Here is a 43,997-nt window from a genome sequence, read left to right on the forward strand (position 1 = left end):
CCTATTACATGGATGTCAAAAGTGCTGAGCTAACTAAATACGCAGCCAATGCGATGCTAGCGACCCGTATCTCCTTTATGAACGAGTTAGCCAATTTGGCTGACTTAGTAGGCGCTGATATTGAAGCGGTGCGCCAAGGCATTGGTTCAGATTCGCGTATTGGCTATGGCTTTTTGTACTCCGGTACTGGGTATGGCGGCTCCTGCTTCCCTAAGGACGTTTCTGCTTTATCAAAAACTGCTAAAGAGCATGGCCGAGATCTCAAGATCCTGGATGCCGTAGAAGCGGTTAATGAATTGCAAAAATACATCTTGGTCGAAAAGATTGAGAAGCGTTTTGGTGCAGACCTTACCGGAATGAAGTTTGCTTTATGGGGATTGGCTTTTAAACCAAACACCGACGATATGCGCGAAGCTCCTAGCCGCGTGATTATTCAAGAGTTGGTTAAACGTGGCGCCCAAGTAGTTGCTCACGATCCAGTAGCGATGCCAGAAGCTGGACATTGCCTAGAATTAGACTTTAAGGGCAACCCGGAAGGGCTCAAGCAAGTATCAATGACTGATGACCCTATGAGCACACTAGATGGCGCTGATGCCCTCATCATCGTGACCGAGTGGAAGGCCTTTAGAAGCCCAGATTTTGATCAAGTGATGCAAAAACTCAAGCGCCCCATCATTTTTGATGGTCGTAACCTCTACGAGCCTGCTTCTATGCAAGAATTGGGTATTGAGTACTACGGTATCGGGCGACATAATTAAGTGGTAATAGATTAATTAGCATTAAAAAAATAAATAAAAATACATAAAGTATTCAAATGGAAAAAGCGAACCGAGAACAGTTTTCTAAAGCCCACCTACTAGTGGTGGGTGATGTCATGCTGGATCGTTATTGGTTTGGCGATACCAATCGCATCTCTCCGGAGGCGCCAGTGCCAGTTGTACAAGTGGGCAAGATTGATGAACGTCTTGGTGGCGCCGCTAACGTAGCTCGTAACGTTGCAGCACTTGATGCACAAGTGACTATTTTGGGTATTGTTGGTAACGATGAGTCCGGTAGGCGTGTAGCCGAGTTATTAAAAGTAGGTGGTGTTGATAGTCAATTAGAAATTGATGCTGATGTCCCTACCATTATGAAGTTACGCGTGATTGCACGTCAGCAACAGCTGATACGTTTGGATTTTGAAGAGGTTCCCAGCGCAAAAGCACTGGCCCATAAATTAGAGCGCTTTGAAAAACTCGTTGGTGATGCTGATGTGGTGATTCTGTCCGATTACGGCAAAGGTGCTTTAGGTCAAGTGGCTCACATGATTGAGCAAGCTAGAGCGCAAAATAAAATGATCTTGGTTGACCCTAAGGGTGAGGATTATGAAAAGTATCGTGGCGCCACTGTCTTAACCCCTAACCGCAGTGAGTTGCGTCAGGTGGTTGGCCAATGGACGAGCGAAGGAGATTTAACCAAGAAAGCTCAAGACCTTAGAAAGTCTCTTGATCTACAGGCCTTGCTTTTAACACGCTCTGAGGATGGGATGAGTCTGTATACCGAATCAGGTGTGAGTCATGTCAAAGCGCAAGCACGCGAAGTTTTTGATGTGTCTGGTGCTGGTGATACCGTGATTGCTACCTTGGCAGTTGCCTTGGCTGCAAAATGGCCTTTAGAAAAAGCAATGGCACTAGCAAATCGTGCTGGTGGCATTGTTGTTGGTAAGTTGGGAACTGCCACCGTTACTTCAGAGGAATTACAGTGACTATTATCGTAACTGGCGCAGCTGGATTTATTGGCGCCAATATTGTTCAAGCACTCAATGCGCGTGGCGAAAAAAATATCATTGCAGTAGATGATCTGCGCCCTGCTGATAAATACCGCAATCTCGCAGATTTAGATATCATTGATTATCTTGATAAGGATGAGTTTCTAGAGGCATTTAGAAGTGGTCGTTTAGGTAAAGTGAGGGCAGTATTCCACGAAGGAGCCTGTTCTGACACCATGGAGACGGATGGCATTTTCATGATGGCGAATAACTATCGCTACACCATGGACTTGTTGGATATCTGCACCGCTCAAAAGGTGCAATTGCTCTACGCTTCATCAGCTGCTACTTATGGTGGTTCAGATGTTTTTGTCGAAAGCCGCGAACATGAGAAGCCGCTCAATATTTATGGATACTCCAAGTTCTTATTTGATCAGGTGATGCGCAAGCGTTTTACTGAAAAAGCCAATACAGCACAGGTAGTGGGTTTTCGCTACTTCAATGTGTATGGACCGCGCGAATCCCATAAAGGTCGTATGGCGTCCGTTGCATTTCATCAATACCACCAATACAAAGCCAATGGCCATGTAAAGCTTTTTGGTGAGTATGGTGGCTATGGTCCTGGCGAGCAAAGCCGTGACTTTGTCTCTGTTGAAGATGTGGTCAAAGTAAATCTATTTTTCTTAGATCATCCAGAAATTAGCGGCATCTTCAATTTGGGTAGCGGTCATGCGCAACCTTTTAATGATGTCGCACATGCTGTTGCTAACTCTATGCGTAGGCTCGATAAAGCAGCCCCTGCAAGCCTACAAGAATTGGTTAAAGAAAAAGCGATTGAGTACATTCCATTCCCTGATGCTCTCAGGGGTAAATATCAATGCTTTACTCAAGCGGATCTCACTAAGCTTAGGGCTGCAGGCTATACCGAGCCTTTCTTAAATGTTGAGCAGGGCGTAGGAAGATATATTGAGTGGTTAGAGGCCAATTCTGGTTTCTTGGCCAACCCTTTGTAAGCCAGTCAACAGAAGCAGTTTCTCCTCGTTGTAAATCATCCACGTGCACTTGGTGTCCGTGGATTTTTTATTCATTACAGGAGAAAACATGAGTAATCATTTAAATCTAGATAGATGTTGGAGTTTGGTTCGGGCTGTAGCAGTAGCGTTCACAGTATGCATTTCGAGTGTCGGGGCAGCAAACGCCTCACCTATTAACGTCAATACTGCGACTCAAACTGAGCTAGAGAGCATCAAAGGCATTGGTCCATCCAAAGCCAAAACCATCATTGCTGAGCGCTTGGATGGCGGGCATTTTCAAGATGCGAATGACTTGCAGAAACGGGTTCGGGGTATTGGTATGAAATCAGTAGAAAAAATGGTTGATAACGGCTTAACAATCGAAGCCCCTAGTTCCTTTCGGGAACCAAATGGCCGTACCAAGAAAGAAAGCAGCGCATCTGGTCGACGTAATGCTCGTAATCAGGCTAGTCCTCGCAATCAGCAGGAACGTACGGGAGAAGGTCGCAGAAATTAAACCCTATCGTGTGTAGGCCTGCTTATGGCTAAAATGGCCTCATGAGCAAACCTTCCTACCTTACTATTTCGCAGACTGTGGGCAATACGCCTTTGGTGCGCTTACAGCGTATCCCTGGTCTTGAGAATGAGAATCGCAATAATGTGATTTTGGGTAAGTTAGAAGGAAATAATCCAGCCGGGTCGGTGAAGGACCGACCTGCGCTGTCGATGATTTCACGCGCACAAGAACGCGGTGAAATTAAACCTGGCGATACTTTAATTGAAGCAACTAGCGGAAATACAGGCATTGCATTGGCAATGACTGCAGCCATGCTCGGCTACAAGATGATTTTGGTGATGCCGGAAAATCAAAGTATTGAACGTCGTCAAAGTATGGCGGCATATGGTGCTGAACTGATTTTGACGGCAGCTTCAGGCGGCATGGAATTTGCAAGAGATTACGCCTTGCAATTGCAGAGAGAAGGTCGCGGCAGATTACTCGATCAATTTGCCAACCCAGACAATCCTAGGGCACATATCGAGACTACAGGTCCAGAGATCTGGCGCGATACAGATGGACAGGTTACCCATTTCATTTCTGCGATGGGCACTACCGGAACGATTACTGGCGTCTCAACCTATCTCAAGTCTATGAATCCTGCGATTCAGATAATTGGGGCACAGCCTGAAGAAGGCTCTCAAATTCCTGGCATTCGGAAGTGGGCGCCAGCATATCTGCCTAAGATTTATCAAGGTGATCGCGTTGATGCGATTGAGTATGTTTCTCAAGCGGATGCTGAAGAGATGGCGCGTCGCCTAGCTGCACAAGAGGGCATCTTCTGTGGCATCTCCGCTGGAGGCGCCTTAGTTGTGGCCTTGCGTATAGCGCGTCAGGTTGAAAATGCGACGATTGTCTTTATTGTCTGCGACCGTGGTGATCGCTACCTATCTACTGGGGTTTTTCCAGCTTAAGAAGATTTCACTTTTTTCTTAGCGCTGGTTTTTTTAGGCTTAGATTTTTCGCTGACTACCTTAGATCCACTAGCTTTAGTTGGGCTTTCTACTGGCACTACGCTTTGGTTCTTAAATCCCAAAGCTTCCGCAAACTCTGCAACACTTTGAGCATAGAAGTAGCTGCGGTTGTACTGAACAATCGTCAGAAAATTATTTAAGCCAACAAAATACTGCACTTGGTCTGCACCATCTTTATCGGGATAAGGTAGATCTACGATGAAGGCCTTGCTTTGAGGTTCTACGCCGCCACTTTGAAGGTCGCCTTGTTGCTTGGTCAAAATACCTTTATCAATAAGCTCTTGAACCGTGTATTTCAGTTGCGGTTCACCATCTGCCAATGCTTTAGCAGCATTAATGCCGCTCACTTGCACTGGAAATGAAATCGGCATCCCTGTCTGCCAGCCATGCTTTTTCATAAAGTTAGCAACGCTGGCAATCGCATCCTTAGGACTTTGTTTGAGATCGATTTGACCATCCCCATCTCCATCTACTGCAAAGCTGCGAATACTGCTGGGCATGAACTGCGGTAGGCCTATAGCGCCTGCATAGGAGCTGTTCTGATTAAGGCAGGCACTAAAGCGTGCGCTATTGACACCTTGACTACTATTTTGAGAGGGCAGCTTACCGCCTGCTTCAGTCCAGCACATAAGAATGAGTTCTTTGAGTTGATCCTTAAAGAGTTGTTCTCTAGCTGATTTATTGGAGGTATCTGGGTAACTAAAGGCTAGGGTGGACAGAACATCTTTAACCCTAAAGTTGCCAGTTTGGCGCCCATAGATGGTTTCGATGCCAATAATGGCCACAATAATCTCGGCTGGCACCCCTGAATCTTGCTCAACTTGACTCAAAAAGGCTTGATTTTGTTCCCAGAAGGCTTTGCCAGCCTTGAGGCGAACCGGTTCAATAAAGCGTTTGCGGTAAGCCAGCCAATTTTTCTTGAAAGTGCCCGATGGGGGTAATACCAATTTGCGTATTGAGGGAATCGTTTTAGCATCTAGGAAGCCCATTTCTAGGGCTGGGAGCGGGATTTCTTGAGTCTGGGATACTTGTCCTAGTAGTTCATTGAGGTTTTGGCTGACACGCGCTTCGGTGACTGCATCATCGGTCTGGTTTACGATGGATTGTTGCGATTGGGTTGGTTGTGTAGGAGTGCTGGAGCACCCTGCTAGCAATAGAGCAATCAGTAGGTAGGAGATGCGAAAGTTCATGCCTAAGGTATTTGTATTGGTTTTGGATTTTTGAGTGTTAAGCACGTTTTATTAGATTATAAAAAATTATAAATTTGCTATTAAGGATTTTGAGTAATGACAACAGGATACATAACTCATCCAGACTTTCTGAAACATGAGATGGGAAGCCATCATCCAGAGTGTCCGGAACGAATTCAGGCGATCAATGATCAATTGATACGCAGTGGTATTGATCAATTTTTGCATCATTTGGATGCACCTTTGGCAACCGAGGATCAGCTTGAGTTGGTGCATAGTCCGGATCATGTTTCTTTTGTGCGAGATCGCGCTCCTGAGAGCGGGTATTTCATGCTGGATGGCGACACCATTATGAATCCCCATACCTACAGAGTGGCACTGAGAGCTGCTGGTGCAGCTATTGCCGGTGTCGATGCTGTTATGAAAGGCGATGTTGAGAATGTCTTTTGCGCAGTAAGACCTCCAGGACATCATGCAGAGCCAACCCGCTCCATGGGATTTTGTTTGTTTGATAACGTAGCCATTGCTGCGCGTTATGCGATGGAGACATACGGTATCGAGCGTGTTGCCATTATTGATTTTGACGTTCATCATGGCAATGGCACTGAAGCAGCTTTCTTTAATGACCCCAATGTCTTGATGTGCAGCTTCTTCCAGCACCCTTTTTATCCCTATAGCGGCCTTGATCATGCTAACAATATGGTTAATGTGCCTTTGCCAGCAGCCACTCGTGGCGACGTAGTGCGCTCTATCGTAGAAGAGCAATGGTTGCCTGCCTTGCGTAATTTTGAGCCTGAGCTCATTATCATTTCTGCTGGATTTGATGCTCATCGTGAAGATGATTTGGGTCAGATGGGTTTGGTAGAGGATGACTATGCTTGGATTACTAAGCGTCTAAAAGATATTGCAAATGACTATGCGCAAGGCCGCATGGTGAGTTGTTTGGAGGGTGGATATAACCTCTCTGCATTGGGTCGTAGCGTAGTGGCTCACATCAAGGCATTAGCAGAAATTTAAATCGAAGGCTGAAGATGGCGAATATTTACGAACAAGGCTTGGATCGAAATTCAGCCAACTACACCCCAATTACTCCACTCTTATTTTTAGAGCGCTCGGCACAAATTTATCCCAATAAGACTGCCGTCATTCATGGGAAGTTGCGCCAGACATGGAAGCAAACGTATGAGCGTTGCCGTCGCCTAGCGAGCGCATTGCAAAAACACGGTATTGGCTTAGGAGATACGGTGGCGGTGATGTTACCAAACACGCCTCCTATGGTGGAGGCGCACTTTGGCATTCCGATGGCGGGAGCAGTTTTAAATGCACTGAATACCCGTTTGGACGCAGAGTCAATTGCATTCATGCTCAATCATGGTGAAGCCAAAGTGGTCATTGTGGATCCCGAGTTTTCAGGGGTGATGAAAAAAGCCCTCGATATCGCGAAAAAAGATTCTGGACGTGAATTTTTAGTCATCGATGTAGAAGAAAATGAGTTTGACGTACCCGGTGAAAAGTTGGGCAAATTCACTTATGAGCAATTACTCTCAGAAGGCGACCCTAGCTTTGCATGGCAGGTACCTGCGGACGAGTGGCAAGCAATTTGCTTGAACTACACTTCAGGCACTACTGGCAACCCCAAAGGCGTGGTATATCACCACCGCGGTGCTGCAATCAATGCTGTCTCGAATGTGTTGGACTGGGATATTAATAAGCATCCCATCTATCTCTGGACTTTGCCGATGTTCCATTGCAATGGTTGGTGCTTTCCATGGACTATTGCCGCACGTGCTGGTGTGAATGTCTGCTTACGTCGAGTGGATGCACAACATATTTTTGCGGCGATTAAAGAACATGGTGTGACTCACTATTGCGCAGCTCCTATTGTGCATAACTTGTTAGTCAATGCGCCAGATGAGATGAAGGTAGGAGTGCCCACTGGTGTCAAAGGTTTGATCGCGGGTGCTGCTCCTCCTGCCTCCATTATTGAAGGTATGGAAAAATTAGGATTTGATTTAACGCATGTCTATGGTTTAACTGAAACCTATGGCCCAGCAGCTGTGTGCGTTAAACAAGATGAATGGAATGAGGTAGATATTGGTGAGCGTGCTCGCTTAAACGCTCGCCAAGGTGTGCGTTATCACCTGCAACAAGCCATTGCTGTTTTAGATCCAGAGACAATGCAGCCAGTTCCTGCTGATGGTGAAACCATGGGCGAAATTATGTTCAAGGGCAACATCGCGATGAAGGGTTACCTGAAGAACGAAAAGGCAACCCAAGAAGCATTTGAGGGTGGCTGGTTCCATTCAGGCGATTTGGCTGTGATGAACCCAGATGGATATGTGAAGATGAAGGATCGTAGTAAAGACATCATTATCTCTGGTGGAGAAAATATTTCATCAGTAGAAGTGGAGGATGTACTCTATCGCCACCCAGCAATCAATGCGGCCGCAGTCGTTGCTAAACCGGATCCAAAGTGGGGTGAGACACCTTGCGCTTTTCTGGAAATTAAGCCAGGAGTTGCTGTCACGGCTGAGGAGATTATTGCGCACTGTAAGCAGCATTTAGCTGGCTTTAAGGTTCCCAGAGCGATTGTGTTCTGTGAGCTACCAAAGACCTCGACGGGCAAGATTCAGAAGTTTGAGCTACGCAAGCTGGCTGGATCCGCCACTGCTATTGATGTCTAGGGATTGATCCGCAGGGCGGATAAAATAGATCATTAACCATTTTTGAGTATTCCAAATGAAAATCTTAGTAGCTGTAAAGCGCGTTGTTGATTACAACGTCAAAATTCGGGTGAAATCAGACAACTCTGGTGTTGATTTGGCCAACGTCAAAATGAGTATGAATCCCTTTGACGAGATTGCGGTAGAAGAAGCAGTCCGCTTAAAAGAAGCGGGTGTGGCATCTGAGATAGTAGTGGTGACTGCTGGTGCAACGCAATGCCAGGAAACTCTTCGTACTGCATTAGCGATTGGCGCTGATCGTGCAATTCTGGTGGAAACCGATACAGAATTGCAGCCCTTGGCGGTCGCAAAGATTCTGAAGGCGCTGTCCGATAAAGAGCAAGCGCAAATCATCATCTTGGGCAAACAAGCCATTGATGATGACAGTAATCAAACAGGTCAAATGTTGGCAAGTCTTTTGGATATTCCACAAGCTACCTTTGCATCTAAGGTTGTGGTTGCAAATGGCAAGGCTACTGTTACGCGCGAAGTGGATGGCGGTTTAGAAACAATTGCACTTTCATTACCAGCAGTGATCACTACTGACTTGCGCTTGAACGAGCCACGCTATGTGACTTTGCCAAATATCATGAAAGCTAAGAAGAAAACAATTGATATCGTTAAGCCTGAAGATTTGGGTGTCGATATTGCCCCGCGTCTTAAAACGCTCAAAGTAGAAGAGCCACCTAAGCGTAGCGCAGGTGTGATGGTTGCGGATGTAGCGGCTCTTGTAGAAAAACTCAAAAATGAAGCGAAGGTGATCTAAATGGCTGCACTTGTTATTGCTGAACACGATAATCAATCATTAAAGGCTGCAACCTTAAATGCCATAGCAGCTGCTTTGCAGTGCTCTCCAGAGGTTGATATTTTAGTTGCTGGTAGCGGTGCCGATGCTGCTGCAGTCGCAGCAGCTCAAATTGCTGGCGTGCGCAAAGTGATTCAAATGGATGCAGCAAATCTAGCGGATCAGTTGGCCGAACCCTTAGCTGCCCAAATTTTCTCCATTGCAAATGGGTATAGCCATATCCTCGCCCCTGCAACCGCTAATGGTAAGAATGTTTTGCCACGGGTTGCTGCTAAGTTAGATGTGGCTCAGTTGTCTGACATTACCAAAGTCATCTCTGCGGATACTTTCGAGCGTCCAATCTATGCAGGTAACGCGATTGCTACTGTGCAAAGCGCTGATCCAATCAAAGTAATTACTGTGCGTACTACTGGTTTTGATCCTGTAGCGGCCACAGGTGGTTCAGCTGCTGTAGAAAAAGTAGCTGCTGCCGACAGTAAGGCGCAATCCTCTTTTGTTGGTCGCGAGCTGACCAAATCGGATCGTCCAGAATTGACTGCTGCCAAGATCATCGTATCTGGTGGCCGTGGTTTGGGTTCTGGTGAAAAGTATCAAGAACTCATTGCCCCATTAGCTGACAAGCTAGGTGCTGCTTTGGGTGCGTCTCGCGCTGCTGTTGATGCGGGTTACGTTCCGAATGACTATCAAGTAGGTCAGACCGGTAAGATTGTAGCCCCACAGCTTTACATTGCTGTAGGTATCTCCGGTGCTATCCAGCATTTAGCTGGCATGAAAGATTCCAAAGTTATTGTGGCAATTAATAAAGATCCAGAGGCGCCAATCTTTGGTGTAGCTGACTATGGTCTAGTGGCAGATTTAAATACTGCCGTACCTGAGTTAACCAAAGCGCTTGGTTGATTCACTTAGCCGTTGAATTGAGAATCAAATCGAATAAAGAGGAGTTGTAATGCCATACGTAGCCCCAGTGAAAGATATGTTGTTTGTCATGAATGAACTAGCTGGGCTATCGGATGTTGTTGCCTATCCTTCTTATGCTGAGGCGGGCGCTGATGTTGATCTTGCTCCGGCTATTTTGGAAGAGTCTGCTAAATTCAATCAAGACGTTGTTGCGCCCCTTAATTGGGCTGGTGATCAAAACCCAAGCTCCTTAAAAGACGGTGTAGTAACCACCACTCCTGGTTTTAAGAATGCTTTTGAGCAATACGCTGCTGCAGGGTGGCAGGGTGTCATTCATCCAGCAGAGTTTGGTGGACAAGGTTTGCCAAAATTGATCTCCACTGCTTGCTTAGAGATGGTAAATGCAGCCAATCTTTCTTTTGCGCTCTGCCCATTACTTACTGATGGCGCTATTGAGGCTCTTTTAACCGCCGCTAGCCCAGAACTTCAAGAGCAATATGTGCCGAAGATGATTTCTGGTGAGTGGACTGGAACAATGAATTTGACAGAGCCACAAGCTGGCTCTGATCTGGCGATGGTGCGATCACGTGCTGTTCCTGAAGGTGATGGTACTTACAGAATATTTGGCACCAAAATCTACATCACCTATGGTGAGCACGATATGGCTAAGAATATTATCCATTTGGTGCTAGCAAGAACACCTGATGCACCAGAAGGCGTGAAGGGCATTTCATTATTCGTGGTACCGAAGTTTATGGTGAACAAAGATGGTTCATTAGGTGAACGTAATGATGTGCATTGCGTTTCGATCGAGCATAAGCTCGGTATTAAAGCGAGTCCAACAGCGGTTCTACAGTTTGGCGATCATGGTGGTGCAGTTGGCTATTTAGTGGGCGAAGAAAACCGCGGTCTTGAATATATGTTTGTGATGATGAATGCGGCTCGCTTTGCAGTAGGTATGCAAGGGATTGCAGTGGCAGAGCGCGCTTATCAAAAGGCAGTGCAATATGCTAAAGATCGTGTACAAAGCAGAGATTTGGCTGGTTCACCTGGTCCGGTAGCAATTATTCATCAACCCGATGTGAAGCGCATGCTCATGACAATGCGCGCTTATACCGAGGCATCACGTGCTTTGGCTTACTACGCTGCTTCTGCTTATGATGCCCAGCATGCTGCTCCTGATGAAGGAGTGCGTAAAGCTAATCAAGCAATTTATGAATTCTTGGTGCCGATTGTTAAGGGCTTCTCTACAGAGATGTCAATTGAAGTGGCAAGCTTAGGTGTGCAAGTGCATGGCGGTATGGGCTTCATTGAAGAGACTGGTGCAGCGCAGTACTACCGTGATGCGCGTATTTTGACGATTTACGAAGGTACTACTTCGATTCAGGCGAATGACTTGGTCGGTAGAAAAACAGTGCGTGATGGTGGCGCGATTGCAAAAGAGTTATCCCAAAGAATCGCGGCTACTGAAAAAGATTTGGCTGCAAGTGGAAGTGATGACGCTAAAGCTGTACTCAAGCAACTTACATTGGCGCGTGCTGCATTTGAGCAAGCGGTTGCTTATGTCGTGGCAAATGCAAAGACTGATATCAAGGCTGTCTATGCAGGCAGCTTTGCCTACCTTCGCTTATCTGGTTTGGTCTTAGGTGGTTGGCAAATGGCGAGGGCACTTTTAGCTGCTGAACGCTTACGTGATAGCGATCCAATGTTCTATGATGCCAAGATTGCTACTGCGCGATTCTTTGCAGAGAATCTCATGCCCCAGGCCCAAGCTCTTGCTACCTCAATTGTGGAAAGTGGCCACTCTACAAACGCTTTAGAAGTAGAGCAGTTCTAAAAGAGTTAGGGAAAATAAAAAACCGCTCTAAAGAGCGGCTCTTGCATAAGAAAAGCTATCTGCAATTATTGGGATAGCTTTTTTGCCTCGTGGATTTGCGAGATAAAGAATTGCTCAAAAGAGATTGCTAAAAAAGTCATCATTACGCCAGCACCAAAGACAAGCGAGAAAATCACTGTCAATATTACTGGCCATCCAGAGCGACTACGACGATGTTCTTCAATCCCAGGATTAAATTGGGCATCCCATTTTTCATCAAGGCGAAGTCCGAATGCGATGGTTGTTAACCAGCTTGCTTCAATGGCGATAAAGCCAAAGGTAATGAGTATCCAGCCTGGCGCAGAATGAAAGTGAGCATCTTTAAGAATGATCCAGCCAGTCGCACCTCCAATGAGGGCAAATAACTGCACCCATGCCCAAAAAGATTTCAGTCCTTGCAAATAGAAGCAGTTGAGGCCGCTGCCTGGAAAGAATAATCCGAGTGCGCAAAAAAGAAGTTTGGATTTTTTCATGAGTCTTTCAGTGATATTGCAAATGAATTGTTAAAAGCTTATTTATTAGTATTGGGTCTTTGGGTAAAGCTGAGCACTTCACGATCGGTACCAATCATGAGTAATTGGTCGCCATTACGAACAATGCTGCGATAGTCATTTAACTCGTAGAGAAAATCATTCTCTAATTCCATGCGCTGTGGGCTGCAAGCCATCTTAGTGCTGGCGATTTGTTTGAGAGAGAAACCGCGAGCGTCTTCATCAAGTGTTGCAGTAAAGCGATTACATCCTGTCGAGCCACTCAGACGCTGCCCATTGGTATCAAAAATGATTTGTATAGGGTTACTGGCATCGCCCTGAGGAATCTGGCGTGTGCGCACCTCTCCATTGCTATTGGGTGGCAAGTTCCAGCGTGTGAGCTCCCATTTAGTGTTTTTGAGTTCACTGCTTGGCGGGCTGATTTTGGCGCTACAAGGGGGGATGACGTTGGCACAGCCAACTAAAAACCCAAGACCTAGGCAAGAAAACGTCAGAAAGAGCCTATTTAAGGACATTCCGATCGAGTCTGAAGGGCTGTATTTAAGGGCCATATTTACCTAAGTTGTTGTTTTTAATGTAATATTTAATAAAGTACGCGTTCTATTCTACTGTCTATGGTGCTTAAATAGGTGGAAGAAGTAGGGGTTTTCGTCTAGAATATGAGGTTTTCCGCTCTACCTTATTTTTATTTGGTGAGCTGGAGCCCAAGATTTTTGTAGAAATTTCATTGGGTTGTAATCAACCTGTTTTCATTTTAGATTTTAAGGAATAAGTATGGTCGTCATTCGACTGGCACGCGGCGGTTCTAAGAAGCGCCCTTTTTACAGCATCGTTGCTGCTGATAAGCGCAACCGTCGTGACTCGAACTTTATCGAGCGTATTGGTTACTTCAATCCACAAGCAGCGGCAACTGAGCAAGCAATGCGTATTGCTCAAGATCGTTTGACTTATTGGACTGGTGTTGGCGCGCAAATCTCTCCAACAGTAACTCGTTTGATCAAAAACAATCCAGCTGTTTAATATTCAATTACTAAAAGCTTCATCGTTATGATGAAGTTTTTAGTGACGGAATTTCTAGTGGTTCTATCTTGGAAAAATAAGGTGTCTTACAAATGAGTACGCCTTCCGTAGATGAATTGATTGAACTTGGTGCCATATCCGAGGCACAAGGATTGCAGGGTCAAGTGAAGGTTAGACCTCACTCATCAGATCCTGTAGCACTTCTCTCTTCTAAATTAGTTTGGTTGTCTCTGATCCCTCGTCGGGATGCAGGTGTTTCTGCGTCTCAAGCACAGGCCTCATTGACGCAGTACAAAGTCAAAAGCGCCAAGATGCATAGCGGCAATGTTGTGATGGCGCTAGATGGTGTGAGTGATCGTGATCAAGCTTTGGCATTAAAAGGTTCGCGCATCTTAGTGGCGCGTGATGCTTTTCCAAAGGCGGAAAGTGATTCGTATTATTGGGTTGATCTCATTGGATGCAATGCAATGAATTTACAAGGCGAAGCACTTGGTGAAGTCATTGATGTTACTGAGAATGGTGCACATGGTGTTGTTGCTATCGGTGATGCTCAAACAAAGACAGTCAAGTATCTAGTGCCATTCGTAAAAGAGGTGGTGCAAAACGTCGACCTACCAAATAAAAAAATTACCCTCGATTGGCAGTCTGACTGGCAATAAGAGCGAATAAGAACACATAGATAAAGTTCAGACTTAATTACTGATATGCGCTTTGATGTTGTGACCTTGTTCCCAGAAATGTTCTCTGCTTTAACAAAGTGGGGTATTACCGGTCGCGCGTGTGAGCAAGCTCTAGCCAGCGTTCACCTCTGGAATCCCCGAGATTTTTGCTTAGATACCCGCAAGACAGTAGATGACCGTGCTTATGGCGGCGGACCCGGCATGGTCATGATGGCCAAGCCCTTAGAAGATACGGTTGCTGGAATTAAGGCGTCCCACCAGGCAGCAGGCATTCAAAGTGGTCCCATTTGCTTATTGGCACCTCAGGGTGAGCGTTTTTCTCAGAAGATAGCGACAGATATCCTCAGTTACGGGAATTTAAGCTTTATTTGTGGTCGATATGAGGCTGTAGACCAGCGTTTTGTTGACCGAAACGTCGATTTACAGCTTTCTATCGGTGATTTTGTGCTTTCTGGGGGTGAAATTCCTGCTATGGCCATGATGGATGCGGTAATTAGAATGATTCCAGGGGCCCTTGGAGATGGAGAATCTGCTACCCAGGACAGCTTTATGAACGGTCTTTTGGACTATCCGCACTACACCCGTCCAGAAATATATGAAAATTTATCCGTCCCAGACGTGCTTTTAGGCGGACATCACGCTAAAATAGCGGATTGGCGTCGGCAGAAGTCTTTAGAGCTGACGTTCAGGTTAAGGCCGGACTTAATTGAATCGGCTAGAGCCAAAGGGTTGCTAACCCGAGAAGATGAACAATTTCTTCGCTCGCTGTAAATGCTTTTAGTAGTGTGCAGTAGTGATTAGGTGTTTAGTTTTTGGTTTAGTGAAATTGTTTTAACTGCATCCTCTATTAGGTCCGTTGATTTATATCTCGGGATTAAACGCTAATACGATGTTTAAGGATTAAAAATGAATTTAATTGAAAAAATTGAGCAAGAAGAAATTGCTCGCTTAAGTGCTAACAAAGTATTGCCAAGCTTTGCTCCTGGCGACACAGTAGTTGTTGGCGTAAACGTTGTTGAAGGTGCGCGTAAGCGTACACAGGCGTTTGAAGGTGTTGTGATTGCAAAGCGCAATCGCGGACTCAATTCTAGCTTTATCGTTCGCAAGATTTCTTCAGGCGAAGGCGTAGAGCGTACTTTCCAAACTTACTCACCATTGATCGCTAGCATTGAAGTTAAGCGTCGCGGTGATGTACGTCGTGCTAAGTTGTACTACTTGCGTGATCGTTCAGGTAAGTCTGCGCGTATTAAAGAGAAGCTTCCTGCGCGTAAGGTAGCAGTAGCAGCTCCAGCCGCAGAGTAAATTCCGGCTTGAAGTAAAAAAGGCGGCCTAGGTCGCCTTTTTTGTTGCCTTAGAATATCAACATGACCAAGATGCCAAGCCCTGAAGACAATGCAATCAATGTTGCTGCGCCGCCAGGATTTGATGCGCAAGCGATTCCGATTCATCAGGTGTGTGCTCACGAAAAAAAAGTTTCAAAAGAATTTTTGGAGCCGGCTGGTTTAAAAGCTCGTCTGCAATCACCACCACAATGGCAGCCAGAAATTACGGATGAAAACCGTCATGTGATTGCATCTGACATTATTGCGAAGCGTCAAGCCGTTGGAAAAGTTACTAAAGCGGCAGTGCTCATTCCACTTCTGTTGAAGGGAGAAGGCTTGTCGGTGTTACTAACGCAAAGAACCAATCATTTGCGCGACCATGCAGGGCAGATTAGTTTTCCAGGGGGGGGCGTATGGATCCTGAAGATCAAAACCCAAACGACACTGCCTTACGTGAAAGTCAGGAAGAAATCGGACTTGATCCTGAGCGGGTTGAGATCATTGGTCACTTACCTCAGTATTTAACAGTTTCTGGCTATAGCGTTACTCCAGTAGTAGGATTGGTCCAAGCTCAGGCAGAATATGTCTTAGATGAGTTTGAGGTGGCTGATGTATTTGAAGTGCCTCTCAGTTTTTTGCTAGATCCTGCTAATCATCAGGTCAGATTGTGGCAAAGTGAGCAGGGCGGGCGTCGTTTTTATTCAATGCCTTATGAGAACCGCTTTATTTGGGGTGCTACTGCGGGAATGTTGCGTAACCTATATCATTTATTAAAAGTATGACTTTCTTTTCTATTCTCTTCGCCCTCATTGCTGAGCAATATCGCCCAGTCACCTCAAGTCATTGGATCGCGCGTGTCTGCGCTCGCTGGTTAGATTGGGTCGCTGCTGAGTTCGGTGGCAAGACTGAGGATGGCGCAAGTCCTGTAGGCGCTCGTATGGCCTGCCTAGTGGCTTTCATACTACCTACCTTTTTGGTCTTTATTGTGTACGTCACTTGTATGGTGACTTATCCAATCTTGGGCTTTATTTGGAATATCGTCATTGCCTATTTGTTCTTTGGTTTTCGTCAGTTCAGTCATTCTTTTACTGCGGTTCATGAAGCGATTGAAGCGCATGACTTACCCGCTGCGCGTGCGGCCTTGGGTGAGTGGTATGGCCCTGAATTTGACACCTCCAATCTTTCCGAGACTGAAGTGATTTCTTTGGCGCTAGAGCGCGCCATCATCGGTTCACATCACCATGTCTTTGGTGTGCTGTTCTGGTTCATGATGCCAATGGGTCCTGCCGGTGTTGTGCTGTATCGCTTAGCAGATATCGCTGCGCAACGCTGGTCTGAGCGTGGTGACTACAACCTTAGTGAGTCTGCTCGTCATTTCTTCTATGTCTTGGATTGGGTACCAGCACGTATTACTGCAATGGGCTTTGCTATTGTCGGTAACTTTGAAGGCGCTGTTTACGGCTGGCGTTATCTCACACAAAAATGGTCTGACTCTTTGTCGGCAGTGATCTTGGCTGCAGGCAGTGGCGCATTGGGCGTTCGCCTTGGTGAGCCAATGAGTGAGCCAGATAGCGATGAAGCTTTGCGTATGGCTGAGGCGGGTGAGCCGGTTGTCTATGAGGTAGGTCTCGAGCCTACTGAGCGTACGATGCGCTCCGCAGTGGGATTGGTATGGCGCTTAGTTATCGTTTGGATGGCTTTGTTGCTAATGCTGACCATCGCTCTTTGGCTTGGCTAATTCCCTGAATTTGTACATCAGCTGTTTTTGAATCTGAGTGCAATTGTCTAAATAGCGTCAGTCTTTCTGGCGCTATTTCATTTCTGTCTACTGCTTCACGAACAGCACAGTCTGGCTCAGATAAATGCGCGCAATTATGAAAGCGACACTTTCCTAAAAGGTCTTTAAATTCTCTAAAGGCGTGTTGCAATTCACTCACAGACATATGGGCTAAACCAAACTCCTGAAAGCCTGGTGAATCAATCAGCGCACCAAGCTTACCTGTCTCATCTCTTCCCCATGCCTCAGGTAGTTCAAAGTAACGACAGGCAGTAGTTGTATGTTTGCCGGTATCTAAACGTACAGAATATTCTTGAGTCAAGGCTGCAGCATTGGGTATCCAGGCATTTAAAAGACTGGACTTGCCCATACCGGATTGACCCACAAATACGGAGACCTTGCCTTGCAAAGCTGTCCGTAAAGAATCAATGGAGGCTGGATCAAACTTAGCTGAGACCTCGCTGACCTGATATCCCATGCGTGCATAGGGTGCAATGATTTTGCGTGCATGCTCTAAGTTATCTTTGAGGTCACACTTGTTTAGCAAAATATGAAGACCAATTTGATTAGCTTCTGCGGCTACTACTGCTCTACCTAAGAGATCCGGGGAGAAAGCAGGTTGCGTTGCAAGCACCACTAAGATCTGATCAACATTAGATGCAATCAGTTTGCTCTTAAAGGCATCAGAGCGATAGAGCAGGTTTTCTCGGGGCTCAATTTGAATGATGCGGGCTTGATCGGCTGAGGTCATCTCCAATAGCATGCGATCACCAACGGCACCAATATGCTGCTTAGCAGGAGTGCTTACCTGAATCAATGGGCCAGCGGGTGATTCACAGCCATCAGCATCTGCTACCAAACGCTGCGCTAAATAATGCCTTCCGTAGGAGGCAATCAGAAGCGCATGAAACTGTTCCATCCTTATGAGCTAAACCGTTGCAAGTTAGCAATGCGCAATGGCGCAGGTGGATGCGAGCTGTAAAAAGCCGTATAGATTGGATCGGGGGTTAAAGTCGATGCATTATCTTGATACAGCTTTACTAGCGCAGTAATTAAATCTTTTGCTGAAGATTTTTCAGCAGCAAATCCATCAGCCTCATATTCATGTTTGCGTGATGCCAAACTTGATAGCGGTGTAAAGAAGAAGCTAAACACTGGTGAGACCAGCATAAAGAGTGCCAAAGCCAGACCGCCGTTATAGCCATTCAGGTTAGGCATGACGCCTAAATCTGTATAGAACCAAACCTTCGTGCTAACCCAGCCCAAGAGGGCGAACATCGCAAAGCTCAGGGCAAATGAGACCAGGAGGCGTTTACGAATATGTTTACATTTGTAGTGGCCAAGCTCATGTGCAAGTACAGCCTCAACTTCACCTGGGTTGAGTTTTTCAATCAAGGTATCAAAAAATACAATCCGCTTTGCCTTGCCCATGCCAGCAAAAAAGGCATTGCCATGCGCGCTCCGTTTACTGCCATCCATGACGAAGAGTCCCTGGCTCGCAAAGTCACAGCGCTTTAGCAATGCTTCAATCTGTGTCTTTAAAGGACCCTCATCTAAGGCTTGAAACTTATTAAACAGGGGTGCAATAAAGGTTGGGAAAATCCATTGCATGAGTAGGCTAAAGACGGTCAGCACTAACCATGCCCATAACCACCATAAGTCTCCTGCTTTGGCCATTAAGGTCAAAATAACCCAGAGTAGCGGAACACCAATCGCGCCGCCAACACCGAGCCCCTTAAGCATGTCAGAGAAAAATAGTTTCTTGCCCATGCGATTAAAGCCAAAGCGCTCTTCTAGATGGAACTGTTTGTACCAAGAAAAGGGGATATCAATAATGCCGGAGATGATTACGATTGAAATAAGCAAGGCCATTTGCTGGGTAATACCTTCACCAAATAACTGGAGTAATGCCATATTGAGAATCTGCAGCCCACCTAATAAGGTGAACCCAATTAAAATGATGGCGCTGACCCCATTCTCTAAAATACCCAGGCTTAATTTAGCAATGGTGTAGTCAGCCGCTTTTTGATGTTCGGCGAGAGTCACTTTTTCGGCGAAATCAGCAGGTACAGTATTGCGATGCTGCGCTACATAGCGAATTTGACGTTGGGACAGCCAGTGGCGCAAGCCAAAACTAGCAATAAAGGCGATTAGAAAAACAATTGTGAATGTCATGAGATCATTATAGATATGAGCGAGCAAACTAACATTACAGCAACCACGCCAACTAAGGCGGCACCAGCCAATGAACACCTGATATGGGTGGATATGGAAATGTCGGGCCTAAACCCAGAAACTGAGCGCATTCTGGAAATTGCCATTATTGTGACCGACGCCCATCTCAATACCATCGCAACGGCTCCTGTTTGGGTAGTGCATCAAGATGATGCGGTTTTGGATGCAATGGATGCTTGGAACAAGGGTACTCATGGTCGCTCTGGGTTGATTGAAAAGGTGAAGGCATCCACTCTGGATGAGGCAACCGTTGAAGCCGAATGCATTGCGTTTCTAAAAAAATACATTAAGGCAGGTATTGCACCGATGTGCGGCAATACGATTGGGCAAGACAGACGTTTTATGGCAAAGTACATGCCAAAACTAGAGGCCTATTTTCATTATCGGAATATTGATGTGTCGACTTTGAAAGAGCTGTGTAAGCGCTGGCACCCTGAGTTAATTAAAGGCTTTACTAAGAACCAGGCTCATACAGCCTTAGCGGATATCGAAGAATCTATTGAAGAACTCAAGTACTACCGCGAGAAGTTTATTGTGCCGTTGCCGCAGTAGTCAGAATAAAAAAGGCCCACATGTGGGCCTTTTCTTCATGGGTGCGAAAGAATCAAACCCCAGATTTCTTAATGGCGCTTTTCGGTCTAAATACTTTAATGACCGTTTCATCAGTTTCAATATAAGGGCCGCCGATTAAATCAATGCAGTAAGGCACTGCAGCAAAGATACCGGGAACAATCGATTTACCATTTTCATCCTTAAGACCTTCCAATGTTTCGGCAATCGCTTTAGGTTGTCCCGGTAGATTAATCACCAGGGCGGCATGATCTTCAATCTCTCTGAGGACGGCAGTTTGTCGAGAGAGGATTGCAGTAGGCACAAAGTGCAAACTAATTTGACGCATTTGTTCGCCAAAACCAGGCATCTCACGAGTGCCGGCTTCACAGGTGGCCTCAGGGGTGACATCTCTTCTGGAGGGGCCAGTACCGCCTGTAGTGAGCACTAGATCGCAGCCTAGCTCGTCTACCAGCTCAACAATCGTCTCGGTAATGCTTTCGGACTCATCAGCAATGAGGCGCTCATGAAAAACACAGGGGTTGCTAATGGCCTTAATAAGCCAGGTTTGTAGGGCAGGAATGCCTTCGTCCTGATAAACGCCTTTACTGGCACGATCCGAGATGGAAATGAGGCCGATTTTGACCTCATTTGGGCTATTTCGTTTTAGGGCTTCTGTATGCTTCATGTTTATATTCTAGCTATTATTAGGTCATGTTTACATACACATCCAACCAGTTTCAAGAAATCATCGATTTCATGCTCAAAGAGGCCAAAAGAAGGGGTGCCTCAGATGCTGTAGCTGAGATTTCTGAGGGGCAAGGTCTCTCCGTTACCGTCCGTAAGGGAGAGGTTGAGACAATTGAGCAAAGCTTAGACAAGCAAGTCGGGGTTACTGTATTTTTGGGTCACCATCGTGGCAATGCCAGTACGAGTGATTTCTCTAAAGAATCTTTAAAGGCTACGGTAGATGCTGCCTATCACATTGCCCAACATACAGCAGAAGATCTTTGTGCGGGACCTGCAGAAGCTGAGCTTCTAGAAAAAAATCCACTTGATTTAGATTTGTTTCATCCATGGAATCTAGATGCAAGTCGTGCTGTAGAAATTGCTCGCATTGCAGAAGGCGCTGCTTTTTCTGTCAGCAAACAAATTCAGAATAGTGATGGCGCATCAGTATCAGCGCATCATGCGCATTTCATGATGGGTACATCTCATGGTTTTATGGGCGGCTATCCATTTTCTCGTCACTATATTTCTTGTGCGCCGATTGTAAGCGAAGGTGGGAAGAAAGCGCATATGCAGCGTGATGATTGGTATTCCAGCTCTCGCATTCCTGAAGAGTTGGCTGATCCTGCAGCAATCGGAAGGTATGCCGCTCAAAGAGCCTTATCGCGCCTAAAAGCAAGATCTTTAAGCACTCGGCGTTGCCCAGTTATCTTTGAAGCTCCTTTAGCTGCAGGTCTATTGGGCGGCTTAGTACAGGCAGTCTCAGGCGGTGCCCTCTATCGCCACTCTAGTTTTTTGCTCGACAGTTTAGGTAAGCAGGTATTACCAAAACATGTCAGCTTGTTTGAAGATCCGCATCTGAAGGCCATGACTGGTAGCTCACCATTTGATGAAGAGGGTGTAAAAACAGCTGCTCGCACTGTAGTAGACAAAGGAATACTCGAGGGATATTTTTTATCAACCTATTCTGCGCGTAAGTTGGGTATGAATACTACTGGCAATGCTGGTGGATCACATCACCTTACTTTAAAGAGTAAGAAAACTCCGAAAGGTGGTTTACCAGCATTGCTAAAGGAAATGGGTACGGGCTTACTGGTCACTGAGTTAATGGGGCAGGGCGTTAATTATGTAACGGGTGATTACTCACGTGGTGCATTTGGCTACTGGGTGGAGAATGGAGAAATTCAATACCCAGTTGAAGAAGTTACGATCGCTGGTAACTTGCGCGATATGTTGATGGATATTCAGTTGATTGGTAGCGATACACTGATCCGTGGCACTAAAGAAACGGGATCCATCTTGCTGGGTGCAATGACAGTTGGTGGAAAATAAACAAAAAATTAATGTAGACCGATGATTTTTAAAGGGAGACGGTAATGCAAAGACGTTCATTTTTAAAGAAAGCCACAATCGGAGCAGGAGCCGCAGCCTTAGCTGCACCATCCATTGCGCAAGGCTTACCTACTTTAAATTGGCGCTTGGTATCTAGCTTTCCTAAGTCATTGGATACCTTATTTGGTACTCCTGAAGTATTTGCCAGCGCTTTGCGTAAGGCGACTGATGGTAAATTCAATGTCAAAGTATTTGCAGCCGGCGAAGTGGTGCCACCACTTCAAGTATTGGATGCTGTCCAAAACGGTACGGTCGAGTGCGGACATACTGCTAGTTATTACTATCTAGGTAAAAACAGTGCTTTTATTTTTGATACTGCCGCTCCATTTGGTATGACGGCTCGTCAGCAATCTGCATGGATGCTTCACGGCAATGGTATGAAGTTAATGCGTGAACTTTATGCCAGCTACAATATTGTTAATTTTCTAGGCGGTCAAACTGGTACGCAAATGGGCGGCTGGTTTCGAAAAGAAATTAAATCTCCGGAAGACTTAAAAGGGCTGAAATTCCGAATTGCGGGTTTTGCTGGTCAAGTACTCGCAAAACTGGGTGTTGTCCCACAACAGCTTCCTGCGGGTGAAATTTACTCGGCCTTAGAAAAGGGCACGATCGATGCTGCTGAATTCGTCGGCCCATATGATGATGAGAAGCTGGGTCTGGCTAAGGTAGCGAAAAATTACTATTACCCTGCTTTCTGGGAAGGTGCTGCAGGACTTTCTTTCTTGGTTAACAAGAAGCAGTGGGATTCATTACCACCTTCCTACCAGGCTGCATGGGAAGCGGCTTGTTTTGAAGCGCATACTGATATGTGCGCCAAGTACGATGCGCTCAATCCACCCGCACTGCAACGCCTTTTGCAAAATGGCGCCGTGCTGCGTAAGTTCAATACTTCAGTTTTAGACGCTTGCTTTAAAGCGAGTCAAGAAACATACGCCGAAGAGTCTGCCAAGAATCCGCAATTTAAAAAGATTTTTGATGACTATCGCGCTTTCAGAAATATGGAAGCGCAATGGTTTAATGTTGCTGAGCAAGCTTTTGCTCAATACAGTTTTACTAAAAAATTATGAGATAAAAATACTCAGCAGAAGGGCTCCGAGTGAGCCCTTTTCTTTTGCGTGGATCGTCCTGCGAACCCTATTACAGACTACACTCAGAAGATGACTTCTAAACTTTTGCAGCCCAAATGAACTTCTCTGAAATTTGGATACGCATTAAACAACATCCCTTGTCTCGTGTGGGACCAGGATTAGTCACCGGTGTTGCAGATGATGATCCCAGTGGAATTGTGACTTACTCCCAAGCGGGAGCACAGTTTGGTTTGAATATGTTGTGGACCATGCCATTTGCATACCCCTTGATGTCTACCATTCAGGTCTTGTGTGCACGAATGGGGAGAGTAACGGGGCGTGGGTTATCGGCCAATATGAAGCTAGCCTTTCCCCGGGTAGTACTTGTAACCCTTGTATTACTTCTGTTAATTGCAAATGTCCTGAACATTGCGGCTGATATTGCTGCGATGGGTGAGGTTGCGCAGTTAGTTACTGGCATTAATTGGCACATCATGACGACACTATTTGTCTTGTTAACGCTAGTCTTGCAAATTCTCATTCCATATCGTCACTATGTATTCTTTTTGAAATGGCTATCCCTCTCTTTATTAGCTTACGGCGCAGTACTTTTTACTGTTCATATTCCTTGGGGCGATGTTATTTGGAGCACCTTCTTTCCTCAAATCTCGTGGGGTGCGGATTCTGCTGCAGTAGTAGTTGGTATCTTTGGTACCACCATCAGCCCCTATTTATTCTTTTGGCAATCCTCTCAAGAGGTAGAAGATATGAACTTGCATGGTCAGTCAAGTTTGCTTGAACAAAAAAATCCTGCAGAGGTAAATGCAGAGCTCCGAAGAATTCATTGGGATACTTGGAGCGGTATGCTGTACTCAAATGTTGCTGCGTACTGCATTATTCTTGCCACAGCAGTCACTCTTCATGTTGCTGGGATACGTGATATCAATACTGCTGCACAAGCTGCATCGGCTTTGAGACCTCTCGCGGGTGAATTTACCTTCCTGTTGTTTGCACTGGGGATATTGGGTGTGGGTCTGATGGGTGTTCCCGTACTTGCGGGTTCAGCTGCCTACGCATTATCTGAGGTGTTTGGTTGGCGCTCAAGTCTAGAAGATTCGGCTGCTCAGGCAAGTAAGTTTTACGCCATTATTGCCTTTAGCGTATTGGTTGCCCTTGCTATTCAGTACTCGCCCATTAGCCCTATGAAAGCCTTGTTCTGGAGTGCGGTGATTAATGGCATTGTTGCTGTGCCGCTGATGGTGGCAATTATGGTTTTGTCGTGCAAACAATCTGTGATGGGTATTTATGTGGCCTCTTTAGGCATGAGGATTTTAGGTTGGTTGGCCACAGGCTTTATGGCTGTGGCTGCGGCCTACTTATTCATAGCTTGGTAAGATCCTCCAATGCTTGATTTATTCTTTACATCTTTGACGCAGTCTTTTCATGCGCATTCATTCATATTTTTTGTATGTGCAGTGATCAGCGTCATCATTGTGGGCATATCTAAAAGTGGTTTTGGTGCCGGACTGGGTATTCTTTCTCTGCCGTTGATGGCAAGTCAATCCAGTATTAATGAAGCCTTGGCAATTCTATTGCCGCTATTAATCGCAATTGATTTGGTGGGTTTGCGTCGCTTCATTCGCAATGCTAATTGGCGCATTCTGAAGGTCGTTATTCCGCCAGCAATAGCTGGACTTCTATTGGGTATGATTTTCTTTACTGCCATCACGCCCCAGGTCTTAACACTGTCTATTGGGATTTTTACCCTACTCTTCTTGATACAGAATCTTGCCATGTCGAAGATGGAGGTTAAGGAAACTAAGTCCTATCCTTGGCTTGGGCGCGCGATGGGCCTGATGTCTGGATTCACTTCCTTTGTTGCGCATATTGGTGGTCCGCCAATTACGGTATATATGCTCAGAGAAAAGCTCTTGCCGATGGTCTATACCTCAACCTTAGGTGTCTTTTTCACGGTCATTAACTTTGGGAAGCTAGGTCCTTATGCTTACTTAGACCTATTGAATTACCGGCAACTGGCAACCTCCATTATCTTGTTGCCTTGTGTGCCGGTAGGCGTTTACTTCGGCTTTTACCTAGCCAAAAGAATCTCAATGAAATGGTATTACCGAACAGTGAGATTCTTTTTGCTGATTGCCAGCATCAAGTTAATTTCAGACGGACTTATTTAGCCGCTAGTACTTCTTGTAAAAAGCGCGAGATATCCATTAGCTCTTCATGATTTACGGAGTGCTCCATGGGGTATTCATTCCAGTCCACTTGATAACCCATGTTTTCTAATAAGGCATTAGATGCTTGGGCACGATCAAGTGTCACTACTGGATCATAGGTGCCATGCGCCATAAAGATAGGTGTATTGGAATTGGCCGAATGCTTTTCAATATTGGCAGTCATCGCGAGAGGTAAGTAGCCAGATAAAGCCATGATCCCTGCAAGTTTGTGCGGAAAGCGCAGTCCGATATGCAAAGCCATTGCACAGCCTTGTGAAAATCCTGCCAAGACCATCTTGTCGTATGCAATACCGCGACCAGCTTCTTTTTCAATCAACTCAACGATAGACGCTGCTGATTTATGAATGCCAGCAGCATCTTCTTGATCCATGAGATTTCTGCCGACGATGTCATACCAAGCTGGCATGACATAGCCGCCATTGACTGTCACTGGCATGGTTGGTGCACTCGGAAAGATAAAGCGAATAGCGGAACATCCAGTCAGCTTGAGTTCGGGAACGATGGGTACAAAATCGTTGCCGTCGGCTCCAAGGCCATGCAACCAAATAACGGCAGCCGTTGGATTTGGGGCGGTTTCCAATTCAATACATGGGAGCATATTCATTTTCTCTGGAGTATGTGATTTCAGCATTATCGACTTTTCTGCGCCTCTTCGGTGTGGGCGGGTGCCTAATGGGGTCTAAACATGAGTAGAATCTCCAAATACCCCTCATTTATACAGGCCATACATGAACTCTAAAAAGCTAACCAACTTCATTCTGGGGGCAATGGTCCTAGGCATTTTAGTTGGCTACCTTGTACATCTGTATGGCGCGGGCACTCCTTTCCCCGATCAATATGTCATTTATATCTCGATCCTGACGGACGTCTTCTTGCGTTTGATCAAAATGATCATCGCCCCTCTGGTATTTGCCACCCTAGTCGTTGGTATAGCCAAAATGGGAGATGCTTCAACCATTGGGCGAGTGGGTTTAAAAACCTTCTCTTGGTTTATTTCTATGTCGCTGGTTTCTTTGCTGCTTGGCTTAGTTATGGTCAATATTCTGAAGCCCGGTATTGGTGTGGAATTAACGCTACCTGCGATCGAGGCAAGCACGGGGCTTAATAAGGCTAGCTTAAATTTTCCTGATTTTGTACGTCATATATTCCCTGTCAGCATCTTCGATGCAATGGCCAAGAATGAGATCTTGCAGATTGTTGTTTTTGCTGTTTTCTTTGGTGTTGGAGCAGCAGGTATGGGCGCTAGGGCAGATGAGTTCATTCGCAATTTGGATATGCTCTCCCACATTATACTAAGGATCACGACCGCAGTAATGAAACTGGCTCCTATAGCTGTCTTCTCTGCTGTTTCAGCTGTCATTGCCGAGAATGGCGTGAGTATATTGGTGACCTATGGCAAGTTCATGCTCAGCTTTTATGCTGCCATTTTCGCCCTATGGATTGTCATTATTTTGATTAGTTCCTTGGTGCTGAAAAATCGTACTTGGACTTTGGTGAAGATGTTGCGTGAACCAGCCTTGCTAGCTTTCACGACTGCCAGTTCTGAAGCGGCCTATCCGATGACTTTAGAGAGAGTAGAGCGCTTTGGCTGTAAAAACAAAATTGCTTCTTTTGTTTTACCTGTGGGATATTCATTTAACTTAGATGGATCAATGATGTATTGCACATTTGCTGCGCTTTTTATTGCACAGGTATATGGCATCGAGATGGCGCTCAGTCAGCAGCTCTTGATGTTGTTGGTGTTGATGATCACTTCTAAGGGTATCGCTGGCGTACCACGCGCCTCGCTGGTAGTGATTGCCGCGACTTTATCGCAATTTAACCTTCCAGAAGCGGGTGTCTTATTAATTCTAGGGGTAGATCACTTCTTGGATATGGCGCGTTCTGCGACTAATGTCTTGGGTAATGGTTTGGCAACGGCTGTAATCTCGAAATGGGAAGGTGAATTAGAGGGTTAGTAAATGCCCCTAAATCAATCCCATTTTCATAAGGCTAGGGTGTAATATAGATTCAGTCACTTAAGTTGGATTCAGAGGGTTGCAATGAAACCGTTTTATATCGACTATCCCCAGGAAAAAATTGAAGAGCACCAACATGCTTATCGTTGCCTTCATTGCAAAATTCCAACTACTATTATTTTTGGTTTGTTAGAGAATCACGCCGAAGATTGCAGCTACCGTATCCTTCAAAGCAAATCTACTCGGCAGGGAGCAAAGCCTGGATCTCACAAAGCGCATTTTGATGAACCCCATATTGACGAGGTAGATTAATGAAAACATATCCGATTGCCCTAGAGTTAACTGTTTGGGAGGATCTTGGTCTTAATCAATATGAAGTAACGATCGATGAAGTCTCCAATATTTCCATCAAGCGCACAGACGATGTGCTTCGTACGCGAGAGCTCACAAGCAACGAGGTGAGTGCATTGATTGCCGCCATTGAGTTTCTGAGAGTGCCGGTTAGTGAAGAACCTAAAGGGGGTGAGAATAGCAAAGCCTCGACAAGCTATGAGCTCATCGTTGAGTCTGCCCACTTTTCTTTGGAATTTAACTGGGAAGACATTGACCTAGGTAGCGTGAATGAAAAAGCGTTTACACCAGTTTCAGCATTGGCGGCAGTAGTGGTGAGTCTAGACTTGGCTCATTGAAGCCTATTGCTAAGGGCGCCAATCTGATGAAATCAGTTTTTGGCTAATTTCTCAAATCATGGTCTCAAGCTAGTTTATTGAATAAGTCTTACACTTGTGGGGTGTCAAAACCGACCCCCAAAACCCTCGCAGAACCAGATTTATCTCGCCTTATTGAAATGGCCTGGGAAGACCGCACGCCATTTGATGCTATTGAGAAGACCTTCGGTCTGGGTGAACCTCAAGTGATTGCCATTATGCGCAAAGAGCTTAAGCGAAGTTCCTTTGAACTCTGGCGCAAGAGGGTGACTGGAAGAGCAACCAAGCATAGTGCCTTGCGCAGCGAAGAGGTCACTCGCGCATATTGCCCTACTCAATATAAAAATAAATGAAGCAGCCAGTGAAGTCTTCTGGGCGCTTAGTTCTGATCTTGGGAGATCAGCTCGATTTGCAAAGTTCTGCCTTACGAGGCTTTAATGCTCGCTCTGATGAAATCATCATGATTGAGTCGGCCAATGAAGCTCAGTACGTCTGGACTCATAAAGCCAAAATTGCCTTATTTCTCTCAGCAATGCGTCACTTTGCGAAGGCCATTGAAAAGCTAGGCTACCCTCTTACTTATATTCAAGGCTCTTCACTATCGATTGTTGAGAACCTTAAAGAGCATATTCAGAGCAAGAATATAGGGCACTTAGTTTGTATCGAGCCAGGAGAGTGGCGCTTAAAGCAAGCAATTGAAGCATTGGCTACAGAGCTCAACATAGAGCTTGAGATGCTTGAGGATGATCATTTCTATTGTTCGCGCCAAGAGTTTGTTGAATGGGTTGCTAATAAAAAAGAACTCCGGCTTGAGTATTTTTATCGCTTGATGCGTAAGCGGCACAACATCTTAGTAGACGGCGAAGGCAATCCTGAGGGTGGTCAATGGAACTTTGACCAAGATAATCGTAAGCCCTATCCCAAAAAGGGGCCGGGCATCATTGATGCGCCTGCTGCATTTGAGGTTGATGCAATTACGCAAGAGGTCCTAGCATTTGTTGCAACAACTTATCCAGATCACCCTGGATCATTGGAGTCATTTAATTGGCCCGTAACTAGAGAGCAAGCTGTGCAAGCGCTTGAATATTTTGTTGAATATCGTCTAAGAAACTTTGGCGTGTATCAAGATGCTATGTGGACCGAGACTCCATTTGGATGGCATTCTATTTTGTCGAGTGCGTTAAATCTCAAGTTACTCAACCCCCGTGAGGTAGTCGATGCAGTCATCATCGCTTGGAAAAAGTATTCTTTAGATCTATCGACAGTCGAGGGCTTCATTCGTCAAATATTAGGATGGCGTGAGTTTGTAAGAGGCATGTATTACCTAGACATGCCTCAGATGGCAAAGGATAATTATTACGATCATCAAAATTCATTGCCCAAATGGTATTGGACCGGACAGACCCAGATGGCCTGCATGAAAGATGCGATTGGCCAAACACTACAATATGGCTACGCCCATCATATTCAGCGCCTAATGGTGACTGGGAACTTTGCGCTTCTGGCGGAAATTCTGCCTCAGGCAGTATGCGATTGGTATTTGGCGATCTATGTAGATGCGATTGAGTGGGTTGAACTGCCCAACACTGCAGGTATGGCTTTATTTGCGAATAGTGGCAGGTTTACCAGCAAGCCTTATATAGCGAGTGGTGCTTACATCAAGCGGATGAGCAACTATTGTGGCTCTTGTAAATACAAGCCAGAGATTCGTTATGGCGATGAGGCATGTCCTATGACTAACTTATATTGGAATTTCCTTATCAAGCATCGAGAGCAATTTGAGGCTAGCCCGAGAACGAGATTGATGACTGCCAACCTCAAAAGAATTAGCGATGAGGATCAACAGAAAATCACGCTTCATGCTAAACACATTCTGAATCAGCTTGATGATCTCTAGTGAACATGAAGACATCATTCAAGGGAAATAAAAGTTTTCTACCAAGCAAGATCTGCGTGGTCTGCAAAAAAGAAATGACTTGGAGAAAGTCTTGGGCTAAAAACTGGGGGTCAATCAAATACTGCTCTGATGCTTGCAGGGCTAAAAAGCCTCAGGATGGACTTAAAAGTATTTAATTTTGTAGTGTCAACTCACTGTAAACCTGACCCGTTATGTAGGAAAGGACGGAGTTCCTTTATGACTGGGAGGTCTGCATGAAGAAGATATTGGTTTGCTTGCTAGCTGGGGTAATGCTTGCTGGACTGGCTACATCAGCCAGTGCTCATGGCGGTAGAGGTGGTTACTACTATTATGGTGGTCATGGTGGTGGTTGGCGAGGCGGCTGGGCTCCATTTGCAGTAGGTGCAGTTGCTGGGGTTGCTGTAGCTAATGCGTATTACAGGCCCGCCCATGTTTATTACGCACCGCAGTACGTCTATCCTCCGCAACCTCAAGCTGCCGCGTATTGTCCAGAGAACGGACTCTACTATCCGCAGACTCAAGCTTGCCCTAGCGGCTGGCAAAGAGTGAATTATTAGTTTTCATTAAGGATAAGCAATCAGTTGAAGCCGATTTTGTATTCTTATCGCCGATGCCCCTATGCAATGCGCGCACGCATGGCTTTGAAATATGCAGGTATTGAAGTTGAGCATCGCGAAATCGAGTTGCGCAATAAGCCTCAAGCAATGTTGCTGGCATCTGCTAAGGGAACTGTTCCAGTGCTTTGTCTTGATGATGCAGTGCTAGACCAAAGTCTAGACATCATGCATTGGGCTATCGAGCAATCTGATCCAGATGGCTGGAAAGATGTGGATGATGTGATTGCGCAGGCATGGATTGAGAAAAATGATGGTCAATTTAAAACCTTATTAGATCAATATAAATACCCCAATCGATTTCCGGAGCTAGACCCAGAAGTAGTTCTCGATGAGGCTTTGGAAAGGATGTTGTTGCCGATGGAGGGCTCCTTACAAGGCTCTCAATACTTAACGGGTAATAGGCTATCTTGGGTAGATATCGCTATCTTTCCTTTTATTAGGCAGTTTTCAATGGTTGATGCAAAACAATTTGAGCGACTTCCTTTACCTGCAACCAAAAGATGGCTTGCTCAACAACTGGAATCAGAATTATTCAATGCCGTAATGCAAAAGTATCCTGTTTGGCTGGATTAGCGCAAAAGAGAATTCTCCGATATGTTTAAGGATTGCAATGATGACACTTCGATGGATCTGCAAGCTTGAACACTTTCATGCCTTCCGTTAGCTCATGATCGCATTTGAGGCAACCCCAGACCTTGGCAATCTCTTGATCGGTTGCTAACCCACAAGCGTTGCACGGTAGGCCACGCTTCACATCTTTAATCCAAAATCCAGGTGTTTGGCATTGAGGGCATAGAGAATTCATTTTGTTGGCAAGATCAACTGTAGCCTTACGGATATTCTCCATTCTGGTTGGGTTAGCAAATGCCCGCAAATCATTTTCTACATAAATAATGCCTTTTGAAGATAAACCTTTCGCCCATTCAAAAGCTGCTTTTAGTTCAGCGAGATCTTTGATGCCTTTTTTAGACTGGGGATGATATTCATCAGTAGGTTTAATTACCAAATAGTGCGATGGAAAGAGGGCGTTATCAGCAAATTTTTCTAACTCTTCCCAGTAACTAAGGTATGCATTGTCGTTTTGTGCTGGAGCACTAGAAAAGCCAGTGATTTCTAATTGATGCTTTTGATCGATTAACACCAGCAATTCGTTATTCCAGGGAATCATTCCAGAATGGGGATCATTTACAAATGCGCCTTCATCGGCAATCCCCAAGTCAAGCTTTAGAAGATCCATCCCAATCGCAGCTTTCTTGCGCACAGCATCTAATTGTGAGCCATATCGGGGGGTCTCTTGTGTAAAGGTGCCCAATAGATCCGTATCGTATGCATCCGTTTGTTGCACAAGACACCCAACTTGCGTATTGAGTACATCAGCAATTACCTTCTCTTTGCCATGCTTGGTCAATAAGCTTACTGATCGATTGGAAAAGATGCCCATTTTCTTAAGAGCTGATAGCTATTGAATGTCTACAGAAACTGTTTTGCTATGAGGGTGTACAGCGGGATACCCAAAATAATATTGAAAGGGAATGTAATTCCCAAGGACATACCCATATATAGGGCAGGATTTACCTCAGGTAGCGCATGACGCAGCACGGCTGGTACTGCAATATACGATGCGCTAGAGGCAAGTAACATCAACAAAATAGTATTACCTAGCGGAAGCCCAATGAGTTTGCAAAGTACAAGCGCAAGCAGGGCATGCGATAGAGGTGAGCCGATAGCATAGAGGAGAGTAATGGGTGGCTTTACCTTTAGCCCTTTAAAGTTTCTAGAGGCCATCAGCCCCATGTCTAATAGGAAAAAGGCTAGCATCCCTTTAAATAAATCAATTGAAAATGGCGCCATGAGTTTTTGCCCTGAGTCGCCACTAATCAATGCAACGGCCATAGATCCTAGCAATAGAAGTTGCGCACCATCGGTAAAGGATTCATGCAGAATCTTGGCAATACCTGCTGGCTCTTGCTTGGTGGCTGGGTCAGTCGCCATAGATGCCCTTGCTTTATTGGCAAGTACTATTGCCAGAATGATGGCAGGTGATTCCATGAGTGCCATAGCAGCTGCCATGTGACCACCATAGGCGATATTGAATTGATCCAAGTATTGTGTTGCGGTAATAAAGGTAACGGCGCTCACTGAACCATAGGTTGCTGCAATTGCTGCTGCATCAAAAGCGCTTAACTTTCTTCGCAAGATCCAATACCCAATAATGGGAATGATGATGGCAAGGAAAACTGCTAAGCCTAGGGAGAGAGCAATTCCACTGGTAAACCCAGACTTGTGAAGCGCAAACCCACCTTTGAGTCCCAAAGCCATCAATAAATAAAGCGATAGAAACCGAGAAATTTGCGGAGGAATTTCTAGGTTAGATTTAACCAATCCTGCAAATACCCCAAAGATAAAAAATAGTATGGCGGGGTCAAGGAAATTGGTCATGAATTTATTCTATATCTTACTGGGGAATTATTCTTATCCCCACGGTTTATGGGTAAATGAACCCTCCATTGCCTAAAGATTGCCTGTCCAGATTGCCCGCCCCTACAGAATAAGTGGCATAGGTCTTAAAATAGCAACCAAAGCCCTAATAAATTAGGGTAACTGGGCATCAATGTATATTTGGGGGAAGTAATGGAGCCTTTGGCAAAGCTAAAAGTAGTTGAAATGGGGCAACTCATTGCTGGACCATTTGCTGCTAAAACACTGGCTGATTTTGGGGCGGATGTCATCAAGATCGAGCCACCTAAGGTTGGCGATGCTTTGCGTAAATGGAGGTTATTAAAAGATGGCACATCCATTTGGTGGCAAGTACAGTCACGCAATAAACGCTCCCTCTCATTAGACTTAAGAGAAGCTGAAGCTCAAGCAATTGTCAGAACCTTAGTTAAGGAAGCAGACATATTGATTGAAAACTTCCGCCCTGGAACTTTAGAAGGTTGGGGTCTTGATCCAGAAAAATTACTGGAACTCAATCCTAAACTCATTGTTCTGCGGATTAGCGGTTATGGCCAGACTGGTCCATACAGAGATAAACCAGGATTTGGTGTCGTTGCTGAAGCGATGGGTGGCTTACGTCATCTCACAGCAGAACCCGGCAGAGTGCCAGTGCGTGTGGGTATTAGCATTGGCGATACCTTGGCATCTTTGCATGGTGTGATTGGTATTTTGTTGGCACTGCAAGAGCGACATCACAGCAGCAAAGGTCAGATCATAGATATTGCTTTATATGAGGCAGTGTTTAACTGCATGGAAAGCTTGCTTCCTGAATACAGCGCATTTGGTGAAGTACGCCAAGCAGCAGGTAGCGCCTTACCAGGAATTGCACCAACCAATGCCTACCAGTGTGCTGATGGTGGATATGTGTTGGTTGCAGGCAATGGCGACAGCATTTTCAAGCGCCTCATGACGGTGATTGGGCGCGATGATTTAGGGAGTGATCCTCAACTAGAGAATAACGATGGTCGGGTTAAGCGGGTAGTAGAGCTTGATCAAGCAATTGGTGAGTGGACTAAAACAATCAGCACTACAAAGGCCGTAGAGATGTTGGATGCAGCTGCTGTACCAGCAGGCCGTATTTATACCGTTGCTGATATCGCTAGCGATCCACACTACAAGGCTAGAGAAAACATTCAGACTATTCAGATGCAAGATGGCAGCAAGGTAGATGTACCTGGTGTGATCCCCAAACTGTCACGTACTCCGGGGTCTATCAAGACACTGGCTCCAGATATTGGTCAGAACACCGATGAGATATTAAAGAGCATTGGTTTAAGTGATGATCAGGTCGCCTCTTTAAAAGAGCGCGGAATTGCATTTACTAAATAAATAAAAAATAGAGAACTCTATGACCAGAATTTATTTCAACGATGTAGTGATGAGGGATGGCTTTCAGATTGAAGCTAATTTTGTACCAACGGACGATAAGGTGAAGTTGGTTGATGAGCTTAGTCAATGTGGTTTTGCCAAAATTGAGGTGACCTCCTTTACTTCCCCTAAAGCTATTCCGATGCTGCGAGATGCTGAAGAAGTCATGGGCCGTATTAAACGAGTTCCTGAGGTGGAATACACCGTGCTGGTTCCCAATTTAAGAGGTGCGGAGCGCGCTTTTGAATCCAAGGCCGATGAATTTAATCTCGTGATGTCTACATCAGAGACCCATAACCTAGCGAACCTGAGAATGGGCAGAGAAAAGAGCTTCGCAGGATTAGCTGAAGTTATTCAGTTTGTTGATGGCAGAACTCCAATTAATGTTTCCTTATCTACTTGCTTCGGTTGCCCTATGGAGGGTGAGGTTCCTCAAGCAGTTGTTGAAGGATTCGCACAACGCTTCGCTGATCTGGGTGTAAGAGGTCTAACGATTTGCGATACAACGGGCATGGCAAATCCAGATCAAGTGAAAAAGATGAGCGAAGTATTGCAAAAACGCTTTCCAAACATGCAGCTCACTATGCACTTTCATAACACCAGAGGGATGGGCTTAGCCAATGTACTGGCTGCTGTGCAATCTGGGATTATTCGCTTTGATGGTTCATTGGGTGGTTTAGGCGGCTGTCCATACGCCCCTGGAGCAAGCGGCAATATATCCAGTGAAGATGCGATCCATATGCTCGATGCCATGGGCTATGACACCGGCATGAATATTCCAAAACTTTTACAGTTAGCAAGGGAGCTACCAGCAATAGTTGGGCATGAAGTGCCGGGGCAGGTAGCTAAGGCAGGTACCACCTATACATTGCATCCAGAGCCAAACTACGTTGATGAATTGCGTCGCGCTCAATAAAAGGCAGGGATCATGATTGACCATTTAGATCACCTAGTACTCACTACGGCAAAAGAAGCGGAGTGCGTGGATTTTTATACTCGAGTTCTAGGCATGAAATTGGAGTCCTTTATTGGTGGTACCCCACCAGTAGAACGCAAAGCATTTAAGTTTGGTAATCAAAAAATCAATCTACATATCAAGGGCAAAGAGTTTGAGCCTAAGGCCGATATTCCAACCCCTGGATCACTTGATCTATGCTTTATTGCTGATCGCCCGCTAGAGCAAGTAATTGATAAACTCAGGGCTGAGAATTGGCCGATTATTGAAGGCCCGGTAATTCGAACTGGCGCAACGCAAAAGATTAACTCAGCATACGTACGAGATCCAGATCAAAACCTTATTGAAATATCTGAGTTAATGTGACAGCTCATTCAATATTGCACCATTCCATATGACCAATCATTCAAATACAGACTCTAATAACAAAGAAGGGCTTTTAGAGGCGAAAATAGAGACTCCTGCTGATCGTGAGAGTGAAAGCAAGCAGGGCTCTGGTCATCTCAGGAGAACTGGTCGCAGCAAGCGAGAGATCATGGAGGAGCTGTCTCGCGCTAGATTTCCTTGGGATGAGTAGTAATATTCGTTCAAGTACAAAATCTACCATTAAAGTGGCTTTTGTACGGCTGCCATAAATTTTTTCAAGGCCAGACACCGCCGCTGATATTTTCATCACTAAAATAGCTAGCTAAATTGGAAAAAAGTCCTGAAAATGCACTTAGTTAAGGGAGTGGAATAATGGAATTTTTTGATGCAGTCATGCTGGCGCGAATGCAATTTGCATTTACAGTAGGCTTCCATATTATTTTTCCTGCTTTTTCAATTGGGCTAGCCAGTTATCTGGCGCTCTTGAATGGTCTACACCTCTTTACTCAAAAGAGTATCTACCTAGACATCTTTAACTACTGGGTCAAGATCTTCGCCATTGCATTTGTGATGGGAGTGGTATCAGGCCTAGTTATGAGCTATGAATTTGGTACCAATTGGAGTGTGTTTTCTTATAAGGCAGGACCTATCGTTGGCCCGCTGATGGGTTACGAAGTGATGACTGCTTTTTTCCTTGAAGCTGGATTTTTAGGAGTGATGCTCTTTGGAAGAGAGCGGGTAGGGCCTAAGATTCATTTCTTTGCCTGTTCGATGGTAGCGGTTGGCACCTTTGTCTCGACCTTTTGGATTTTATCGGTCAATAGCTGGATGCAAACACCAGCTGGATTCTCAGTCAACTCTGCTGGCCAATTTGTTCCAGAAGATTGGTTTGAAATTATCTTTAATCCATCTTTCCCGTATCGCCTAGTCCATATGGTTTTGGCTGCTTATATATCCACGGCCTTGGTCATTAGTGCAGTTGGCGCTCTCCATTTGTTAAGACTGAACAAAGAAAGCGTAGATTCTCCAGCTCAGAAATCCCGTGGAGCGGTTTGTGTGATGTTCTCCATGGCCCTCTGGATCATCGCCATACTCGTTCCCATTCAAATGGAAGTGGGTGATCAGCATGGTTTGAACACCCTCAAATATCAACCTAAAAAGATTGCAGCGATTGAAGGTCATTATGAAGATGCGAAACCTGCCGGGATCGTGGTGTTCGGTATTCCAAATGATAAAAACAAAAAAATGGATTACGCCTTGGAGATCCCTTATTTGGGTAGCATCATTTTGACGCATTCATTAGATGGTGAGATTTTGGGTATGAATACCTGGCCTCAAGATGAAGTGCCGCCAATGGCTTTACCGTTTTTTGCGTTTCGCATCATGGTGGGGCTGGGAGTATTAATGTTCATATTGGGCATATGGAGTCTTTGGTTGCGATACCAAAAAGCGCTCTATGTAAGACCATGGTTTTTGAAGTACGCTCTCATCATGGGGCCAGCAGGATTTATAGCGGTGCTAGCTGGCTGGGTAGTTACTGAAGTGGGGCGACAGCCATATACTATATATAACCTTTTAAGGACATCCGAATCCCATTCGGCCTTAAATGCAGCAACAGTAGGTGGCACACTGGTTGCATTTATTGTGACTTATTTCTTTCTCTTTGGTATCGGTGTGTATTACATCCTCAAGCTCATGAATCAAGGATCAATGAATGGAGACCCCCCTCAACTGAAAAAGCGCAATCTAAAAATGCTGTCTATGGATCGTATGTACAGAATCTAGTCGGAAAGGATCAAGATGAATCTTGATATCACCTTAATTTGGGCTGGGCTACTTTCCTTTGTTGTATTGGCCTACATTATTTTTGATGGCTATGACTTAGGCGTTGGAGTATTGATTCCACTCATGCGTTCCGAGCAGGATCGGGCTGAGATGCTGCATTCGGTAAGGCTATGGGATGCTAATGAAACCTGGTTAGTTCTAGGTGGTGGTGGACTCTTCGCTATTTTTCCATTGGCGTATTCGATTATCTTTCCAGCCCTCTACCTTCCTTTGATTGGGATGCTACTTGCATTAGTGGTTCGGGGGGTAGTCTCCGAGTTTCGTTGGCAGAATGAGCGATGGAGCGCTTTCTGGGATACCCTCTTTTTTCTTGGATCATTCTTAGCGGCATTTTTTCAGGGAATCATTCTAGGTAGCCTAGTGCAAGGTATTCCTGTAGTGAACAATACTTATGTAGGCGGACCATTTGATTGGTTATCGCCTTTTTGCATCATGACCGGAGTTGCATTAGTGCTTGGTTACGCTCTATTGGGAGCAACTTGGCTTGTGCTAAAGACGGGTGGCGAGTTACGAGTCAAGTCTTTCGCACTCATTAAAGTGCTAGGTATCTTGATGGTCATCATGGTTGGCGTAGTGAGTCTCTGGACTCCATTCTTGCAGCAGAATTATTTGAGTAGATGGTTCGCATGGCCGCAAGCCCTCTATGTACTGCCGGTTCCACTGCTATTAGCAATAGCAATTCTGATCCTGTTCCGTGCTGTAGATAAAAGAAACGTCTGGATTCCTTTTGTAGCCACTATAGGTATCTTCATCCTTTCTTATATTGGTCTCTTGATTAGTATTTTTCCATATGTTGTACCAGCCTCCATCACCATCTGGGATGCCGCTGCTCCCATGTCGAGCCAGAAATTTTTACTACTCGGAACCTTGGTTCTAGTGCCCATTATTTTGACTTACACTAGTTATGCGCACTGGGTGTTCTTAACTGAAAAGAGAAGATGATTCGTAAGAGGTTGGCTGATAATCCAATTCTTTTTAAAAGAATTGCTTGGCTCTTCTTTATCTGGGCTGCTAGCGTTGCCGGTCTAGGTGGGCTATCTTTAATCTTGCGCTCAATCCTTATGCATTAATGCCTTAATATCCGATACAAATCCAACAATACTGGTAGCTTTTGTATATCAAGCAGGTCGCTCGAGATTGGTTAAACTGATATTTCGTTTTCGGACTCACTACAAAGAGATAAAGCTATGAAGTTCTTGTTAACGCTAGTTACAGCGGTTGCGCTACTCAGTCCATTACCAGTCTATGCTGACCCCTTTATTTATCAATGCCAAGTAATAAGCGACGCTTTTATCAAAGCCGATGGATCTTTGGACGTATTGCAAGATAGCCCAAGAATCGGGCAGAAATTTACGGTAATGAAGAAGACTGGCGATGTGGTTGGTGATGTCATGGACTCTCTAAAAAATCCTAAAGTGCTTTCATCCGGTAGTGATAAAAATTCCTATAAGGTGCTTTGGGAGCAAAAGTCTTCCAGTAAAAGTAGAGCCTATGTTGATTATTTAAATATCGATGAATTTGCCAAAGGCATGCAGAAGCCTTTTGGTTTCTTTTCAGGAAGTTTGCTCCTAACGGGAATTTGTGAATAGTAAAGGGTGCGTTGTGAATGATGAATAACATTCAATCTGAAGACTCCAGCGATTTGCCGCTAAATACCTTAAGGGTGTTACTGGTGGCTGCCTTTGCAGGAGCCTTGGTTGGAATAGTGGGCGGCGCTTTTAGGACTGCACTGAATTTCATTGGCAGCCATTTCCTTGCTTTCTCTGCTTATCTTCATACTGTCGATGGTGAATGGCTCGTACCTGGATTTATCGTTATTGGGCTGATTACTAGCATCTGCGTTGGAATTTCTCGAATGTTAGTGCGTTTAGAGCCCACGACAATTGGTAGTGGCATCCAGCATGTAGAAGCAGTCATGCATGGAGTGGCTCAACCTAGTCCTTTTAGGGCTTTACCAATTAAATTCTTTGGCGGTTTGCTGTCTATTGGATCCGGCATGGCCTTAGGCAGGGAGGGGCCAACGGTGCAAATGGCCGCCATTATTGGCTCTGAATGTGGAAAATTAACTCGCCTTAAAGTCGTTGAGCAATCACTTCTCTATACAGCCGTTGCTGGTGCTGGATTGTCGGTTGCCTTTAATGCTCCGCTATCTGGAATTGCATTCTCGTTTGAAGAGATATCCAAAAAAATCTCCATTAAGAGACTCATGGTGTCATTTGCTGCAGTCACTTCGGGAATGATTGTTTTCCGTAGCTATTTTGGAAATTCAATTGAATTTGTCGTGGGCGATCTATTGCCAGATTCAAGCATAAGTTTATATTTTTATATTATCTTTTCAGTATTGCTAAGCTTTATAGCCACTCTATATAGCCGAACGATTATTGGCGCTTTAAATCTCTCAGATTCGTTTTCTACAATTTCTCCTGTAAGTAAAGCAATGATCATTGGATTTGGAGTGGGTGCACTCGCATATTTTTATCCAAAGCTAGTGGGTGGTGGAGACATACAGGTTCAATCTTTACTGAGTGAAGAGTACTTTTTACTACCCCTGATGCTGCTGATGATTGGGCGCTTCTTTCTTGGACCCATTAGTTATTCCACTGGTGTCCCAGGCGGCATATTTTCACCAATTCTATTAATGGGCTCGAGTATTGGAGTGTTATTCGTACTTGCCATCAATCCGCTGTTGAGTCATTTGGCATTAGGTCAGTTGGACCCTATTTCATTTGCTTTAGTTGGTATGGCAGCATTTTTTACAGTGGTCGTTAGAGCGCCCCTCACTGGAATTTTGCTCGCTATAGAAATGAGCGGCAAAGTCAGCTTAATGATTCCCTTGTTGATTGCCAGCGTTATTTGCACAATTATTCCCGTCTTATTAAAACAAGAGCCAATTTATGATGCATTAAGAGATAGGACCGGATAGTAAGTAAGTCCATCTATCTTTGTATTTATATTATTGAGATTTAAAAACAGTAAATGTTTTATACAAAAAGGCAGTATTGCCCTCTAGATGTAAAAGTATGACTAAGCTTAAGAACCCTCAGAAAATCGCGCAAAACTTCCGCCAGTTATGTTGTGGATATATTGGTTTTCTGATGTTGATTCAGGTTTCATCTGTGGTGAATGCTCAAACCTCCTCGAGCACCATGAGCGAGGAAGCTAAAGCGGGGCAAAATATACAAAACCCGCTTTATCCACAGATTCAACTACCGTTAACTTACAACTTCAATCAAAAGTTAGGCACCAATAGCGGTGGGCAACAATCACAGATTGGATTTAATCCGATTATCCCCGTTGACATCAGTGATGATTTACAACTCATCGTCAATCCTATGTTGACCTATAACCATAACGCTAACAGTCAGCAGGCTACCAATCAAAGTCAGCCGTTGCAGGTGGCAACCTTTTTTGCGCCCACCTATGTAAAAACCTGGTACTTTGGGGCGGGCCCTTTTGTGCAGGTTCCTGCAACCAATGCTAATAATGGCAGTAAACAGACGGGTGTTGGGGTTTCGGCAGGGGCATTTTATACGCCAGAAAATTGGGTAATAGGGATGGCGATGTTTAACTCCTGGGGTATTGGTAATAATCTTTCTGGTGGAACTGCTAATGTTCTTAATGCGCAACCCACTATTTCATATACGACTGACAAAGCTTGGACTTACAACCTGCAAAGTCAAATTATTTATAACTACGATGCCAAGTCAGCCACCAATCAACTGACTTTAAGTGGTGGGAAAACCTATAAATGGTTTGATTATCACGTTCAGTGGCAAGTGGGGCCAACCTATATGGTAACTAGCACGCCTTCAAGTCCGAAAGGCGTAGGTGCTTTCGTAGGTTTAACGGTTTTAATGCCGAAGTAAGTAGTAGGATGGCACGTTTGCCCATCAAAATTAATCGAGGAGTCTAAAGAAATATACGTAACTCAATTAAATACACAATTTTCTAATGCAGACTACTCATATCAATCACAAATCGGTACTTCACATCATTTTTTAGTATCCGCTCATAAGCGACATTAATTTGATCCATCTTAATCATTTCAATTTCCGATACGATCTGATGTTTAGCGCAGAAATACAGCATTTCTTGTGTTTCTTTAATTCCACCGACTAAAGAGCCGGCAATACTTCGTCTTCCATAGACCATCGCTTCAGTATTGAGCTCAGCGGTTGGTCCAATAGAGCCAACGATGCACATATTCCCATCTACCTTAAGTAGGTTCATGTAGTGGTTATAGTCATGTGGACCTGGAATGGTATTGAGTAAGAAATCAAATTGATTGTTCATGTTCTGCATCGCTACTGGATCTGTGGAAATAAGTACTTCATCAGCACCCAGTTTTATTGCGTCTGCTGCTTTAGATTTCGAGCTTGTGATCATAATTGTTTTTGCACCCATGGCATGAGATAGCTTCACGCCCATATGACCTAAACCCCCAAGGCCAATAATGCCCACGGTCATGCCTGGTTTGACTCCCCAGTGCTTTAGGGGTGAGTAGGTGGTAATCCCTGCGCAGAGTAGGGGTGCTGCACCAGCTGGATCTAAGCCCATTGGAAAAATTAATACAAAATGTTTGTCAACCACAATACTTTTTGAATAGCCGCCGTAAGTAAAGCCGCCCACATCTTTTGATGGGGCATTAAAGATCGGTGAAAATCCTTCTAGGCAGTATTGTTCGAGACCTGATTTACATGATGTGCAAACTTGGCATGATCCGCCCATATATCCCACACCCACTCTTTGCCCAATCTTCAGATGAGAAACATCTCCTCCTAGGGCAGTCACTTTTCCAATAATTTCATGACCTGGAACTACGGGGTAGTGGCTCCCTCCCCATTCATTTTTAACTACGTGTATATCTGAGTGACAAACACCACAAAACTCAATTGCTATTTGTACGTCATTTGCACCAATTTTCCTGCGCTCTATTTTGAATGGCTCAAGCAGGGATTGATCTGATTGAGCTGCATAGCAAGAGGTTGTAGACATCGGGAGTCCTAGGTATTGATTTAATGGTTGCGCGGGGTAAGTCAGCTGATCTGAAGATCGCTTGATCATCTTCTGTTTACCAGAAGCTTTCTGTTCGTTTTCGAACATTAATCACCCATCAATTGCATTGGGGATTGGATTGGTGGCACGACAGAAGATAGTGGCTGACGGCTATTGGCCATGATTTCAACCCGTCGATGCAACACACTACAAACCGCGTATGCACAAGAAGTGGTATTTCTTTTTTTCAGGGCTTAAGCCTTCTATGCCGTTTAAAATGACTATCCTGAGCTAAAGTGAGGCATTCTTGCTGCTGATTTGTTAGTAAATAGCTTTTTCTCATTAAAGTAGAGTAAAATACAATTAGCGATTTTCAAGCAAATAGTGTTGTTGTACTAGTAATTAATACCGCAGTTCTGCGATAGTTCTTTTTAGCATCTCCCCCGCCATTCTTGACTTTCGCCTCATTTGGGGCATAGCCCCTTTTATATTTTTTTAAGGAATAGTCAGATATGGCAAACGGAATTGTGAAATGGTTTAACGACGCTAAAGGCTTCGGCTTTATTACCCCTGAACTCGGTGGCGAAGATTTATTTGCCCATTTTTCAGCAATTAATAGCAGCGGATTTAAGTCATTAGCTGAAGGTCAAAAGGTGACTTTTGATATTACTACTGGCCCTAAAGGCAAGTTAGCATCCAATATTCAACCTGTTTAAATCAGAAGCACATGCCAGGCGGAAATGATTTGCCTGGTCCAAAGCCCAGCATGACTGGGCTTTTTTATTTTTATTAAGGATGTTAAATGGCAAAAGAAGCCTTGCTTGAAATGGAAGGTCTTGTTGATGAAATTCTGCCGGATTCTCGTTATCGAATTACTTTAGACAATGGCCATAAGCTTATTGCCTATACAGCAGGAAGAGTCAAAAAAAATCACATCCGTATATTGGCTGGAGATAAGGTTTCCTTAGAAGTCTCTCCCTATGACTTAAGCAAAGGCCGAATTACATTTAGACATATTGAGAAGAGGCAATCTTTTGCTGGTGCGCCGAATAGACGATATTGATAGCTTTGAAGTTTAAATCCGCAAATTAAATTCATATTTGCAAAAAATCTCAGGTCCTGGTCTATACGACCCTGAGCAACTAAGAAATGCTAAAACCACCTTCGGGTGGTTTTTCTTTGGGGTGGTAGCAACTAAATGTGAATAGATGATCGCCCTTAATGAGGTTATTCCGGTACAAAGCCTGGTGATATTGAAGGGAGGATTGAAGATATGGGTGTACACCATTCTGAATTAAACTTACCCAAGATCATTAAATGGGGATATTTGAACCATTTGAAGCCAGTCCCTAACTAAGGAAGCGCAGATTAAATCAAAATTAGCCTGAAGAGCGCCGCAAAAATATCCCCATATTTAATTTTTACGAAGACAGTCTGATTTTTCTAAGATTTGGCGCTAATTTCCCTTCTCTGAGTTGCC

50 protein-coding genes and 1 pseudogene are annotated in these 43,997 nt (G+C 44.9%); 41 read left to right on the forward strand and 10 right to left on the reverse strand.

The features are described 5' to 3' along the window. The 5 genes from ICN48_RS11880 to cysM form a co-directional block, all read left to right on the forward strand. The coding region (locus tag ICN48_RS11880; protein WP_216153898.1) for a UDP-glucose/GDP-mannose dehydrogenase family protein at nucleotides 1-758 on the forward strand (758 nt) is incomplete at its 5' end. Between the two features lie 56 nt (nucleotides 759-814). Continuing rightward, entirely contained in the window at nucleotides 815-1,744 is a 930-nt protein-coding gene (rfaE1, locus tag ICN48_RS11885) for a D-glycero-beta-D-manno-heptose-7-phosphate kinase (protein WP_216153899.1), read from the forward strand. Further along, nucleotides 1,741-2,760 carry an ADP-glyceromanno-heptose 6-epimerase gene (gene rfaD, locus ICN48_RS11890; RefSeq protein WP_216153900.1) on the forward strand — a complete coding sequence of 340 codons (1,020 nt, stop codon included), beginning with the start codon at nucleotides 1,741-1,743 and terminating at the stop codon, nucleotides 2,758-2,760. Before rfaE1 ends, rfaD begins: the two co-directional genes overlap by 4 nt. 88 nt (nucleotides 2,761-2,848) lie before the next feature. Next, nucleotides 2,849-3,277 (forward strand): helix-hairpin-helix domain-containing protein, encoded by a 429-nt coding sequence (locus ICN48_RS11895; protein ID WP_216153901.1) that lies wholly within the window; start codon nucleotides 2,849-2,851, stop codon nucleotides 3,275-3,277. A gap of 41 nt (nucleotides 3,278-3,318) precedes the next feature. Next, entirely contained in the window at nucleotides 3,319-4,230 is a 912-nt protein-coding gene (gene cysM, locus ICN48_RS11900; protein ID WP_216153902.1) for a cysteine synthase CysM, read from the forward strand. Here the strand turns inward: cysM and ICN48_RS11905 are convergent. After that, nucleotides 4,227-5,480: a lytic transglycosylase domain-containing protein gene (locus ICN48_RS11905; protein WP_216153903.1), complete on the reverse strand. Its 1,254-nt coding sequence runs from the start codon at nucleotides 5,478-5,480 to the stop codon at nucleotides 4,227-4,229. The two genes, cysM and ICN48_RS11905, sit on opposite strands and share 4 nt — an antisense overlap. Nucleotides 5,481-5,576: 96 nt before the next feature. Here ICN48_RS11905 and ICN48_RS11910 point away from each other — a divergent pair, with 96 nt between their 5' ends. From ICN48_RS11910 to ICN48_RS11930, 5 genes are read left to right on the forward strand one after another with little or no spacing between them, the layout of a single operon-like run. Continuing rightward, nucleotides 5,577-6,497 (forward strand): histone deacetylase family protein, encoded by a 921-nt coding sequence (locus ICN48_RS11910; protein WP_216153904.1) that lies wholly within the window; start codon nucleotides 5,577-5,579, stop codon nucleotides 6,495-6,497. A gap of 14 nt (nucleotides 6,498-6,511) precedes the next feature. After that, complete coding sequence (locus ICN48_RS11915; RefSeq protein ID WP_216153905.1) at nucleotides 6,512-8,164, forward strand: acyl-CoA synthetase; 1,653 nt, start codon at nucleotides 6,512-6,514, stop codon at nucleotides 8,162-8,164. 55 nt (nucleotides 8,165-8,219) lie between these two features. Further along, nucleotides 8,220-8,969 (forward strand): electron transfer flavoprotein subunit beta/FixA family protein, encoded by a 750-nt coding sequence (locus ICN48_RS11920; RefSeq protein ID WP_216153906.1) that lies wholly within the window; start codon nucleotides 8,220-8,222, stop codon nucleotides 8,967-8,969. Further along, a complete protein-coding gene (locus ICN48_RS11925) occupies nucleotides 8,970-9,905 on the forward strand; it encodes an electron transfer flavoprotein subunit alpha/FixB family protein (RefSeq protein WP_216153907.1) in 936 nt (311 codons plus the stop codon). It begins immediately after the preceding gene. Nucleotides 9,906-9,954: 49 nt separating this feature from the next. Further along, nucleotides 9,955-11,742 carry an acyl-CoA dehydrogenase gene (locus ICN48_RS11930; protein WP_216153908.1) on the forward strand — a complete coding sequence of 596 codons (1,788 nt, stop codon included), beginning with the start codon at nucleotides 9,955-9,957 and terminating at the stop codon, nucleotides 11,740-11,742. A 65-nt stretch (nucleotides 11,743-11,807) separates the two neighbouring features. Here the strand turns inward: ICN48_RS11930 and ICN48_RS11935 are convergent, their stop codons facing one another. Together ICN48_RS11935 and ICN48_RS11940 are read right to left on the reverse strand one after the other, a co-directional pair. Beyond that, on the reverse strand, nucleotides 11,808-12,254 hold the full coding sequence (locus ICN48_RS11935) for a hypothetical protein (protein WP_216153909.1): 447 nt from the start codon (nucleotides 12,252-12,254) through the stop codon (nucleotides 11,808-11,810). A 38-nt stretch (nucleotides 12,255-12,292) separates the two neighbouring features. Further along, nucleotides 12,293-12,823: an META domain-containing protein gene (locus ICN48_RS11940; protein ID WP_255539561.1), complete on the reverse strand. Its 531-nt coding sequence runs from the start codon at nucleotides 12,821-12,823 to the stop codon at nucleotides 12,293-12,295. Nucleotides 12,824-13,046: 223 nt separating this feature from the next. Here ICN48_RS11940 and rpsP point away from each other — a divergent pair, with 223 nt between their 5' ends. The 6 genes and pseudogenes from rpsP to ICN48_RS11970 all read left to right on the forward strand — a co-directional run bounded on the left by rpsP (nucleotide 13,047) and on the right by ICN48_RS11970 (nucleotide 17,032). Further along, nucleotides 13,047-13,292, forward strand: coding sequence for a 30S ribosomal protein S16 (gene rpsP / locus ICN48_RS11945; RefSeq protein ID WP_216153910.1), 246 nt, complete (start codon nucleotides 13,047-13,049; stop codon nucleotides 13,290-13,292). A 92-nt stretch (nucleotides 13,293-13,384) separates the two neighbouring features. Further along, nucleotides 13,385-13,951 (forward strand): ribosome maturation factor RimM, encoded by a 567-nt coding sequence (gene rimM / locus ICN48_RS11950; RefSeq protein ID WP_216153911.1) that lies wholly within the window; start codon nucleotides 13,385-13,387, stop codon nucleotides 13,949-13,951. Between the two features lie 45 nt (nucleotides 13,952-13,996). Beyond that, complete coding sequence (gene trmD, locus ICN48_RS11955; RefSeq protein ID WP_216153912.1) at nucleotides 13,997-14,743, forward strand: tRNA (guanosine(37)-N1)-methyltransferase TrmD; 747 nt, start codon at nucleotides 13,997-13,999, stop codon at nucleotides 14,741-14,743. 135 nt (nucleotides 14,744-14,878) lie between these two features. Continuing rightward, nucleotides 14,879-15,274, forward strand: a complete 396-nt coding sequence (gene rplS / locus ICN48_RS11960; RefSeq protein ID WP_216153913.1) for a 50S ribosomal protein L19 — start codon at nucleotides 14,879-14,881, stop codon at nucleotides 15,272-15,274. A gap of 62 nt (nucleotides 15,275-15,336) precedes the next feature. After that, a pseudogene (locus ICN48_RS11965) lies at nucleotides 15,337-16,076 on the forward strand (CoA pyrophosphatase). Next, the gene (locus tag ICN48_RS11970) at nucleotides 16,073-17,032 is read left to right on the forward strand and encodes a CobD/CbiB family protein (RefSeq protein WP_216153914.1); all 960 of its coding nucleotides are present in this window, start codon (nucleotides 16,073-16,075) and stop codon (nucleotides 17,030-17,032) included. Before ICN48_RS11965 ends, ICN48_RS11970 begins: the two are co-directional and overlap by 4 nt. Here the strand turns inward: ICN48_RS11970 and rsgA are convergent. Continuing rightward, complete coding sequence (gene rsgA / locus ICN48_RS11975) at nucleotides 16,977-17,990, reverse strand: ribosome small subunit-dependent GTPase A (protein WP_216153915.1); 1,014 nt, start codon at nucleotides 17,988-17,990, stop codon at nucleotides 16,977-16,979. The two genes, ICN48_RS11970 and rsgA, sit on opposite strands and share 56 nt — an antisense overlap. 2 nt (nucleotides 17,991-17,992) lie before the next feature. Continuing rightward, nucleotides 17,993-19,246: a M48 family metallopeptidase gene (locus tag ICN48_RS11980; RefSeq protein ID WP_216153916.1), complete on the reverse strand. Its 1,254-nt coding sequence runs from the start codon at nucleotides 19,244-19,246 to the stop codon at nucleotides 17,993-17,995. Nucleotides 19,247-19,261: 15 nt separating this feature from the next. On the opposite strand from ICN48_RS11980, the gene orn reads away from it, so the two are divergent. Next, the gene (orn, locus tag ICN48_RS11985) at nucleotides 19,262-19,858 is read left to right on the forward strand and encodes an oligoribonuclease (protein ID WP_216153917.1); all 597 of its coding nucleotides are present in this window, start codon (nucleotides 19,262-19,264) and stop codon (nucleotides 19,856-19,858) included. Nucleotides 19,859-19,910: 52 nt separating this feature from the next. On the opposite strand, the gene mog is transcribed toward orn, so the two are convergent. After that, nucleotides 19,911-20,543: a molybdopterin adenylyltransferase gene (mog, locus tag ICN48_RS11990; protein WP_216153918.1), complete on the reverse strand. Its 633-nt coding sequence runs from the start codon at nucleotides 20,541-20,543 to the stop codon at nucleotides 19,911-19,913. Between the two features lie 26 nt (nucleotides 20,544-20,569). Here mog and pmbA point away from each other — a divergent pair, with 26 nt between their 5' ends. From pmbA to ICN48_RS12010, 4 genes are all read left to right on the forward strand, one after another. Further along, nucleotides 20,570-21,916, forward strand: a complete 1,347-nt coding sequence (gene pmbA, locus ICN48_RS11995; RefSeq protein ID WP_216153919.1) for a metalloprotease PmbA — start codon at nucleotides 20,570-20,572, stop codon at nucleotides 21,914-21,916. 44 nt (nucleotides 21,917-21,960) lie between these two features. Continuing rightward, a complete protein-coding gene (locus ICN48_RS12000; protein WP_216153920.1) occupies nucleotides 21,961-23,043 on the forward strand; it encodes a TRAP transporter substrate-binding protein in 1,083 nt (360 codons plus the stop codon). A 116-nt stretch (nucleotides 23,044-23,159) separates the two neighbouring features. Then, nucleotides 23,160-24,437 carry an NRAMP family divalent metal transporter gene (locus ICN48_RS12005; RefSeq protein WP_216153921.1) on the forward strand — a complete coding sequence of 426 codons (1,278 nt, stop codon included), beginning with the start codon at nucleotides 23,160-23,162 and terminating at the stop codon, nucleotides 24,435-24,437. A gap of 9 nt (nucleotides 24,438-24,446) precedes the next feature. Further along, nucleotides 24,447-25,232 carry a sulfite exporter TauE/SafE family protein gene (locus ICN48_RS12010; RefSeq protein ID WP_216153922.1) on the forward strand — a complete coding sequence of 262 codons (786 nt, stop codon included), beginning with the start codon at nucleotides 24,447-24,449 and terminating at the stop codon, nucleotides 25,230-25,232. Here ICN48_RS12010 and ICN48_RS12015 read toward each other — a convergent pair. Continuing rightward, complete coding sequence (locus ICN48_RS12015; RefSeq protein WP_255539562.1) at nucleotides 25,225-25,923, reverse strand: alpha/beta hydrolase; 699 nt, start codon at nucleotides 25,921-25,923, stop codon at nucleotides 25,225-25,227. The genes ICN48_RS12010 and ICN48_RS12015 overlap by 8 nt on opposite strands. Nucleotides 25,924-26,020: 97 nt before the next feature. On the opposite strand from ICN48_RS12015, the gene ICN48_RS12020 reads away from it, so the two are divergent. From ICN48_RS12020 to ICN48_RS12055, 8 genes are all read left to right on the forward strand, one after another. Next, nucleotides 26,021-27,250, forward strand: coding sequence for a dicarboxylate/amino acid:cation symporter (locus ICN48_RS12020; RefSeq protein WP_216153923.1), 1,230 nt, complete (start codon nucleotides 26,021-26,023; stop codon nucleotides 27,248-27,250). A gap of 84 nt (nucleotides 27,251-27,334) precedes the next feature. After that, the gene (locus ICN48_RS12025) at nucleotides 27,335-27,562 is read left to right on the forward strand and encodes a hypothetical protein (RefSeq protein ID WP_216153924.1); all 228 of its coding nucleotides are present in this window, start codon (nucleotides 27,335-27,337) and stop codon (nucleotides 27,560-27,562) included. After that, nucleotides 27,562-27,939, forward strand: coding sequence for a hypothetical protein (locus tag ICN48_RS12030; RefSeq protein ID WP_216153925.1), 378 nt, complete (start codon nucleotides 27,562-27,564; stop codon nucleotides 27,937-27,939). The genes ICN48_RS12025 and ICN48_RS12030 overlap by 1 nt, the downstream gene beginning before the upstream one ends. A gap of 101 nt (nucleotides 27,940-28,040) precedes the next feature. Beyond that, entirely contained in the window at nucleotides 28,041-28,310 is a 270-nt protein-coding gene (locus ICN48_RS12035) for a TIGR03643 family protein (protein WP_216153926.1), read from the forward strand. After that, nucleotides 28,307-29,854: a cryptochrome/photolyase family protein gene (locus ICN48_RS12040; RefSeq protein ID WP_216153927.1), complete on the forward strand. Its 1,548-nt coding sequence runs from the start codon at nucleotides 28,307-28,309 to the stop codon at nucleotides 29,852-29,854. Before ICN48_RS12035 ends, ICN48_RS12040 begins: the two co-directional genes overlap by 4 nt. 5 nt (nucleotides 29,855-29,859) lie before the next feature. Then, a complete protein-coding gene (locus ICN48_RS12045) occupies nucleotides 29,860-30,030 on the forward strand; it encodes a DUF2256 domain-containing protein (RefSeq protein WP_216153928.1) in 171 nt (56 codons plus the stop codon). Nucleotides 30,031-30,108: 78 nt separating this feature from the next. Continuing rightward, nucleotides 30,109-30,432 carry a hypothetical protein gene (locus ICN48_RS12050; RefSeq protein ID WP_216153929.1) on the forward strand — a complete coding sequence of 108 codons (324 nt, stop codon included), beginning with the start codon at nucleotides 30,109-30,111 and terminating at the stop codon, nucleotides 30,430-30,432. A gap of 36 nt (nucleotides 30,433-30,468) precedes the next feature. Beyond that, complete coding sequence (locus ICN48_RS12055; RefSeq protein ID WP_255539564.1) at nucleotides 30,469-31,065, forward strand: glutathione S-transferase; 597 nt, start codon at nucleotides 30,469-30,471, stop codon at nucleotides 31,063-31,065. Nucleotides 31,066-31,090: 25 nt separating this feature from the next. Here ICN48_RS12055 and ICN48_RS12060 read toward each other — a convergent pair whose 3' ends face one another. Then, nucleotides 31,091-31,933 (reverse strand): DUF6671 family protein, encoded by an 843-nt coding sequence (locus ICN48_RS12060; protein ID WP_216153931.1) that lies wholly within the window; start codon nucleotides 31,931-31,933, stop codon nucleotides 31,091-31,093. Nucleotides 31,934-31,962: 29 nt separating this feature from the next. After that, complete coding sequence (locus ICN48_RS12065; RefSeq protein ID WP_216153932.1) at nucleotides 31,963-32,931, reverse strand: sodium-dependent bicarbonate transport family permease; 969 nt, start codon at nucleotides 32,929-32,931, stop codon at nucleotides 31,963-31,965. A gap of 192 nt (nucleotides 32,932-33,123) precedes the next feature. On the opposite strand from ICN48_RS12065, the gene ICN48_RS12070 reads away from it, so the two are divergent. The 10 genes from ICN48_RS12070 (at nucleotide 33,124) to ICN48_RS12115 (ending at nucleotide 41,388) form a co-directional block, all read left to right on the forward strand. Then, nucleotides 33,124-34,317 carry a CaiB/BaiF CoA-transferase family protein gene (locus ICN48_RS12070; RefSeq protein WP_216153933.1) on the forward strand — a complete coding sequence of 398 codons (1,194 nt, stop codon included), beginning with the start codon at nucleotides 33,124-33,126 and terminating at the stop codon, nucleotides 34,315-34,317. A 19-nt stretch (nucleotides 34,318-34,336) separates the two neighbouring features. Then, nucleotides 34,337-35,272 (forward strand): hydroxymethylglutaryl-CoA lyase, encoded by a 936-nt coding sequence (locus ICN48_RS12075; RefSeq protein ID WP_216153934.1) that lies wholly within the window; start codon nucleotides 34,337-34,339, stop codon nucleotides 35,270-35,272. A gap of 12 nt (nucleotides 35,273-35,284) precedes the next feature. Next, a complete protein-coding gene (locus ICN48_RS12080; protein ID WP_216153935.1) occupies nucleotides 35,285-35,677 on the forward strand; it encodes a VOC family protein in 393 nt (130 codons plus the stop codon). A 28-nt stretch (nucleotides 35,678-35,705) separates the two neighbouring features. Beyond that, nucleotides 35,706-35,888: a hypothetical protein gene (locus ICN48_RS12085; RefSeq protein ID WP_216153936.1), complete on the forward strand. Its 183-nt coding sequence runs from the start codon at nucleotides 35,706-35,708 to the stop codon at nucleotides 35,886-35,888. Nucleotides 35,889-36,049: 161 nt separating this feature from the next. Next, complete coding sequence (locus ICN48_RS12090) at nucleotides 36,050-37,462, forward strand: cytochrome ubiquinol oxidase subunit I (protein ID WP_216153937.1); 1,413 nt, start codon at nucleotides 36,050-36,052, stop codon at nucleotides 37,460-37,462. A gap of 15 nt (nucleotides 37,463-37,477) precedes the next feature. Further along, the gene (gene cydB, locus ICN48_RS12095) at nucleotides 37,478-38,464 is read left to right on the forward strand and encodes a cytochrome d ubiquinol oxidase subunit II (protein ID WP_216153938.1); all 987 of its coding nucleotides are present in this window, start codon (nucleotides 37,478-37,480) and stop codon (nucleotides 38,462-38,464) included. After that, nucleotides 38,461-38,592: a DUF2474 family protein gene (locus ICN48_RS12100; protein ID WP_216153939.1), complete on the forward strand. Its 132-nt coding sequence runs from the start codon at nucleotides 38,461-38,463 to the stop codon at nucleotides 38,590-38,592. Before cydB ends, ICN48_RS12100 begins: the two co-directional genes overlap by 4 nt. A gap of 117 nt (nucleotides 38,593-38,709) precedes the next feature. Further along, a complete protein-coding gene (locus ICN48_RS12105; protein WP_216153940.1) occupies nucleotides 38,710-39,111 on the forward strand; it encodes a hypothetical protein in 402 nt (133 codons plus the stop codon). 17 nt (nucleotides 39,112-39,128) lie between these two features. Then, nucleotides 39,129-40,445 (forward strand): ClC family H(+)/Cl(-) exchange transporter, encoded by a 1,317-nt coding sequence (locus ICN48_RS12110; protein ID WP_216153941.1) that lies wholly within the window; start codon nucleotides 39,129-39,131, stop codon nucleotides 40,443-40,445. Nucleotides 40,446-40,542: 97 nt separating this feature from the next. Further along, nucleotides 40,543-41,388: a hypothetical protein gene (locus ICN48_RS12115; RefSeq protein ID WP_216153942.1), complete on the forward strand. Its 846-nt coding sequence runs from the start codon at nucleotides 40,543-40,545 to the stop codon at nucleotides 41,386-41,388. Between the two features lie 82 nt (nucleotides 41,389-41,470). On the opposite strand, the gene ICN48_RS12120 is transcribed toward ICN48_RS12115, so the two are convergent. After that, complete coding sequence (locus ICN48_RS12120; RefSeq protein WP_216153946.1) at nucleotides 41,471-42,517, reverse strand: NAD(P)-dependent alcohol dehydrogenase; 1,047 nt, start codon at nucleotides 42,515-42,517, stop codon at nucleotides 41,471-41,473. Nucleotides 42,518-43,029: 512 nt separating this feature from the next. On the opposite strand from ICN48_RS12120, the gene ICN48_RS12125 reads away from it, so the two are divergent. Together ICN48_RS12125 and infA are read left to right on the forward strand one after the other, a co-directional pair. Beyond that, complete coding sequence (locus ICN48_RS12125; protein WP_072583619.1) at nucleotides 43,030-43,233, forward strand: cold-shock protein; 204 nt, start codon at nucleotides 43,030-43,032, stop codon at nucleotides 43,231-43,233. Between the two features lie 86 nt (nucleotides 43,234-43,319). Then, the gene (gene infA, locus ICN48_RS12130; RefSeq protein ID WP_216153943.1) at nucleotides 43,320-43,580 is read left to right on the forward strand and encodes a translation initiation factor IF-1; all 261 of its coding nucleotides are present in this window, start codon (nucleotides 43,320-43,322) and stop codon (nucleotides 43,578-43,580) included. The last annotated feature ends 417 nt before the right edge of the window (nucleotides 43,581-43,997 follow it).

It is taken from the genome of Polynucleobacter sp. JS-Safj-400b-B2, from assembly GCF_018881975.1.
In the GTDB taxonomy this organism is placed as follows: domain Bacteria; phylum Pseudomonadota; class Gammaproteobacteria; order Burkholderiales; family Burkholderiaceae; genus Polynucleobacter.

Bases quoted from the DNA above. Each gene is read 5' to 3' on its own strand.
- ICN48_RS12025 (WP_216153924.1), top strand. From the start codon at position 27,335: ATGAAACCGTTTTATATCGACTATCCCCAGGAAAAAATTGAAGAGCAC.
- rfaE1 (WP_216153899.1), top strand. From the start codon at position 815: ATGGAAAAAGCGAACCGAGAACAGTTTTCTAAAGCCCACCTACTAGTG.
- ICN48_RS12065 (WP_216153932.1), bottom strand. From the start codon at position 32,931: ATGACCAATTTCCTTGACCCCGCCATACTATTTTTTATCTTTGGGGTA.
- ICN48_RS12120 (WP_216153946.1), bottom strand. From the start codon at position 42,517: ATGTCTACAACCTCTTGCTATGCAGCTCAATCAGATCAATCCCTGCTT.
- ICN48_RS11915 (WP_216153905.1), top strand. From the start codon at position 6,512: ATGGCGAATATTTACGAACAAGGCTTGGATCGAAATTCAGCCAACTAC.
- ICN48_RS12050 (WP_216153929.1), top strand. From the start codon at position 30,109: ATGAAGAAGATATTGGTTTGCTTGCTAGCTGGGGTAATGCTTGCTGGA.
- cydB (WP_216153938.1), top strand. From the start codon at position 37,478: ATGAATCTTGATATCACCTTAATTTGGGCTGGGCTACTTTCCTTTGTT.
- ICN48_RS12010 (WP_216153922.1), top strand. From the start codon at position 24,447: ATGCTTGATTTATTCTTTACATCTTTGACGCAGTCTTTTCATGCGCAT.
- ICN48_RS12090 (WP_216153937.1), top strand. From the start codon at position 36,050: ATGGAATTTTTTGATGCAGTCATGCTGGCGCGAATGCAATTTGCATTT.
- infA (WP_216153943.1), top strand. From the start codon at position 43,320: ATGGCAAAAGAAGCCTTGCTTGAAATGGAAGGTCTTGTTGATGAAATT.
- ICN48_RS12030 (WP_216153925.1), top strand. From the start codon at position 27,562: ATGAAAACATATCCGATTGCCCTAGAGTTAACTGTTTGGGAGGATCTT.
- ICN48_RS12100 (WP_216153939.1), top strand. From the start codon at position 38,461: ATGATTCGTAAGAGGTTGGCTGATAATCCAATTCTTTTTAAAAGAATT.
- rimM (WP_216153911.1), top strand. From the start codon at position 13,385: ATGAGTACGCCTTCCGTAGATGAATTGATTGAACTTGGTGCCATATCC.
- ICN48_RS12070 (WP_216153933.1), top strand. From the start codon at position 33,124: ATGGAGCCTTTGGCAAAGCTAAAAGTAGTTGAAATGGGGCAACTCATT.
- ICN48_RS12080 (WP_216153935.1), top strand. From the start codon at position 35,285: ATGATTGACCATTTAGATCACCTAGTACTCACTACGGCAAAAGAAGCG.
- rplS (WP_216153913.1), top strand. From the start codon at position 14,879: ATGAATTTAATTGAAAAAATTGAGCAAGAAGAAATTGCTCGCTTAAGT.
- ICN48_RS11925 (WP_216153907.1), top strand. From the start codon at position 8,970: ATGGCTGCACTTGTTATTGCTGAACACGATAATCAATCATTAAAGGCT.
- ICN48_RS11910 (WP_216153904.1), top strand. From the start codon at position 5,577: ATGACAACAGGATACATAACTCATCCAGACTTTCTGAAACATGAGATG.
- rpsP (WP_216153910.1), top strand. From the start codon at position 13,047: ATGGTCGTCATTCGACTGGCACGCGGCGGTTCTAAGAAGCGCCCTTTT.
- ICN48_RS12125 (WP_072583619.1), top strand. From the start codon at position 43,030: ATGGCAAACGGAATTGTGAAATGGTTTAACGACGCTAAAGGCTTCGGC.
- ICN48_RS11920 (WP_216153906.1), top strand. From the start codon at position 8,220: ATGAAAATCTTAGTAGCTGTAAAGCGCGTTGTTGATTACAACGTCAAA.
- ICN48_RS12060 (WP_216153931.1), bottom strand. From the start codon at position 31,933: ATGGGCATCTTTTCCAATCGATCAGTAAGCTTATTGACCAAGCATGGC.
- ICN48_RS11930 (WP_216153908.1), top strand. From the start codon at position 9,955: ATGCCATACGTAGCCCCAGTGAAAGATATGTTGTTTGTCATGAATGAA.
- ICN48_RS11980 (WP_216153916.1), bottom strand. From the start codon at position 19,246: ATGACATTCACAATTGTTTTTCTAATCGCCTTTATTGCTAGTTTTGGC.
- rsgA (WP_216153915.1), bottom strand. From the start codon at position 17,990: ATGGAACAGTTTCATGCGCTTCTGATTGCCTCCTACGGAAGGCATTAT.
- ICN48_RS11940 (WP_255539561.1), bottom strand. From the start codon at position 12,823: ATGGCCCTTAAATACAGCCCTTCAGACTCGATCGGAATGTCCTTAAAT.
- trmD (WP_216153912.1), top strand. From the start codon at position 13,997: ATGCGCTTTGATGTTGTGACCTTGTTCCCAGAAATGTTCTCTGCTTTA.
- ICN48_RS12105 (WP_216153940.1), top strand. From the start codon at position 38,710: ATGAAGTTCTTGTTAACGCTAGTTACAGCGGTTGCGCTACTCAGTCCA.
- ICN48_RS11935 (WP_216153909.1), bottom strand. From the start codon at position 12,254: ATGAAAAAATCCAAACTTCTTTTTTGCGCACTCGGATTATTCTTTCCA.
- ICN48_RS11895 (WP_216153901.1), top strand. From the start codon at position 2,849: ATGAGTAATCATTTAAATCTAGATAGATGTTGGAGTTTGGTTCGGGCT.
- ICN48_RS12110 (WP_216153941.1), top strand. From the start codon at position 39,129: ATGATGAATAACATTCAATCTGAAGACTCCAGCGATTTGCCGCTAAAT.
- ICN48_RS12085 (WP_216153936.1), top strand. From the start codon at position 35,706: ATGACCAATCATTCAAATACAGACTCTAATAACAAAGAAGGGCTTTTA.
- ICN48_RS12020 (WP_216153923.1), top strand. From the start codon at position 26,021: ATGAACTCTAAAAAGCTAACCAACTTCATTCTGGGGGCAATGGTCCTA.
- pmbA (WP_216153919.1), top strand. From the start codon at position 20,570: ATGTTTACATACACATCCAACCAGTTTCAAGAAATCATCGATTTCATG.
- orn (WP_216153917.1), top strand. From the start codon at position 19,262: ATGAGCGAGCAAACTAACATTACAGCAACCACGCCAACTAAGGCGGCA.
- ICN48_RS11970 (WP_216153914.1), top strand. From the start codon at position 16,073: ATGACTTTCTTTTCTATTCTCTTCGCCCTCATTGCTGAGCAATATCGC.
- ICN48_RS12040 (WP_216153927.1), top strand. From the start codon at position 28,307: ATGAAGCAGCCAGTGAAGTCTTCTGGGCGCTTAGTTCTGATCTTGGGA.
- ICN48_RS12075 (WP_216153934.1), top strand. From the start codon at position 34,337: ATGACCAGAATTTATTTCAACGATGTAGTGATGAGGGATGGCTTTCAG.
- ICN48_RS12005 (WP_216153921.1), top strand. From the start codon at position 23,160: ATGAACTTCTCTGAAATTTGGATACGCATTAAACAACATCCCTTGTCT.
- ICN48_RS11905 (WP_216153903.1), bottom strand. From the start codon at position 5,480: ATGAACTTTCGCATCTCCTACCTACTGATTGCTCTATTGCTAGCAGGG.
- ICN48_RS12115 (WP_216153942.1), top strand. From the start codon at position 40,543: ATGACTAAGCTTAAGAACCCTCAGAAAATCGCGCAAAACTTCCGCCAG.
- ICN48_RS12015 (WP_255539562.1), bottom strand. From the start codon at position 25,923: ATGCTGAAATCACATACTCCAGAGAAAATGAATATGCTCCCATGTATT.
- cysM (WP_216153902.1), top strand. From the start codon at position 3,319: ATGAGCAAACCTTCCTACCTTACTATTTCGCAGACTGTGGGCAATACG.
- ICN48_RS12000 (WP_216153920.1), top strand. From the start codon at position 21,961: ATGCAAAGACGTTCATTTTTAAAGAAAGCCACAATCGGAGCAGGAGCC.
- mog (WP_216153918.1), bottom strand. From the start codon at position 20,543: ATGAAGCATACAGAAGCCCTAAAACGAAATAGCCCAAATGAGGTCAAA.
- ICN48_RS12045 (WP_216153928.1), top strand. From the start codon at position 29,860: ATGAAGACATCATTCAAGGGAAATAAAAGTTTTCTACCAAGCAAGATC.